The organism is Mucilaginibacter terrae (assembly GCF_031951985.1).
Lineage (GTDB): Bacteria > Bacteroidota > Bacteroidia > Sphingobacteriales > Sphingobacteriaceae > Mucilaginibacter > Mucilaginibacter terrae_A.
In genome coordinates, this window is the sequence record NZ_JAVLVU010000001.1 from 2,479,257 (window position 1) to 2,536,927 (window position 57,671).

Annotated in this window: 52 protein-coding genes and 2 pseudogenes (2 of these 54 cut by a window edge); 25 read left to right on the top strand and 29 right to left on the bottom strand. The window is 43.7% G+C overall.

The genetic code is table 11. From position 1 onward, the window contains the following. The 3 genes in view from QE417_RS10405 to lepB are tightly spaced (at most 31 nt apart) and all read left to right on the top strand, a layout consistent with a single transcriptional unit that may run on beyond the window. Positions 1–174, top strand: partial view of a DUF5683 domain-containing protein gene (locus QE417_RS10405; protein ID WP_311949740.1) — the 3' end only. It extends 459 nt beyond the left edge of the window; the window shows 174 of its 633 coding nt (coding positions 460–633); its start codon lies off the left edge, out of view; the stop codon is at positions 172–174. A 31-nt stretch (positions 175–205) separates the two neighbouring features. Further along, positions 206–958: a 4-hydroxy-tetrahydrodipicolinate reductase gene (gene dapB, locus QE417_RS10410; protein ID WP_311949741.1), complete on the top strand. Its 753-nt coding sequence runs from the start codon at positions 206–208 to the stop codon at positions 956–958. A gap of 28 nt (positions 959–986) precedes the next feature. Continuing rightward, positions 987–2,090 (top strand): signal peptidase I, encoded by a 1,104-nt coding sequence (lepB, locus tag QE417_RS10415; protein WP_311949743.1) that lies wholly within the window; start codon positions 987–989, stop codon positions 2,088–2,090. Positions 2,091–2,362: 272 nt separating this feature from the next. On the opposite strand, the gene QE417_RS10420 is transcribed toward lepB, so the two are convergent. From QE417_RS10420 to QE417_RS10435, 4 genes are all read right to left on the bottom strand, one after another. Then, positions 2,363–2,497, bottom strand: coding sequence for a GIY-YIG nuclease family protein (locus tag QE417_RS10420; protein ID WP_311949745.1), 135 nt, complete (start codon positions 2,495–2,497; stop codon positions 2,363–2,365). Between the two features lie 111 nt (positions 2,498–2,608). After that, positions 2,609–2,857, bottom strand: coding sequence for a DUF7660 family protein (locus QE417_RS10425; RefSeq protein WP_311949746.1), 249 nt, complete (start codon positions 2,855–2,857; stop codon positions 2,609–2,611). 18 nt (positions 2,858–2,875) lie between these two features. Further along, complete coding sequence (locus tag QE417_RS10430) at positions 2,876–3,955, bottom strand: Ldh family oxidoreductase (protein WP_311949749.1); 1,080 nt, start codon at positions 3,953–3,955, stop codon at positions 2,876–2,878. Positions 3,956–4,015: 60 nt separating this feature from the next. Continuing rightward, positions 4,016–5,224 (bottom strand): zinc dependent phospholipase C family protein, encoded by a 1,209-nt coding sequence (locus QE417_RS10435; protein WP_311949752.1) that lies wholly within the window; start codon positions 5,222–5,224, stop codon positions 4,016–4,018. A 316-nt stretch (positions 5,225–5,540) separates the two neighbouring features. On the opposite strand from QE417_RS10435, the gene QE417_RS10440 reads away from it, so the two are divergent. Next, the gene (locus tag QE417_RS10440) at positions 5,541–7,967 is read left to right on the top strand and encodes a TonB-dependent receptor domain-containing protein (RefSeq protein WP_311949754.1); all 2,427 of its coding nucleotides are present in this window, start codon (positions 5,541–5,543) and stop codon (positions 7,965–7,967) included. A 203-nt stretch (positions 7,968–8,170) separates the two neighbouring features. On the opposite strand, the gene QE417_RS10445 is transcribed toward QE417_RS10440, so the two are convergent. Then, positions 8,171–8,356, bottom strand: coding sequence for a CsbD family protein (locus QE417_RS10445; protein WP_311949756.1), 186 nt, complete (start codon positions 8,354–8,356; stop codon positions 8,171–8,173). Positions 8,357–8,548: 192 nt separating this feature from the next. Between QE417_RS10445 and QE417_RS10450 the strand changes: the two genes are divergently transcribed. Continuing rightward, positions 8,549–8,791, top strand: coding sequence for a hypothetical protein (locus QE417_RS10450; protein WP_311949759.1), 243 nt, complete (start codon positions 8,549–8,551; stop codon positions 8,789–8,791). Here QE417_RS10450 and QE417_RS10455 read toward each other — a convergent pair. From QE417_RS10455 to acs, 3 genes and pseudogenes are all read right to left on the bottom strand, one after another. Continuing rightward, the gene (locus QE417_RS10455) at positions 8,777–9,340 is read right to left on the bottom strand and encodes a hypothetical protein (protein WP_311949761.1); all 564 of its coding nucleotides are present in this window, start codon (positions 9,338–9,340) and stop codon (positions 8,777–8,779) included. The genes QE417_RS10450 and QE417_RS10455 overlap by 15 nt on opposite strands. Positions 9,341–9,513: 173 nt before the next feature. Next, entirely contained in the window at positions 9,514–9,768 is a 255-nt protein-coding gene (locus tag QE417_RS10460; RefSeq protein WP_311949763.1) for a MafI family immunity protein, read from the bottom strand. Between the two features lie 217 nt (positions 9,769–9,985). Beyond that, positions 9,986–11,888 (bottom strand): annotated as a pseudogene (gene acs, locus QE417_RS10465) (acetate--CoA ligase). Between the two features lie 240 nt (positions 11,889–12,128). On the opposite strand from acs, the gene rpmB reads away from it, so the two are divergent. From rpmB to bshC, 6 genes are all read left to right on the top strand, one after another. After that, positions 12,129–12,362, top strand: a complete 234-nt coding sequence (gene rpmB / locus QE417_RS10470; RefSeq protein ID WP_188418297.1) for a 50S ribosomal protein L28 — start codon at positions 12,129–12,131, stop codon at positions 12,360–12,362. 97 nt (positions 12,363–12,459) lie between these two features. Then, the gene (rpmG, locus tag QE417_RS10475; RefSeq protein WP_157539955.1) at positions 12,460–12,642 is read left to right on the top strand and encodes a 50S ribosomal protein L33; all 183 of its coding nucleotides are present in this window, start codon (positions 12,460–12,462) and stop codon (positions 12,640–12,642) included. 108 nt (positions 12,643–12,750) lie between these two features. Further along, positions 12,751–12,912, top strand: coding sequence for a DUF4295 domain-containing protein (locus QE417_RS10480; protein WP_311949767.1), 162 nt, complete (start codon positions 12,751–12,753; stop codon positions 12,910–12,912). A 212-nt stretch (positions 12,913–13,124) separates the two neighbouring features. Next, complete coding sequence (gene ftsY / locus QE417_RS10485) at positions 13,125–14,090, top strand: signal recognition particle-docking protein FtsY (RefSeq protein WP_311949770.1); 966 nt, start codon at positions 13,125–13,127, stop codon at positions 14,088–14,090. 205 nt (positions 14,091–14,295) lie between these two features. Next, on the top strand, positions 14,296–15,633 hold the full coding sequence (gene rimO, locus QE417_RS10490) for a 30S ribosomal protein S12 methylthiotransferase RimO (protein WP_311949773.1): 1,338 nt from the start codon (positions 14,296–14,298) through the stop codon (positions 15,631–15,633). Between the two features lie 47 nt (positions 15,634–15,680). Further along, on the top strand, positions 15,681–17,282 hold the full coding sequence (gene bshC, locus QE417_RS10495) for a bacillithiol biosynthesis cysteine-adding enzyme BshC (protein WP_311949776.1): 1,602 nt from the start codon (positions 15,681–15,683) through the stop codon (positions 17,280–17,282). 71 nt (positions 17,283–17,353) lie between these two features. Here bshC and QE417_RS10500 read toward each other — a convergent pair whose 3' ends face one another. Then, a complete protein-coding gene (locus QE417_RS10500; RefSeq protein ID WP_311949779.1) occupies positions 17,354–18,322 on the bottom strand; it encodes an NAD-dependent epimerase/dehydratase family protein in 969 nt (322 codons plus the stop codon). 77 nt (positions 18,323–18,399) lie between these two features. Between QE417_RS10500 and QE417_RS10505 the strand changes: the two genes are divergently transcribed. Next, positions 18,400–19,584: a formimidoylglutamase gene (locus tag QE417_RS10505; protein ID WP_311949782.1), complete on the top strand. Its 1,185-nt coding sequence runs from the start codon at positions 18,400–18,402 to the stop codon at positions 19,582–19,584. 34 nt (positions 19,585–19,618) lie between these two features. On the opposite strand, the gene QE417_RS10510 is transcribed toward QE417_RS10505, so the two are convergent. The 6 genes from QE417_RS10510 to QE417_RS10535 all read right to left on the bottom strand — a co-directional run bounded on the left by QE417_RS10510 (position 19,619) and on the right by QE417_RS10535 (position 23,977). Then, entirely contained in the window at positions 19,619–20,473 is an 855-nt protein-coding gene (locus QE417_RS10510) for a UDP-2,3-diacylglucosamine diphosphatase (RefSeq protein WP_311949784.1), read from the bottom strand. 250 nt (positions 20,474–20,723) lie between these two features. Then, positions 20,724–21,245, bottom strand: a complete 522-nt coding sequence (locus QE417_RS10515; protein WP_311949787.1) for a DinB family protein — start codon at positions 21,243–21,245, stop codon at positions 20,724–20,726. A 5-nt stretch (positions 21,246–21,250) separates the two neighbouring features. After that, positions 21,251–21,640, bottom strand: coding sequence for a DUF1573 domain-containing protein (locus QE417_RS10520; RefSeq protein WP_311949789.1), 390 nt, complete (start codon positions 21,638–21,640; stop codon positions 21,251–21,253). Next, entirely contained in the window at positions 21,637–22,254 is a 618-nt protein-coding gene (locus QE417_RS10525) for a hypothetical protein (protein WP_311949791.1), read from the bottom strand. The genes QE417_RS10520 and QE417_RS10525 overlap by 4 nt, the downstream gene beginning before the upstream one ends. Before the next feature lie 295 nt (positions 22,255–22,549). After that, a complete protein-coding gene (locus tag QE417_RS10530; protein ID WP_311949793.1) occupies positions 22,550–23,227 on the bottom strand; it encodes a bacteriocin fulvocin C-related protein in 678 nt (225 codons plus the stop codon). A gap of 54 nt (positions 23,228–23,281) precedes the next feature. Next, on the bottom strand, positions 23,282–23,977 hold the full coding sequence (locus QE417_RS10535; RefSeq protein ID WP_311949794.1) for a YjjG family noncanonical pyrimidine nucleotidase: 696 nt from the start codon (positions 23,975–23,977) through the stop codon (positions 23,282–23,284). Positions 23,978–24,122: 145 nt separating this feature from the next. Between QE417_RS10535 and QE417_RS10540 the strand changes: the two genes are divergently transcribed. Next, positions 24,123–24,380 (top strand): hypothetical protein, encoded by a 258-nt coding sequence (locus QE417_RS10540; protein WP_311949796.1) that lies wholly within the window; start codon positions 24,123–24,125, stop codon positions 24,378–24,380. On the opposite strand, the gene upp is transcribed toward QE417_RS10540, so the two are convergent. Next, the gene (upp, locus tag QE417_RS10545; RefSeq protein ID WP_311949798.1) at positions 24,375–25,019 is read right to left on the bottom strand and encodes a uracil phosphoribosyltransferase; all 645 of its coding nucleotides are present in this window, start codon (positions 25,017–25,019) and stop codon (positions 24,375–24,377) included. The genes QE417_RS10540 and upp overlap by 6 nt on opposite strands. A 157-nt stretch (positions 25,020–25,176) precedes the next feature. Between upp and uvrB the strand changes: the two genes are divergently transcribed. From uvrB to QE417_RS10580, 7 genes are all read left to right on the top strand, one after another. Next, positions 25,177–27,198: an excinuclease ABC subunit UvrB gene (uvrB, locus tag QE417_RS10550; protein WP_311949799.1), complete on the top strand. Its 2,022-nt coding sequence runs from the start codon at positions 25,177–25,179 to the stop codon at positions 27,196–27,198. Positions 27,199–27,469: 271 nt separating this feature from the next. Then, complete coding sequence (locus QE417_RS10555; protein WP_311949801.1) at positions 27,470–27,880, top strand: DUF4199 domain-containing protein; 411 nt, start codon at positions 27,470–27,472, stop codon at positions 27,878–27,880. A 97-nt stretch (positions 27,881–27,977) separates the two neighbouring features. Next, positions 27,978–28,172 carry a DUF2752 domain-containing protein gene (locus tag QE417_RS10560; RefSeq protein WP_311954640.1) on the top strand — a complete coding sequence of 65 codons (195 nt, stop codon included), beginning with the start codon at positions 27,978–27,980 and terminating at the stop codon, positions 28,170–28,172. A 5-nt stretch (positions 28,173–28,177) separates the two neighbouring features. Continuing rightward, positions 28,178–28,537, top strand: coding sequence for a TM2 domain-containing protein (locus tag QE417_RS10565; protein WP_311949802.1), 360 nt, complete (start codon positions 28,178–28,180; stop codon positions 28,535–28,537). Between the two features lie 109 nt (positions 28,538–28,646). Further along, a complete protein-coding gene (locus QE417_RS10570; protein WP_311949803.1) occupies positions 28,647–29,744 on the top strand; it encodes a Nif3-like dinuclear metal center hexameric protein in 1,098 nt (365 codons plus the stop codon). Beyond that, on the top strand, positions 29,744–30,487 hold the full coding sequence (locus QE417_RS10575; protein ID WP_311949805.1) for a zinc ribbon domain-containing protein: 744 nt from the start codon (positions 29,744–29,746) through the stop codon (positions 30,485–30,487). Before QE417_RS10570 ends, QE417_RS10575 begins: the two co-directional genes overlap by 1 nt. Positions 30,488–30,545: 58 nt before the next feature. Continuing rightward, complete coding sequence (locus QE417_RS10580) at positions 30,546–32,027, top strand: tetratricopeptide repeat protein (RefSeq protein ID WP_311949807.1); 1,482 nt, start codon at positions 30,546–30,548, stop codon at positions 32,025–32,027. A 157-nt stretch (positions 32,028–32,184) separates the two neighbouring features. On the opposite strand, the pseudogene QE417_RS10585 reads toward QE417_RS10580, so the two are convergent. The 10 genes and pseudogenes from QE417_RS10585 to QE417_RS10625 all read right to left on the bottom strand — a co-directional run bounded on the left by QE417_RS10585 (position 32,185) and on the right by QE417_RS10625 (position 42,628). Next, a pseudogene (locus tag QE417_RS10585) lies at positions 32,185–33,613 on the bottom strand (L-serine ammonia-lyase). A 397-nt stretch (positions 33,614–34,010) separates the two neighbouring features. Next, the gene (locus QE417_RS10590; RefSeq protein WP_311949809.1) at positions 34,011–34,832 is read right to left on the bottom strand and encodes a mechanosensitive ion channel family protein; all 822 of its coding nucleotides are present in this window, start codon (positions 34,830–34,832) and stop codon (positions 34,011–34,013) included. A gap of 355 nt (positions 34,833–35,187) precedes the next feature. Next, positions 35,188–36,822 carry a chaperonin GroEL gene (gene groL / locus QE417_RS10595; RefSeq protein ID WP_311949811.1) on the bottom strand — a complete coding sequence of 545 codons (1,635 nt, stop codon included), beginning with the start codon at positions 36,820–36,822 and terminating at the stop codon, positions 35,188–35,190. Positions 36,823–36,903: 81 nt separating this feature from the next. Continuing rightward, positions 36,904–37,179: a co-chaperone GroES gene (locus QE417_RS10600; RefSeq protein WP_157540049.1), complete on the bottom strand. Its 276-nt coding sequence runs from the start codon at positions 37,177–37,179 to the stop codon at positions 36,904–36,906. 231 nt (positions 37,180–37,410) lie between these two features. Next, on the bottom strand, positions 37,411–37,761 hold the full coding sequence (gene secG / locus QE417_RS10605) for a preprotein translocase subunit SecG (RefSeq protein ID WP_311949814.1): 351 nt from the start codon (positions 37,759–37,761) through the stop codon (positions 37,411–37,413). An 8-nt stretch (positions 37,762–37,769) separates the two neighbouring features. Further along, positions 37,770–38,891 (bottom strand): hypothetical protein, encoded by a 1,122-nt coding sequence (locus tag QE417_RS10610; RefSeq protein ID WP_311949816.1) that lies wholly within the window; start codon positions 38,889–38,891, stop codon positions 37,770–37,772. Positions 38,892–38,913: 22 nt separating this feature from the next. Then, positions 38,914–39,429, bottom strand: a complete 516-nt coding sequence (locus tag QE417_RS10615) for an LptE family protein (RefSeq protein WP_311949817.1) — start codon at positions 39,427–39,429, stop codon at positions 38,914–38,916. 2 nt (positions 39,430–39,431) lie between these two features. Continuing rightward, positions 39,432–40,676, bottom strand: coding sequence for a sigma-54 interaction domain-containing protein (locus QE417_RS10620; RefSeq protein WP_311949819.1), 1,245 nt, complete (start codon positions 40,674–40,676; stop codon positions 39,432–39,434). A gap of 29 nt (positions 40,677–40,705) precedes the next feature. Next, the gene (locus QE417_RS23640; protein WP_376717525.1) at positions 40,706–41,086 is read right to left on the bottom strand and encodes a four helix bundle protein; all 381 of its coding nucleotides are present in this window, start codon (positions 41,084–41,086) and stop codon (positions 40,706–40,708) included. Positions 41,087–41,131: 45 nt separating this feature from the next. Then, a complete protein-coding gene (locus QE417_RS10625) occupies positions 41,132–42,628 on the bottom strand; it encodes a MiaB/RimO family radical SAM methylthiotransferase (protein WP_311949821.1) in 1,497 nt (498 codons plus the stop codon). 288 nt (positions 42,629–42,916) lie between these two features. Between QE417_RS10625 and QE417_RS10630 the strand changes: the two genes are divergently transcribed. Together QE417_RS10630 and QE417_RS10635 are read left to right on the top strand one after the other, a co-directional pair. Then, positions 42,917–44,665, top strand: a complete 1,749-nt coding sequence (locus tag QE417_RS10630; protein ID WP_311949822.1) for a hypothetical protein — start codon at positions 42,917–42,919, stop codon at positions 44,663–44,665. A 461-nt stretch (positions 44,666–45,126) separates the two neighbouring features. Beyond that, complete coding sequence (locus QE417_RS10635; protein ID WP_311949823.1) at positions 45,127–45,258, top strand: hypothetical protein; 132 nt, start codon at positions 45,127–45,129, stop codon at positions 45,256–45,258. A gap of 140 nt (positions 45,259–45,398) precedes the next feature. Here QE417_RS10635 and sov read toward each other — a convergent pair whose 3' ends face one another. From sov to QE417_RS10650, 3 genes are all read right to left on the bottom strand, one after another. Beyond that, positions 45,399–52,376, bottom strand: a complete 6,978-nt coding sequence (gene sov, locus QE417_RS10640; RefSeq protein ID WP_311949824.1) for a T9SS outer membrane translocon Sov/SprA — start codon at positions 52,374–52,376, stop codon at positions 45,399–45,401. A gap of 69 nt (positions 52,377–52,445) precedes the next feature. Then, the gene (ruvA, locus tag QE417_RS10645) at positions 52,446–53,030 is read right to left on the bottom strand and encodes a Holliday junction branch migration protein RuvA (protein WP_311949826.1); all 585 of its coding nucleotides are present in this window, start codon (positions 53,028–53,030) and stop codon (positions 52,446–52,448) included. A gap of 511 nt (positions 53,031–53,541) precedes the next feature. Next, positions 53,542–55,842: an NADP-dependent malic enzyme gene (locus QE417_RS10650; RefSeq protein WP_311949827.1), complete on the bottom strand. Its 2,301-nt coding sequence runs from the start codon at positions 55,840–55,842 to the stop codon at positions 53,542–53,544. A 261-nt stretch (positions 55,843–56,103) separates the two neighbouring features. On the opposite strand from QE417_RS10650, the gene QE417_RS10655 reads away from it, so the two are divergent. The 3 genes from QE417_RS10655 to QE417_RS10665 all read left to right on the top strand — a co-directional run. Continuing rightward, positions 56,104–56,832 (top strand): DUF763 domain-containing protein, encoded by a 729-nt coding sequence (locus QE417_RS10655; protein ID WP_311949828.1) that lies wholly within the window; start codon positions 56,104–56,106, stop codon positions 56,830–56,832. Then, entirely contained in the window at positions 56,804–57,307 is a 504-nt protein-coding gene (locus tag QE417_RS10660) for a DUF763 domain-containing protein (RefSeq protein ID WP_311949829.1), read from the top strand. The genes QE417_RS10655 and QE417_RS10660 overlap by 29 nt, the downstream gene beginning before the upstream one ends. A gap of 70 nt (positions 57,308–57,377) precedes the next feature. Next, a protein-coding gene (locus tag QE417_RS10665; RefSeq protein ID WP_311949830.1) for a hypothetical protein crosses the window boundary here: on the top strand, positions 57,378–57,671 show its 5' portion. Its footprint extends 291 nt past the window's final position; only the first 294 of its 585 coding nucleotides appear in the window; its start codon is at positions 57,378–57,380; its stop codon lies beyond the right edge, outside the window.

Here is a 57,671-nt window from a genome sequence, read left to right on the forward strand (position 1 = left end):
TGGAGCTTACAAATGATCGATAGCTACATTGATGCCAAGTTCAGGCACTCGTATTCCATCAACCCCGATCTAAGTTTCAGCGTAGCGCCGGGTGTTGAAAACACGACCCTGTATGCGGCAAATAATATTTCTTCGGTTATGCCGGTTATAAAAGTTACCTTTACCGTTCAATAACCTTTTTAAATCGTATTAACTAAACAGTTACATGAAAATTGCACTCTTCGGTTACGGCAAAATGGGTAAAATTATCGAGAAGATAGCTACCGACCGCCGCCACGAAATTGTATTGATTATAGATAAAGACAACCTGCACGAAGCCACTGTTGAAAACCTGCAAAAGGCCGATGTGGCCATCGAATTCAGTACCCCGGCCACCGCTATTGAAAACATGAACCGCTGCTTTGAGGCCGGTTTACCTTTAGTTGTGGGTACCACAGGCTGGTACGAGCAGTTAGACGAGATCAAAGAAAAGTGCCTGGCCGGTAACAGTACCCTCATGTATGGGTCTAACTATAGTGTAGGGGTTAATATCTTCTTCCATGTGAACCGCATGCTGGCAAAGATCATGAATAACTACCCGTATTACGATGTACAGGTTGAAGAGATACACCACACACAAAAGCTCGATTCGCCCAGCGGAACGGCCATTACCATTGCCGAAGGCGTGTTGGAAGGTTTGGAAGCTAAAAACGAGTGGAAAAACATTTTACTGAGCGATACCGGCGAGGTAGGTAACGAAAGTTTAGCTGCCAGCCAATTGTTAATCGAATCGCACCGGATCGAGAACGTACCCGGCACCCACACCGTGCTGTACGACTCGGAAGTGGATAGCATTGAGTTTAAACACACCGCGCACAATCGTAATGGCTTTGCATTAGGTGCCGTTATAGCAGCCGAATGGCTAAAAGATAAAAAAGGATTTTACGCGGTAACAGATATGTTTACCTTTAACGCTTAATCATAGCCTCAATTATTGATTATTTTATATGAATTGGAAATTCTGGGATAAGAAAAGAGATAAGGATCAACCCAAAAAGAAAAAAAGCGCCGCCCGCGAATGGACCGATGCCATCATTTTTGCCGTTGTTGCCGCTACCCTCATACGTACTTTGTTTATTGAAGCCTACACTATTCCTACCGAATCGATGGAACGCTCGTTATTGGTGGGCGACTTTTTGTTTGTAAGCAAGGTTAATTATGGCGCTCGTTTACCCATGACGCCGGTTGCATTCCCGTTTGCACACCATACCATGCCTATCATCGGCACTAAAGCCTATTGGGATGGTATTAAACTGCCTTACTACCGTTTACCCGGTTTAAGCGATATAAAAAAGGGCGATGTTGTGGTATTTAACTGGCCTATGGAAGCTGATACCCCACTGTTACGCCCGGTTGATAAGCGCGAAAACTATATTAAACGCTGCCAGGGAACACCTGGTGATACCTTATCTATTGTAGATGCGCAGGTGTTTGTAAATGGCAAAGCCAACCCTAACCCACCCGAAGGGCAAATTAATTACGAGGTTAAAACCGACGGTAGCGAAATTAATCCTAAAACATGGGATGAGTTGCATGTAACGGTATCTGAGTACCCAACCATGACCAAGGCATCGGCCGAGGCTCTGAAAAAATTTAGCAACATTAAATCGGTTAAGCCGCTTGTAGAACCAAAAGATTCGGTTAATTACATGAGTGGAGGCGTTTTCCCGGGGGATAAGCATTACGCCAAATGGAACCAGGACAACTACGGACCGATCATCGTTCCTAAAAAGGGTTGGACGGTTAAATTAGATAACCTTAGCCTGCCATTTTACAAACGTGCCATAACCGTTTACGAAGGCAATAAGCTGGAGCTTAAAGGCAACGACATTTATATTAACGGTGCCAAAACCAATAGCTACACCTTTAAAATGAACTACTACTGGATGATGGGCGACAATCGCCACAACTCCCTCGACTCACGTTTTTGGGGCTTTGTACCCGAAGATCACATAGTAGGTAAAGCCCTGTTTGTGTGGATGAGCTGGGACAGCAACGCCAGCTTCCTGAACAAAATACGATGGAGCCGCTTGTTTATGGGCATCCATTAACAATCAAAGCCTTAGCGAAAAGCTAAGGCTTTTTTGTCTGAAGATAAAAACCTTGTCATTGCGAGCGATAGCGTGGCAATCTCCACCATGCGTTTCCGAAATGATTAATCATACCAACCCTCGCTTAAATCCTTCCACAATTTGTTTTGACTAATAATCAAGTCTATCTTTTTTTGCCTCGAACCTGCTTTTAATTGTTTTTCGCGGTCAATCGCATCATGCACCCACTGAAATTCCTCGTAATAAACCAGTTTATTACAATTATATTTAGCTTAAAACCATTTATAAATTTTATTCTTATGCTCCCAAATGCGAGTTTGCAGGTTGTTAGTAACGCCGATGTACAAAACGTCGTTTTCTTTATTAGTTATGATGTATACGTAATATTGATGTGAGTTTCCAATCATACGGTTAACCTTTTTGATAGAGATTGCCACGCTATCGCTCGCAATGACATAGGCGGTTTTTATAAGGGCTCAAAACTAAAATCATAAGCCTTCATCGATATAAAACAATCATTACTCGTACATTGTGGCACCTTTTAAAATATCAGCAAATACTCTCCATGTTGAAACATCGGCATTAATACTTTGCCCTGTATTGTCATAGTATCCTTGTATGTCCTCTGTATACCGCCCAATTGCTTCAATAAAATCAGCCATGGTGGGATTAGGGTGTTCAGATGGGTTTATGCTGCTTACCTCCTCTTCCAGTGTATTAATAAATAGAATGAAAGAAGCTCGGTCAGTTACATCGGATGGTTGCATACTTTTCAATTAAGTGTTTTACAACCTCTCAACCCCAAACCGCTCTGCCAACAAATTCAAATCATCAACCACAGCCTGTACCAGTGGGATGCCGTTAACTTTACGATTGGCTTCGGCTTCCAGTTCGGGTTCGCCGGGTATAATTACCTTTTGGGTGGAGTCTACAGTTTGAGCCGATTTGAAGCGTTTTATCCAATTATCAAGGTTAGCTTTAAACTCATCAACCGGGCGAAAACCGTCTACGCGCATGGCACCTAAAAAGTGGCCTATACCTTGCCCTGGTGGATTAGGTGACGGCTCCATGAATGCTACGAAGGGGGGCACCCATGGGCCGTAGTTAGCACCCGATAGTACACCCGATAAAATATCGACGGTGGCACTCAATCCAAAACCTTTGTGGCTACCATGGTCGCGGTCGCTACCCAGGGGTAGTAAAGCGCCGCCGGTTTTAAGGGCATGCGGGTCGGTTGTGTAATTACCTTGCCCATCCTGTATCCATCCTTCCGGAACAGCTTTGCCCGAACGCTGGGCGATCTCGAGTTTTCCATTAGCCGCGGCCGAGGTAGCCATATCAACAATCAACGGTGGGTATTTACCTGCGGGGAACGCATAGCACATAGGATTTGTACCCAGCATCCGCTCATTGGCAAATGTGGGCGCGACCAGCGGACTTGCATTGGTCATGGCAAAACCTATCATGTCCTTTTCAACTGCCATTAGTGCGTGATAGCCGGAAATTCCAAAGTGGTTAGAGTTACGTACCGATACCCATCCCGAACCGTATTTTTCTGCCTTTTCAATAGCTATTTGCATAGCAAACGGCGCTACCACCAAACCTAAACCGGCATCGCCGTCAACGGTAGCGGTGGTGGCGGTTTCATGCACAACTTTAATATCGGGTTTGGCGTTGATGCGTTGCTTCTCCCATAAGCGTACGTAACCGCTCAGTCGGGCAACACCGTGCGAATCGATACCGCGTAGATCTGATTTTAAAAGCACATCGGCTGCCAGTTCGCTATGCTCATTAGAGCAGCCTATGGCTTTAAAAACATCCTCGGTAAAGGTGCGTAACTTCGTTTCGGTAAATGTTGGGTACATGGCGGTAAAAGTACCGCATTGCGTTTAAGCAATCAATATTCATTACAAAACTTATCCCAATCACCGGTTAGCCATCAGCGGCTCGGTTGCCTTTGGTATAGGCTTGCAATTTTTGAGCTGAAGTAAAGCCTGCTTCATTTTATCCTCATACTCGGGATGCTCTTTAAACATGTTATGCAATAAAGCACCATCAAAATAAGCGGTAATGTGCTGCTGAAGATCGGGCGTGAGGCATGAAAATTTATTTTCGTTAAGTTTATTCACCAATGTGCAATAGGTATTATCGGCCAGGCCGTACTCACCAAATTTGAGTGGGTGACCTGTATCCAAGTTAATATCTACAAGATTTAGCTTATTAGCATCCCATTGATGAAGCGCATCGGCATACTTTACAATAATAGTATCAAATACCTGCTCAAAGCGCTTTTCGCCTTCTAAACCGGGATATACAAACTTGAGGTTTTTAAGCGGACCTACTTTGGGTAGCACATTTACCAGCCATGAGAGTGCGCGTGCTTTAAAATCGGGCTTATTGTTTTTGCCGCTAAACTCTTTGTTGTACATCCGCCTGCTCATTTTATACCTGAAACTGCGTTTGCTGGCTTTACTATCGCGCTTTATAATGTCCTCTTTCTTAGAGTTCCAGGCACGCTTGGTCATGGCCGGGAAAAGATTTTTAACTCCCCAGCGCATGGTGTTCACACTGGAGTCGAAGTTTTTGAAAAGTACATTAAGCTCTTGTCCGTAAGTTTTTAAAAATGCCCTTTCCAAAGGTGCGGTTGCCACATTAAAGCCAATAAAATCATGATAGGCTACCGATGCATAATTGCTGCGGCCAACCTGCACCACATCGTAGGCAAACTCCATACGGCTATGCGAGGTGTGATCGTTATCATAAGTCACCACATTACCAAATTTAGCCTGGAGCGCAGGATAAACCTTAGGCACAGTAACATTGGTGGCCATGCTATGGCCGTATTTATCGGCTATGTAGTGCGATAATGCACCCAGCGCAAAGGCATACTCATTAAGGCTATGCGCTTCGTTAAGGAGGTTAACGATAAAATCTCCGCTACGCACATAGTGCAGCAAATCGGTAAAATCAGAATTGCCACCAGGGGTATAGCCAATATCGGCCACCAGGCTGCCGCCATAGGCGAATGAATGAGCTTTAATAAGATCATCCAAAGACGCTTCGGGATAGCGTTTCAACAATATAGGCCTAAGGGTGCGGTCCCACTCGGCATCAATAATAGCTTCATGCGCCAAAATTGAAAAACCTTTAGCGCGTAAAGGGCAAAAAAAAGCGGCTGTAATCAACCAAAAACTAAAAATATAAAACCTTGAACGTGTGGGCATATACAACGGCATCAGGGGCGCCAATGGTATATAACATCGGGGTTTGTATTGTGTTTGTATTGAACTATGCCTATCCAAAAATTTACACAATTACAAAAAAGGTGTAACATGGTTAAAATTTATGTGTCATGTGGATGTGATGACCATTAAAATTGATATGCCTGTTTACTTAACGGCCTTAAAGCATTCAAGGGTGCATCGCCACTAAATAGTTGCCTTATAACATATGAAGAAACTTATACTCACTGCAATTTGCGGGTGCATGGCTGCTATTGCCCTATGCCAAACCAATACCGCCCTCATTAAGGGTTCGGTTACCGACTCTGCAACCCAAAAACCGCTTAGCTATATTACCCTTGCTTTAAAAGATTCAACTGGGCAGCAATCAATAAAAAGTACCCTTACCAAACCTGATGGTTCTTTCGAAATTAATCAAGTTACCCCCAAAGCCTATCAACTGGTAATAATTGCCGTAGGCTACCAGGCTAAAACTATTACCATACCGGCTTTCAGTAAAATATTCGACGCTGGCAACATCCTATTGGCAAATGCCACCAACCAATTAAAAGAAGTGGGTGTTACAGCTTCACGACCCCTGGTAAAACAAGAAATTGACCGCCTGAGTTATGACGTACAAGCCGACCCCGACAGCAAAGCGCTCACCGCTATGGATATGGTGCGCCGTGTTCCGCTGCTTACCGTTGATGGTGATGATAATATTCAATTGCAGGGCAGTGGCAGTTATCGCATTTTTATAAATGGCAAACCGTCGGCGTTACTGGCATCAAGCCCTAAAGATGTTTTACGGTCGATGCCCGCCAGTACCATTCAAAAAATAGAAGTGATCACTACTCCGCCATCCAAGTACGATAGCGAGGGCTTGGCCGGCATCATCAATATTATCACCTTCAAAAAAACTACCGACGGCTATAACGGCACCATTACCAGCAGATACAGTTACCCTTGGGGACCAAACCTGAATTTGACGGCCACGGCTAAGCAAAGCAAATTTGGCATGTCGGGCTATGTAGGGGTGGGCAGGCAAAGCATTAATACCACCCGGTTAACTAACTTGCGCGAAACCTATTCGGCTTCGCAACCAACTGCTATTACCTCAACTTTTAACCAGGATGGTATTTATACCTGGGGTGGTAATTATATTTATGGTAGCACCGAAATGAGCTATGAGCTTGATTCGCTTAATTTATTCACGGCATCGGTAAATTACAACCGGGGAGTTTTTAGGCAGGATTTTAGTCGGCAAACAGCCTTTACCGGTGGGCAAGCGGGCGCGCAATCATACCTGCTGCTCACCAATGGCAACTTTGACTGGGAAGGGCTTGACGCCGGATTTAACTATCAGTTGGGTTTTAAACGTAATAAGCAGCAGTTATTTACGGCATCGTACCGGTATTCTTATTACCTGAACGGTCAGAACAGCGAGGTACTGGCCACCGACCGCATTAACTATGATGTACCTAATTACAATCAGTTTAATGATGCCAGCACCAAAGAGCATACTTTTCAGTTAGACTATGTGCACCCGGTAAAGCAGCTGACCATTGAGGCCGGGGTAAAAGCTATTCTTCGCGGAAACTATAGCTTAGCTACCGGGCAACAGCAAGCCGGTCAGGGTTTTGTTGATGACCTAACCCGTCGTAATAATTTTGTGTACGATCAGGATGTATACAGCGCCTACAACTCGTACCAACTCAAATTAACAAAGTGGACATTTAAAGCAGGGCTGCGTGTAGAGCATACACGCGTTAATGCCAATTTTATAACTAACAATAATACTTTACTAAAAACCAATTATACCAATGCGGTGCCATCCGTATCGGCTATGGTTACATTGCCTAAAAACCAAAGTCTTACTTTTGGTTACACTACCCGTTTAGAGCGGCCATACATATTTCAGCTTAACCCGTTTGTTGATCGCTCCAACAGCCAGTACATTAATACCGGCAACCCTAATTTAGATGCGGTTACCAGTCAGTTAGTTGAAATTACGCATACCAAAACCGGCAAGGGTACGCTTAGCAACAAATTAAGCTTTATGTATACCGGCAACAGTATTGTACAGTTAATTAAGCTGGTTAATGACACTTCTACCCGCACGTTTGCCAATGCCGGTAATACAAAAATTTTGCGCTGGAATATTAGTGGCAACTACAACATCACCAATAAGCTAAGTGTAAATTTTAACAGCGGGTTATTTTACGTATGGCTTAAAGGGCCGTTTAACGACCGCTTTTACAGTAACGAAGGGATACGTACCAACACCTTTGCAAACGTTAATTACAAACTTACCGATAGCTGGCAATTGGGCGCCACAGGTGGCTACAACCGCAGGTATATAAACTTACAGGGAGGCTCTAACGATTATCCTTATTCATCTGTAAGTGCAAGCAAAACATTCTTAAATAAAATGGCTACCATAACGGCTGTGGTTAATAACCCGTTTCAGCGATATTTTGACTTTAAACAGTTTACAAATACGCCTGATTTTTATCAGGGAAACACTAACCGGCAGTTCTACCGTACATACAACATTAGTTTCAGCTATAAATTTGGCCGCCTGAGCAGCGACATCAAAAAGAACCAGCGAAGTATTAACAACGATGACAAAAGCTCGGCAGGAGCCTCAAACTAAAGCGTATGTTAGTTATACTGATAGATACTCATAAGCCAGTTACCAGCCTACTCAGTTCATTGGGCATAATTATTGGCTTTGCTATACTCATATTGGCAGGAGTTGTATTGTTGAGTAAAATATGGAAGCGCTGAGTAGCATATTTAAAAAAGCAGGGCCCGGAGATTTACCTCCGGGCCTTGCTTTTAATTGGTTTATATTAATTATAAGCTTTTTATCCAGCTTACCAATTCGTCGCGGCCTTTGCCGGTTTTTTGCTGGAGTTTGCCCAACAACTCGTCGTCTTTACCTTCTTCGTAAGTTAAATCATCATCGGTAAGGTCGGCGTAGGCTTGTTTAATTTTGCCTTTCAATTCATTCCAGCCACCTTTTATTTCTAATTTATCCATGGTAGTATGTTTTAATTGTAATGATAACAGGAGTGAGAGGTTTTGGTTTTCTTTAGTTCACTGGCAATTGCTCATAGTTTATGGAAAACCTATGACTTCCCAATAATTTAACTGCTTACTTTACCCCGCGTTTTAATCAGTTAGCCCGTATAGTTAATTATAGAGGATTCTCTATCATAACTATAACCTGTCATGAATTTAAAATTTTTCGCTTTTAACCGCCGGTTGCCCAAAGGGTACCGTATAGTGGTTTGGCAAAATATTACCGGCCAAAAACGGTACAGTCTGTTTTGGGGCGATGACCGCCTGATGTCGTTTAACAGCAAAGCTGAAGCTGTAAGTTATGCTGTGGGAATGATTAAAGATATTAAACGATACCAGTATGATTTTGAAAACGATGTTGCGCTATTGCAACCTGCTTTACTTGCGCGGTAGTTCAACAATTAACTGATACCTATCCCATGGCTTTAAACTACGCAGCAATCGGACAATTTTTTGTTTCCATGCGGCTTGCTGCTCTTCATCCAGGCTGTGTTTGGTTTGCAAGTCGTACTCGCGCTGCATTACCTGCAAATCAGCAAGTGTGCTTTGGTAAATGCTGCTCATTAAATCGGGCAGGGTAGCCGGGGTGTACGTTGCAGTAGATACCCGCCGGTAATATACACGTTTATAGCACTCGGTAATATCAAAGTGCAGTTGCTCATGCGCCAATAACCTGGCAGACGCCTCACCCTTACGCCAGCTAAGGCAAGGGTTAAAATTTGTTACCATAACCGTATACAGCTTGTAATTACGCGCCGACCATGTACGCACAAAGCCAGAATTGGTATATGCCGCAGCAATTGAGTTACTGTCGGGTTTGGCTTTATAATCGTTCCACGTTAAAGGGCGGTTGGCTTTCCAAACTATGCTGTCGCAAGGGTTGGTTTGGGCAAAGCCGGGTATGGTTGTAAGGAGTAATAAGCAGGCAAATACGAATTTCATTTATTGTAAAGTTTAGTTGCAATAACAATGAAACGGGGATTTGTTGTTTGGGTTTATGGGGTGGGGAAGAAAAAAGTGCTGTTTTGGTAGTCTTAACATGACGGGTATATTGATTCGAAGTTCGTAAACTTCGAATAGCGTGGATTTCACTTGTAGGAAAGCAATTAAAACTGCTATCTAACAAGTTCTTTTAGATAAGAATATTCATTTATTGGTATTGATAACTTTATGGCAATATCAATCACATGCTTATAGTATACTTTATCAATATTTTTATCATACTCATAAAGTTGTACTACCACCTGATCAAAGGCTAACCCAAACTCGTGATATTTAAGAAAGTCTATGGCAATTAAATAATCTTGCTCATGCAACCCTAACGTTCGGGATCGCTCAATGAATCCCTCGAGTGCTTGATTAATATTCATATAAGTTGATTGTTCCTATTTCCATGTTGTAAATTACGTTAATGAATGCAAAAAGTCTACAAACAAAAAAGTCCGTAAAACTCAATCTACGGACTATATAATCGCTCTAACAAGATTTCTCTCTATCGTTCGAAATGACAGGGAGGGAGGAATTTTGGAGAAGAATTAAGGAATTAACAAATCAATTCTGCAAACTCTTAAAATTCCGGTTCAGACGTTACAACGCGCCCGCCTTAATTTCCTCTACCACACCCGGGTCTAACAGTGTACTGGTATCACCCAGGTTGCCGGTTTCGCCTTCGGCAATTTTGCGGAGAATGCGGCGCATAATTTTGCCGGAGCGGGTTTTGGGCAGGCCGCTAACGAACTGAATTTTGTCGGGCTTGGCTATGGGGCCAATGATGCGGCTTACGGTCATGAGTATATCCTTGCGGGTAAGTTCCTCGTTCTCGTGCTTATCGGGCGATATAACAAAGGCGTACACCCCTTGTCCCTTAATATCGTGTGGGTAACCTACCACGGCCGATTCTACCACGCTGGAGTGCATGTTAATGGCGTTTTCTACCTCGGCCGTACCAATACGGTGGCCCGATACGTTCAACACATCATCTACCCTACCGGTTATACGGTAATACCCGTCGGCATCACGCAGGCAACCGTCGCCGGTAAAATACATATCAGGATAAGTGGCAAAATAAGTTTGACGGCAGCGCTCATGATCGCCATAGGTGGTGCGCAGCATGCCCGGCCACGGGAACTTGATGCACAGGTTTCCGCTTACCTCGTTGCCTTCAATTTCTTTACCGTTCTCGTCAACCAAAATAGGTTGCACGCCCGGTAACGGTAAGCTGGCATAGCCCGGTTTAAGCGGCGTAACACCGGCAATGGGCGATATCATGAAACCGCCGTTTTCGGTTTGCCACCAGGTATCAACAATGGGGCAGTTTCCTTTACCAATATTTTCATCAAACCAGTGCCAGGCTTCCTCGTTTATAGGTTCGCCTACTGAGCCTAACTTGGTGAGCGAGCTCAGGTCATGGCTTTTCACCAAATCGGTACCAAAGCTCATGAGCGAGCGGATGGCCGTTGGCGCGGTGTACAGTATGTTTACTTTAAATTTATCTACAATGTCCCAAAAGCGGCCTGCATCGGGCCAAGTGGGCACACCTTCGAACATTACTGCCGTAGCGCCCTGGCTAAGCGGACCGTAAACAATGTACGAGTGACCGGTTATCCAGCCAATATCGGCAGTACAAAAATATACCTCGCCTTTGTTATACTGAAAAGCAGTATCGAACGTAAACCCGGCATAAACCATATAACCGCCGCACGTATGCACCACCCCCTTAGGCTTACCGGTTGAACCCGAAGTATACAGGATAAAGAGCATATCCTCGGCATCCATCTCTTCGGCAGGGCAATCGGGGTTACCCTGGGTTTCTACCTTTTTAATTTCGTCTTCCCACCACACGTCACGGCCTTTAATCATGCTCACCGGGGGTACGGCTACGGGTTAAAACAATAACTTTTTGTACCGATGGGCACTGCACCAGGGCATCGTCAATAACGTTTTTAAGGGGCAGATCTTTAGGTCCGCGAAAACCACCATCGGCAGTAATTACCACCTTACACTGTGCATCCTGAATACGATCGGCTATGGATTGTGCCGAAAAGCCACCAAAAATAACCGAATGCACCGCACCAATACGGGCACAGGCCAGCACGGCAATGGCCAGTTCGGGTATCATGGGCATGTAAATACATATGCGGTCGCCTTTTTGCACGCCGTTGTTTTTTAACACGTTGCCAAACTGACAAACTTTTTCGTACAGTTGTTTATAGGTTAATACACGGTGGTCTTCGGTTGGGTCGTTTGGCTCCCAAATAATGGCCGGTGTATCGCCATCTTTCTCCAAATGGCGGTCGAGGCAGTTTTCGGTTATATTTAATTTACCGCCCTGAAACCATTTTATATTAGGTTCTTTAAAATTCCATTCAAGGGTTTTATCCCATTTTTTACGCCATTGAAAAGTTTCGGCTACGCCTTCCCAAAATTGTTCGGGTTGGTCAACACTTTGTTGGTATACCTGCTTGTAATGCTCAAACGAAGATATTTTCATGTTAGATTATAATGGTTGATTGGTATGCGCAAGATAGTAATTACCCTATTGCCTTTATAAAGGTATACTCTCAAAAACTTTTTTTATTTTACAGCAGGGGTCACTTTTAAGTTACAACGGGCTTCCTTAATCAGGCATTTCAACTTTTTTAAAATATTTTTGAAGCCGCTATTGAATTATTCACTTAATTTCCTGATATTTGCACACTCTTTTAGAAAAAGAACATTAAAAAGTTTTGTCATGTCGAGAATTTGTGATTTAACAGGAAAAAGCCCACTAAGCGGTCATAACGTTTCTAACTCAAACGTTAAGACTAATCGTAAGTTTTATCCTAACCTTAAGATCAAGAAGTTTTATATCCCTGAAGAAGATAAATGGATCACTTTAAAAGTGTCTACTTCGGCAGTTAAAACCATCAGCAAAAACGGTATTACCGCTTGCTTGAATAAGTTTGTTAAAAAAGGATACATATAGTAGATTGTTATTGGTTGATTAAGTTATTGAGTTAAAGGCGTCAATAGCTAAAACTCACCCCATAACTCAGTTACCAACAATATAATAACCAAACAAAATGGCTAAAAAAGGCAATAGAGTTCAGGTAATTCTGGAGTGCACTGAGCACAAAGAAAGCGGTATGCCAGGCATGTCTCGCTACATTACCACCAAAAATAAAAAGAACACTACTGAGCGTTTGGAGTTAAAGAAATTTAACCCTGTATTACGTAAAGTAACAACTCACAAAGAAATTAAGTAATCAGTTTTTTGGGTTGATTAGTTGATTGAGTTAAGTAGTTGATTAAGTTTAAACTTTGTATCAATAACTCATCGGCCTAACAATCTAATAACTTAATAACACAAAGAAATGGCAAAGAAAGTAGTTGCAACCCTGAAAACCGGTAAAGGTAAAGAGTACTCTAAAGTAATTACCATGGTTAAGTCACCTAAAACCGGTGCTTATTCATTCAAAGAAGCAATCGTACATAACGACCACGTTAAAGATGCGATCAATGAAGCTAAAGCTTAATTATTAGCTTTAAGTTTGATATACAAAAGCCGTCTTGTTTTGCAAGAGGGCTTTTTTTGTTAATTCAAAAAAAGAATCAAGAGTACAGAATCAGGAGTCAAGACCCTCAAACTATTGTAATGTTTGTCTTTACTCTGTACTCTTGATTCCTGACTCTCTTCATAAGTTGGTATATTTGCACATCAGCACATTATTAATCTGCACATTACAAAATGGGATTATTTGATTTTTTTAAGAAGAAAGAAAGCACGCCCCAGGAACAGGAAGCGTTGGATACCGGTTTAGAAAAAACCAAGGACAGCTTTTTTTCGAAGATTACCAAGGTAATTGCCGGTAAATCAACCGTTGATGATGATGTTCTGGATGATTTGGAAGAAGTACTGGTAACCTCAGATGTGGGCGTAACCACTACCCTCAAAATTATTGAGCGCATACAGGCCCGCGTAGCCCGCGATAAATACGTGAGCACATCCGAGCTTAACACCCTCCTGCGCGACGAGATACAAACCCTGCTTGCAGAGAACAATAGCAACGATTTTCAAAACTTTGAATACGGCAACCATAAGCCATACGTAATTATGGTGGTGGGTGTTAATGGCGTGGGTAAAACCACTACCATTGGCAAACTGGCGCACAAGCTTAAGCAAGCCGGTAATAAGGTAGTGCTTGGCGCTGCCGATACCTTCCGTGCTGCTGCGGTAGACCAGATACAACTTTGGGGCGAACGTGTAGGCGTACGAGTGGTTGCCCAGGCCATGGGGTCAGACCCGGCTTCGGTAGCCTTTGACACCCTGCGTTCGGCCGTATCAAACGGTGAGGATGTGGCTATAATTGATACCGCAGGCCGTTTACACAACAAGGTGGGCTTAATGAACGAGCTTACCAAGATTAAAAACGTAATGGAAAAGGTTATTCCAGGTGCACCGCATGAGATATTGCTGGTACTGGATGCTTCAACCGGCCAAAACGCCATTGAACAATGTAAACAGTTTACCGAAGCTACTAACGTTAATGCCCTTGCCCTCACCAAATTGGATGGCACAGCTAAAGGCGGTGTGGTAATCGGTATATCCGATCAGTTTAAGATTCCGGTAAAATACATAGGCGTTGGCGAAGGGATGAATGACTTACAGTTGTTTGATCGCAAGGGATTTGTGAACTCATTGTTTAATAAGTAACCGCCCCACCCAAACCCTCTCCGCCTGAGGCGGAAGGGCTTAAATAAAAGATAGGTTCTAAAAGTCTTCCGCCTCAGGCGGAGAGATTTAGAGGGGGCTTAAAAAAAATGTCATTGCGAGGTACGAAGCAATCCCTGCGCTTGACAAAAATGTTCAGAGATTGCTTCGTTCCTCGCAATGACGCGATGGGAAAAGATAAGTGTAAATGAAGACCAAGATTGCAAAGCAACCACCCATACTAACCGCCAAGCCCCGTGTTAACGTGGTTACTTTGGGCTGCTCAAAAAACATATACGATTCGGAAGTACTGATGGGTCAGCTTAAAGGCAACCTGTTTGATGTGGTACACGAGGCCGAAAGCGTGAACAGTAACGACATCATCGTGATTAATACCTGCGGCTTTATTGATAATGCCAAGCAGGAATCCATCGATACCATATTGCAGTACAGCGAACTTAAAGAGCAGGGCAAGGTGGGCAAGATAATTGTAACCGGCTGCCTTTCTGAACGCTACAAGCCCGAACTGGAAGCCGAAATTACGAACGTGGATGCTTACTTTGGTACTAATGATTTGCAAGGAATTTTGCAAAGTGTTGGCGCTAATTATAAATACGAATTACTGGGCGAGCGTATGCTCACCACGCCATCGCACTTTGCTTATTTTAAAATTGCGGAGGGCTGTAACCGCCCGTGCTCATTTTGTGCTATCCCGTTGATGCGTGGCAAGCATGTAAGCACCCCGATGGAAGATTTGGTTAATCAGGCTAAAAGCCTGGCTAAGCAAGGCACTAAAGAACTGATCCTTATTGCGCAGGACCTGACCTATTATGGCCTCGACCTATACGGCAAACGTAACTTAGATGAGTTATTACGCCGTTTAAGTGATGTAGATGGCATTGAGTGGATCCGTTTGCAGTACGCTTACCCTTCGGGCTTCCCGATGGAAATATTGGATGCCATGAACGAGCGTAGCAACATATGCAAATACCTTGATATGCCATTGCAGCACATTAGCGACAATATGCTGAAATCGATGCGCCGTGGTACCACCAAGCAAAAAACTATTGACCTGGTGAATCAAATTCGTGATAAGGTTCCGGGTATTGCCATGCGCACCACGCTTATTACCGGTTACCCCGGCGAAACCCTACAGGATTTTGAGGAGATGTATGATTGGGTGGAAGAAACCCGTTTTGACCGTTTGGGATGCTTTACGTACTCGCACGAGGAAAAAACTCATGCACACAGCTTAATTGACGATGTGCCCGAGGAAACCAAGCAAGAGCGTGTAGATGCCATAATGGAACTGCAACAAGGCATATCGTACGAAAAAAACCAGGAAAAGATAGGCAATACCTATAAAGTACTCATCGATAAAATTGACGGCGGCTATTTAACCGGTCGTACAGAATACGACTCGCCCGAAGTTGATAACGAAGTTTTAATTGATGCCACCCAACAATATGCCACCGTTGGCAGTTTTGTAAATGTAAAGATCGATAGTGCCGAGGACTTTGATCTTTATGGACAAATTGTAAAATAAAATCAGCACATGGAAGCATTTTCAATAATGCTTCTACATTTGACGCTATGGACGCTACCTGTATTGATTATCATGAAACCGGATTCTTCTCCAAAACAGTAACCGATTATTTGGAGAATGTGCCCGAGCTTAAATCATTTTACAGTTACCGTCCCGATTTAAAAGGATTTCACGAACTGCTGGAAAACAAGCAGGTGCACGCCAACCGTGCTTTGCTTGCCGAAGTATTAAACGAGCAGTATAGCAAACCCGGCGCGCCCGAAGTGCCCTTTGTTCAGGTTGTAAAAAACAACATTGAGCTATTAAAAGCCGACAACACTTTTACCATCACCACCGGTCACCAGCTGAATGTGTTTACCGGTCCGCTTTATTTTTTGTATAAGATAGTAACCGCTATTAAGCTATCGACGCAATTGAAAGACGCGTTCCCTGATAAGAACTTTGTACCCGTTTACTGGATGGCATCTGAGGATCATGATTTTGCTGAAATAAACTACACCAACATAGGCGGCAAAAAAATTCAGTGGAACGAGGAAGTTAGCGGTGCCACCGGACGGTTAAATATCAAAGCTTTCCGCAATTGCCTCATACAATATAAAGGTATTTTAGGTTTAGATGGACATGCCACCGAGCTGGCCCAAATTGTAGAAACCGCCTACGGCCAACACCAAACCCTGGCAGATGCCATGCGTTATTTGGTTAACGCGCTATTTGGCCAGTATGGCTTGGTAGTTATTGATGCCGACGATAGCAGGCTAAAACAGCACTTTGCCGGTATCATTAAACAAGACATTATTGAACAAAATAGCTTTAAGTATATTACCGAAAGCAATGCCAAGCTACAAACCCTGGGTGTACATACCCAGGTGAATCCCCGCGAAATAAACTTCTTTTACTTACAGGATAACCTGCGCGAGCGCATTGTTCAGGAAGGCGAACAGTTTCATGTGTTAAACACTGACATTCGCTTTAGCAAAGTACAGCTGGAGCAGGAGATAGATACCACCCCCGAACGCTTTAGCCCTAATGTGGTGATGCGTCCGTTGTACCAGGAATATATTTTACCTAACCTTGCCTATATTGGCGGAGGTGCCGAGATAGTTTACTGGCTTCAACTCAAAGCCAACTTTGATCATTATGGCGTTACGTTCCCTATTCTTATCCTGCGCAATTCGGGATTGGTGATACGTAAGGAAACCACGGCCAAGATCAATAAAATGGAATTAAAGGCACCCCAGTTGTTTAAGGATGCCGATGCTATTAAAAACGATTGGGTAAAGAAACACACCCAGCACGAGCTTTCTCTCAAGGATGAGTGGCGCGAACTACAGTGCATTTTCGAAAAAATGAAACTGCGCGCGCATAAGATCGACCCTACCCTATCGCCCTCAACCAGTGCTGTGCAGGCCCGCTTAAAACATGCCATCGATAACCTCGAACGCAAACTGGTAAAAGCCGAAAAACGTAACCATGAAACCTCGTTACGCCAGATAGATGCTATTAAAGCCGAAATATTCCCAAAAAACAGCTTACAGGAACGCTCAGAAAACTTTGGTTTATACTATGTAAAATGGGGGCAGGTATTTATTGATGAGTTGATACGCAACTTTGAACCGCTGGAGTTTAAGTTTACGGTATTATCGGAATAAATACCCTCATTATATTTGGTACTGCTGTAATTTATTTAGAATGAAGCCTGCGCTCCGATGCGCTTATAGCGCTATTTTTTTAACGCCTCGCAAATCTCTTCAATGGTTTGCTTTACCGGTTTAAACTCAATGTTTACTGCCTTTTTTAGCTTGCTATTATCATAGTTTTGTTCAACCGAACCTGCCTGGGCGGCAATTTTATCTAATGATGGATCTTTGCCGGTTATAGCGGCTACCACAGCTGCACCACGCCAGGCCAGTTCCAGCATCCAGGGCTTGGCTTCGGCGCTTGGAGGGGTTACTCCAAAACAGCGGGCAGCCGTTTCAAACAGGTCTTTGTATTTCCAGTTTTCAGCATTAATGATGAAACGCTCGGCGGTAATATCACTGTTCATCAGTGCAATGGCACATTTGGCTACATCTTCCACATCAACCAGTCCGCAACTGCCACTGCTATAATATTTAATGCCGCCGCGTATAGTTTCAAATATTTTACCACTACCTTGGGTACCGGCTGCCGCTCCAATTATAACCGATGGGTTAATAATTACAGCATCCAAACCCTCGGCAATACCGCGCCAAACTTCCATTTCGCTTTCCAGTTTGGAAATCGCATACACGTTATTAACGGGCGTTTCCTCAATGTGATTCTTCTCGGTGATGAGCAAACCAGGTTTGGCCGTACCCACAGCGGCAATAGAGCTTACATGCAGCAAGCGCACATTGTTTTCCATACACAGGTTTACCACATTAGCCGTGCCTGCAACATTGGTGGCTATCATCGGTTCCTTATCGGCCTGTTTAAATGATACCCAGGCAGCACAATGGTAAACTTTTGTTACGCCTTCAAAGGCATCGGCCAGTATAGGCTCTTCCAGTATGTCGGCATCACGCCAGTCAATGAGTACACCATATGGCTTCAACACCTCCGGAATAACTGACGAGCTGCGCTTTATACAACGTACAGGCACATTTTGCTGCACTAACTGCAAGGCCAATGTTGAGCCTAAAAAACCTGTTGCGCCGGTAACCAGAATCATTTACTATGGGTAGTTTTTTATAAAAACAGCGCAATTTAATTTAAAAAATGGATATTTGCCCCTTTGTAAGTACGGATATGTCATTAGCAGATTTCTTTACCCCGGTTGATTTGGATAAACTAAAACCTGCTCAAGGTTACCGTACCAGCCAGTTAGGCAGTAAGATAGAAACTTATGCCAGCAATTTTCCCGACCTTGAATATAAACCCCATCTGGTAATTTTTGGCGTACTGGACGACCGCAATGCCGTGAACAACCCAGGCTGTGCTTTAGGCCCCGATTACGTGCGCGAACAACTATATAATCTTTACGAGGGAGGCTACAATACCAAAATTTTCGATCTGGGCAATATTCGCCAGGGCGCCAGCATAAACGACACTTACTTTGCCGTTAAAACTGTGGTAGCCGAACTGGTTAAACAAGATATAATGGTAGTGATTTTAGGTGGCGGACAGGACCTCACCTATGCCCAATATCTTGCCTACGAGGAAATGGAGCAAAAGGTAGACCTGGTGGTTATCGACTCGCACTTTGATTTGGATGAGCAGGCCGATATGGAGCAGGAGGATGTTACAACATCACAATCGTACCTCAATAAAATATTTTTGCACCAGCCCAATTATCTGTTCAACTTTAGCAACATAGGGCATCAAACTTACTTTGTGAGTCAGGAAAGCCTGAGGGTAATGGAAAACCTGTTTTTTGATGTACACCGTTTGGGCGAAGTAATGGGTAACGCAAGCGTATCAGAGCCTGTTATACGCAACGCTAACATGATAAGCTTCGATATGGGTGCTATCCGTTCATCAGATGCTGCAGCCAATGCAAACGCAACCCCTAATGGTTTTTATGGCGAAGAAGCATGCCAGATGTGCCGATATGCCGGTTTTAATGATAAGTTGAGTTCGATTGGTTTTTACGAGTTTAATCCGGCCTATGATAATAATGGCCAAACCGCCCTGCTACTGGCCGAAATGGTTTGGTATTTTATTGATGGCTTTTATAACCGCAAAAAAGATTTCCCGCTTCAGCCCAAATCACAGTACATGGTATATAAAACCACATTAAAGCACGAGGAGCACGAAATAGTATTTATAAAAAGCAAAAAAACCGATCGTTGGTGGATGCAGGTACCCTATCCTACCGGAGGTTCATTAAACGAACGTTACCATATGGTGCCCTGCCGTTACGAAGATTATACAACGGCCATTAACGGCGAAATGCCCGACTTATGGTGGCGAACCTTCCAAAAGTTGGCATAATATTAAGAAGTGTTATAATTGAAAATGGAGGTGCTTAATGCGTTTCTATCTTAAATTTCTCAAGCAATACTTTTACATCCATACTTGATTGAAGTTCTTCGCTATCGGCTTTATCTTCTTCATCGGGTTCAGTATTAAAATCGGCGGGATTGTATTTAAATATAGTCCAGCCGCCGTTAACATATTCCAAAGCTGTAAGGCTTTCTACCCAATCGCCCGAGTTTAAATATAAAACAGAGCCGGAATTATCAGTGGCCCGTATCTCGCGTATATCTGCGTGGTGTATGTGGCCGCAAATTACGTAATCGTATTGCTTATCCACGGCCAGGTCGGCGGCGGTTTGTTCAAAGTGGTTTATAAACTTAACGGCTTCTTTTACTTTACCTTTTATTTTTTGCGAGAAACTCATTTTTTGCTTCCCAAATGCGGTAAGAAACCAGTTGACCATACTGTTTAATATGATTAAGGTATCATACCCGATAGCTCCCAATTTGGCCAGCCATTTTGAATGCTGCATGGTAACGTCAAACACATCACCATGAAAAATCCAGGCCTTTTTATGGTCAACCTCTAATACCATTTTATTGAGGAGTTGAAACTTGCCCAGGTTAAAATCGGCAAACTTGCGCAACATTTCATCGTGGTTGCCTGTGAGGTAATAAACCGGAATACCTTCGGTAACAAACTTGAGAATGCGACGCACCACTTTCATGTGAGCTTCGGGCCAGTATGATTTACTGAACTGCCACACATCAATAATATCACCGTTTAGGATTACTTGTTTGGGGCGGATGCTTTTTAAATAGCGCAAAAGTTCTTTGGCGTGGCAACCATAGGTGCCTAAATGCACATCCGAAATAACTACAATATCAACGTCGCGTTTCGCCATCTGGTTAAAAAGCGTAAAACGTTATTGCCGCCCAGGGGCAGTAAATATGAAGCTTAACTATTATAGCTGGCTGTTACTCGTCTTCATCGTCCTCGTTTACGCTCAGCTCATAGGGGCTAAAGTAAAACGCGGCAACTAACAAAAGTAATCCGGCAACTATCAGGTATGGAAACTCGATATTCATAATAACAGGATAAAAGTCAGGTTAAAAAATTATTTTAACGTTAAGACTATATTAAATCTCAAATAGTTACCCCTGTGGAAAACTATTTTTAATCCTGTTCAACTGCTTTACATGGTGTTGTAAATGTATGCGTATAAATTTAAGCCATTGTTTGGCATTAAGCATACCTAAGCTGGGGTGGCTTATTTTATAATCGTTGGGCGCATTGTACACTGTGGGCCATATATCATCCAGCCGTTTCCGCATTTTGATAATAAGGTTGCGGGCTTCTTCTTTAGTAATATTTTTAGTGAGATTGGCAACCGTTTCAGGCGTTTTACGTTTTCCGGGGAAACGGCCTAATAAAAACACCATTGCACCCGTCCAATTTAAGCCCTTAGCTGTGCTAACACCCGTTTTATTGCAGCATCGTTCGGCTGCTACATACGAAGCCAGGCTGACTTGCATAATGTGCGAGTATACTTCGGCATAACTCCAGCCGCCTAAGGGTGGAGTAACGTTAAACTGCTCATCGGGTATTTGATCGAGCAGGTGGCGGTAATTATCAAGCGCAGCTATAATAGCTTTATGTTCATTAGCAAGGTTCATGGGCATTAATCAACCATCATTTTTATGATTAACGTATGTAAGCGGGGTTCTGTGTTGCTATGTACCACAATTTGTCGTTCAAACCTGCCTTTTATGTGTATAACCTTAGGGTTAACCTTTACTTCAATAATGCCGCTATCGCCTGCGGCAACAGGTTTTTTGGTATACGAGGCTATGGTGCACGAGCAATCTGAAGCTACGTTAATTACCTTTAATGGCTTACCGCCTGTATTTGTAAAGCTAAACCTGGCGGCAACGGGTGTTTGCCGTTTATTAATATTACCTATATCAACCGTTTTTTGTGCAAATTGTATAATTGGCACATCGGGTTTGGTGGAGCATCCGGCAAAAACCACTGCTACAAATGCCCATATCAATAAGAGCAATTTTTTCATTTTTTTAGAAGTTCGAGCGTTTGCTGCTCATAGGTGTTGGCATCAAACTCGTAAAAGCTTTGTTGCTCACGTAGTAATTTAAACCCCGGCGATAACATAATTTCACTGGGGTATTTATTTATATCCAATTTTTTGAGCAAATCCTCGTCATACAAATAAGCGTAAATAATTTTATCGGCTTTATCATGCTTCAGTTTCGATTTAAACTCATCAAAAGTTTCCATGCCCGAATTGGCTACATAAACCAAATTAAGATTAGCGGGTATTTTATGCGCAAATTTTTCCAAATACAGCAGCTTTATTTGACAAGGCGCACTGGTGTAGGTACTAAAATTAAAAACATAAAATTTATTGCCAGAGAGCACTAATTTACGTCCGTTAGTATCAATAAGTTTTTTTGACAGTGCTTTTAAAAGCTCGTTCTTGGGGTCGTTAATCGAAATGCTTTCAATGTGTTTGTCTTCAATTCCGGCAGCCGACTGCTTAAAGGCAATAAGAAATATGATATATAGAAACACAGTTGAGGCAATATATACCCCGACTTTTTTTATTAATTTAAAATCCAGCGAGAGATAGGCAATAATTTCGGCTGAAATAACTACCAGTGTTTGCAATGGAAAATTATACGGATAGAGCGTTTGCCGGTTTACATAGAGAGCTTTAATAGTTAGTGCAACAACCGGCAAAAAAACAAGCAACAACACAACCGGCTCATTTAATTTCTTGCTACTGAAAGTTAATAATAAAGAGGCTGTTACAAAATACAATAAAAATGTGACCTGAAATATTATAATCCTGCTTGTTAAAACTCCACTTGCAGCCTGATACTGATTAACACCAGCTATAACACATGCGACAAACAGAATTAAAAATATAAGTAATAGCTTTTTCAGTATCACAGTATATGTATCACGGTTTACTATCTTCTATTTCGGTTTGCCCTACTATTACCTTTGAGCATGCTCCATTGCATTCATAAACCAGGAATGTACCACAGTTACCATGTGAAGTGCAGGTAAGACCCATACAATCGCCCTGGCTGCCACACCAATCGCTTTGCTGGCTGCAGCCGCAGGTCCATTCAGTGGATTCTTTATATTTTAAAGCTTGAGTGGCAGCATCTGTAACGCCTATTTGAAAATAGTCTTCTTTGTTAAAGGGAATAATATCAGTGATCAGATATTTGAGCTGCTCTTCAGTAAAAACCTTTTGAGCTTTAACCTTCCAATCTTCAAATGATGAGGTAAGGCCGTACCGCTCGGTTTTACTGGTAAACAAACTTAAACCAAGCATAGCATTTGCTTGCTTAAACAATTTAAGCTGTGCATCATTTAACACACCCGATTGAATGATGGCTTTATTACGCTGTGCCCAAACGGTGTAACGCTCAAAATCATTTAAGATATTGGAGTAGGCCGCTTTACGTTCTGAATAGGTCTTTAAACTTGTAACCTCGCTTATAAGCTTATTGTCTACAGATGATTGTGTGGTAACCTCCTCGGCAGAAGTATTGCCTTGTTCTTTTTTACAAGAAATAAATGCGCACAATAATGCACAAATTGTGATAGTGAGTAGATTTTTTTTCATGACCAAGAAATGTAATTATTGGTTAAGATAAATGTATAATATATTTACCATATATCATAACAAGTTGATCAATTCATTCAAACTGAAAATTTGCACCGGAACACCAGTTGGCTTGTTGGCTTTCAGCGGGTTAAAGTAAATAGCATCTATACCAAAATTAAGCGCTCCATATACGTCGGCTTCAAGGCTATCGCCTATCATAATACTTTCTTCTTTTTTAGCGCCGCTTAACTGTAACGCATATTCAAAAATAGCTTTATCGGGCTTATTTACCCCCACCAGTTCGCTTATTATAATATTATCGAAATACTGCGCTAAACCTGTACCTGCAATTTTACGCCTGGTTGCGCTTTCAAAACCGTTTGATATGATGTGCAATGTATATTTAGATTGCAGGTAAGCCAGCGTTTCGTGTGCATGCGGAAACAGGTTGGTTTTGGTAGGACAAAGCTCTACGTAAGCATCTTCAAATGTTACCGGTATTACATCGGGGTGCAAACCCATATCCATAAACGTTTTACGGAAACGGGTTTGGCGTAAAGTTTCTTTATCAATTTTACCCAAATGATAATCGGCCCATAGGGCATGATTGTTACGGGTATATGTAGCTATAAATTCAACTGCCGAAGCTATACCCAGCGCTTCGAGTTCATGCAGCACAAACAATTCATGCAGGGTTTCTTCGGCATTACGGTCAAAATCCCAGATGGTGTGGTCGAGGTCGAAGAAGATGTTTGTGTAGCGCTTCATTGTTATTATTGCAGATGTGCAAATATGCGGATGTGCAAATGAATTTAAAAGCGACACTTGTAATGAGTAACACACACATGTTGTTAACTTTATTAAATCTATTCAAATTCAGCGTTGTTAACCAGTGAACTAAATAGGATATGTTATGATATTTTCGAAACATAAAAAAGCAAAAATGCTTGGTGTTAAAGCGGCAGGTGCCGCAGCAATAGGTGCCTCGGCTATTGGGGCATCAGCCTTAGGGGCATTTGCACTCGGAGCACTATCGGTTGGAGCCGTGGCCATTGGTGCTTTAGCCATAGGTAGGGTAGCCATAAAACGCATGGTTATAAAGGACTTGCAGGTTGGCAAACTAACCGTTGATAAATTGGTGGTAAAAGAAGGCGGCCCTCAACCCTTATAATTTTTCGCCAAAGGCTAAATCGCCCGCATCGCCCAGGCCGGGTACGATGTACGATTTGGTGGTCATTTCTTCATCAACAGCACCTATCCACAAACTGGCCATAGGCAGGTTTGCGCGTAAGTGTTCAACCCCTTCGGTGCTGGCTATAACGGCAGCAATATGCAGTGCTTCAATGTTATACTGGGCTAAAATTTCTTTACAAACCTGTACCACACTTTGCCCTGTGGCCAGCATCGTATCGCATAAAATAAAGGTTTTACCTTCCAAATCAGGGCTTGATATGTGCTCAATATCAATTACAAAGCTGCCGTTCTTTTTAGTTTTACGATGCGCGGTGATAAATGCCGACGATGCCTGATCAAACACATTCATAAAACCCTGATGAAACGGTAGACCCGCCCGCAGTATGGTACCCAGCACGGGCTGCTCAACAGGTACATTAACCTGCGCAATGCCCAGCGGGGTTTGCACCTCGGCATTAATGTATTTAAGTTGTTTACTTATTTCGTAAGCCAGCGCCTCACCAATACGCTCCTGGTTACGCCTGAAACGCATGCGGTCGGTTTGCACTTCTGCATCACGCAGTTCGGCCAGGTACTGGTTGCAAATGGTATTGGTTTGATTGAGTATAAACAGCATAGGCATCAATTAATTTAGGGTAGCGATGTGGTTTGTAAATAAACTATTTATCATGAATAAACGTTTGCTCTAAGATGTTAATTTTTTTACCTGCGTACAACACTTGCACAAGGTAAACCACCTGCAATTGCTAAAATTCTTCGTATCTTTATATTTCATGGATTTTAAAATTAATTCGCATTATATACCATCCGGCGATCAGCCTAATGCCATTAAACAATTGGTTGAGGGCGTTGAGAGTGGCGAAAACTACCAAACCCTTTTGGGGGTGACAGGCTCGGGCAAAACATTCTCAATTGCTAACGTAATTGAGCAAACTCAAAAGCCAACGCTCATACTAAGCCATAATAAAACACTGGCTGCCCAGCTGTACGGCGAGTTTAAGCAATTCTTCCCCGAAAACGCGGTGAACTACTTTGTATCGTATTACGATTATTATCAGCCCGAGGCGTTTATAGCTTCATCTAACACTTATATTGAAAAAGACCTGCAAATAAACGAGGAGATCGAAAAACTGCGTTTGCGCACCACATCGTCGTTAATGTCGGGACGGAGGGATGTGATCGTGGTATCGTCTATTTCGTGTATTTACGGTATGGGTAACCCCGAGGATTTTACCAACTCCATATTCAAATTTGCGGTGGGCACACGCATTAGCCGTAACGCTTTTTTACACCGCCTGGTTGAGATTTTATATGCCCGTACCACAGCCGATTTTAAACGTGGAACATTCCGCGTTAAGGGCGACACGGTTGATATTTACCCGGCTTATCTCGATTATGCTTATCGTATAATTTTTTATGGCGACGATATTGAGGAGCTAAGCAGTTTTGATCCCCAAACCGGTAAAACTCTTGAAAAAATGCCTAATATGGTACTGTTTCCGGCCACGCTTTATGTAGCGCCACGCGACAGGTTTACCAGCAGCATTTGGGCCATACAAGAAGAGTTGGAAATGCGCAAGCAGCAATTCATAGATGAAAAACGTTTCCTCGAAGCTAAACGGCTTGAAGAACGGGTTAATTATGATTTGGAGATGATACGCGAATTGGGCTATTGCTCTGGCATCGAAAATTATTCGCGCTTTTTTGACGGCCGTAAGCCTGGCATGCGCCCGTTCTGTTTGCTGGATTATTTTCCGGATGATTACCTAATGGTAATTGACGAGAGCCACGTAACCGTACCACAGGTACGCGCCATGTACGGTGGCGATAGGTCGCGTAAAATATCATTAGTGGAATATGGCTTCCGCTTACCGGCGGCAATGGATAACCGCCCGCTAAACTTTGAGGAGTTTGAACGCCTTGCCCCGCAAACCATTTATGTGAGCGCAACGCCCGGCGATTTTGAACTGGAGAAATCGGGCGGTGTGGTTGTAGAGCAGGTAATTCGTCCAACTGGGTTATTAGACCCCGTTATTGAGATACGCCCAATTATTAACCAGGTTGATGATTTGCTGGATGAGGTAGATAAAACCATTAAAATAGGCGACCGTATACTGGTAACCACGCTTACCAAACGCATGGCCGAAGAACTGGCCAAATATATGGACCGTTTAGGTATCAAATGCCGCTACATACACTCCGAGGTAAAAACGTTAGAGCGCGTAGAAATACTCCGCGGTTTGCGTTTAGGCGAGTTTGACGTACTGATAGGCATCAACTTATTGCGCGAAGGCCTGGATTTGCCCGAAGTATCATTAGTAGCCATTTTGGATGCTGATAAGGAAGGCTTCCTACGGTCGGAACGTTCGTTGATACAAACCATAGGCCGTGCCGCCCGTAACGATCGTGGCCGGGTAATTATGTATGCCGATACCATTACCGAAAGCATGCGCGTAACTATTGATGAAACCAACCGTCGCCGCGAAAAACAAATACTATACAACACAGAGCACGGTATTACTCCAAAAACCGTCGGAAAATCGAAAGAGGCCATTATTGAGCAAACCTCGGTGATGGACTTTAAAGGTGGTATTCAACGCGCTTACGTTGAGGCTGACGAAATTTCGGTAGCTGCTGACCCTATCGTGCAGTACATGAGCAAACCGGAATTGAAAAAAGCTATTGAAAATACCAAGAAAGACATGATGGCCGCCGCCAAAGACATGGACTTTTTACAGGCTGCCAAACTGCGTGATGAAATGTTTGCACTGGAAAAGATGCTGAGCGAGAAGTAATTTTCTTGATTTCGGATTTCGGATGGTCAATTTAGAATTTATGTCTGATGATACAATTCTTTTGTCATTCCGAGGTAGGAGGAATCTTTTCGAGGCGGTTAGCTTGTAAACACGAAAAGATTTCTCACTATCGTTCGAAATGACAGGAATAATAGATGAGCATTCTGCAAATTCTTTAATTCAGTAAATTCTGATCTCAAACAAATACGCCGCAATAACGCTTTTATGATTATAATTTGATAATAAACCATCAACTATAACCATAAATACTATGAAAAACGCATTTCAATCAGGATTAATTATAGGAATATTAAGCGGCTTATGGCTATTTATTATGCGCCGGGCAGGCTATACCACCTTTAACGACCAGGTTTCACCTATTGAATATATTTCTATCAGCATACCTATAATCGGCGTATTCTTAGGCCTCAAAGCCTATCGCGACCAGGATTTGGGCGGTAAAATGAGTTTTTTAGAAGGCTTGGTACAAAGCTTTAAAATTTTGCTGGTAGGTGGTATAATTTCAGTGTTTGCAGGTGTAGTTTACGTTAACTACGTAGAGGCCGCAAATAATTTCCGCGATTTTTCGGGCCGTTTATTTGGTGCATTGCTTATAGGAGTGTTATCTTCACTGGCAGCAACATTGCTGTTAATGAACAAATCCAATCACTCTGTTGATTAAATTCCTTCGCAAAAATATAGAATTGATATTTTGGATCGCAGCCATTATTGCTTTGGCTGTTAATAATCCTGCATACAAAGGGCATTTTGCCCTTTGTGTGTTTAAATTGGTTGGCATTACCTGGTGCCCGGGTTGCGGCATTGGGCACTCTATCTCCTGGCTGTTGCATGGCAATCTAACCCAATCCTTTAAAGCGCATTATTTAGGAATTCCTGCATTGGCTGTAATAATTTACCGTGTGTATTGTCTAAGTATATATCAATTGCTTACATTTAAAAAACTTAACCTCTAAACATCATGGATTTTAATTATTTCGCAGCCTTTTCGGGCATCACTCCCGAAGAAGTTTCTTTTTTACAACAGGCCACAGCCGGCCTGGATGAAAACCAGCAACGCCAATTTATTACCCTTTACGGCAGCAAACGCCGTAGCCCTCAAGATATATTATTGTTTACGCTATTAGGCTTTTTAGGCATAGCTGGTGTTCAACGCTTTATAGTTGGCCAAATAGGTATGGGGATCATCTATTTTATTACAGGCGGTTTTTGTGGTATTGGTACCATTGTTGACCTTATTAATCACAAAGATTTAGCTACTGAATATAACAAGCAAATGGCTTACGAGTCAATGCAGATGCTGAAAATGAGAGGGTTTTAACCTCACCTAAATCCTCTCCTTTGGAGAGGACTTAAAAAAATAAGCTTATAATCCTTATAATTATACCAACCAAAGCCCTCTCCTTTGGGGAGGGTTGGGTGGGGTTAATATGAAACTACACGAACTAACATCATACCTCGAAAGCATTGCGCCGCTATCGTACCAGGAAGATTACGACAATTCGGGTCTTATTGTGGGTAACGGCAACCAGGAAATTACGCAGGGGCTTATCTCTTTGGATTGTACCGAAGCTGTGGTTGACGAAGCTATCCGTACAGGATGCGAAGTAATTATATCGCACCACCCTATTGTGTTTAAGGGACTTAAAAAGTTTAACGGTAAAACTTATGTAGAGCGTGTGGTAGAAAAAGCCATTCGCTATAATATTGCATTGTATGCTATTCATACAAATTTAGATAGTGTTATAAACGGTGTCAACGCACGCATAGGGCAAACCTTAGGGCTACAAAACCTGCGCATATTGGCTCCCAAAAACGGCATTTTAAAAAAGCTGGTTACCTATGTACCTTTAAGCCATGCGGCTAAAGTTCGTGAAGCATTGTTTAAGGCAGGTGCCGGGCAAGTGGGCGATTATAGCGAGTGCAGCTTTAACACCGAGGGCATAGGCACCTTTAAAGGAGGCGACGATACCAACCCGTACGTTGGCAATCCGGGCCAGCAACACCAGGAGGCAGAAGTACGTATTGAAACTATTTATCCGGCGCAACTGGAAAGTAAAATACTCATGGCCCTGTTTCTTAACCACCCTTATGAGGAGGTGGCTTACGACTTATATACTTTAACCAATCAACATCAACAGGTAGGTTCGGGGATGATAGGAGAACTGGAAACACCGGTGGGTGAACTTGAATTCTTGAGCCATCTTAAAAGCAAAATGCAGGCTGCCATAATAAGGCATACCGCATTAACGGGTAAAAGCGTTAAAAAGGTGGCTGTTTGCGGCGGCTCGGGAGGGTTTTTACTAAAGCAAGCTATTGCTGCCGGGGCCGATATTTTTGTAACGGCCGACTATAAGTATCATGAGTTTTTTGATGCCGAAGGAAAAATAGTAATTGCCGACATTGGACATTTTGAAAGTGAGCAATTTACGCAGCACTTATTATATGAAATAATACAGAAAAAATTTAGTAACTTTGCCCTCCGTTTAACAGAAATTAATACAAACCCCATAAAATATTTTATTTGATGGAACAAACCGTAGAACAAAAGCTGAAAGCTTTATATGACCTACAAACTATCCACACCAAAATCGACAGAATACGCCAGGTAAGAGGTGAACTGCCTATGGAAGTTGCCGACCTGGAAGATGATGTTGCTGGTCTGGAAACACGCATTCAGAAAATAAAAAGTGAGCTGGATGATTTGGAGGATGATATTGTAACCCGTAAAAATTTAATCCGCGATGCTCAGGCTAACATAAAAAAATATGAAGGTCAGCTTAACGAGGTTAAAAACAACCGCGAGTATGATGCTATCTCTAAAGAGATCGAGATTCAAGGCTTAGATATACAGGTTAGCGAGAAAAAAATCAGAGAATTTGGTTTCGAGATCACCTCAAAAACCCAGATTTATGAAAAAGCGCTTGCCGATTTAGAAGGACGTAAGGCCGACTTAGACGTTAAAAAAGACGAATTAGGCACTATTACTTCTGAAACTGAAAAAGACGAAGCCGAACTAAATGCCCAGGCCGAAACAGCAACTAAAAACATTGAAGAGCGTTTGTTAATTGCTTACAACCGTTTACGTGGCAATGCCAAAAACGGACTTGCTGTGGTAACTATTCAACGTGATTCTTGCTCAGGTTGCTTTAACCAAATTCCGCCTCAGCGCCAGTCAGACATCCGTCAGCGTAAAAAAATCATCGTTTGCGAACATTGCGGTCGTATTTTGGTTGATGAACAAATGGCGCTCGAAGAAGAGCACGCATAATCAGCATTTAATTTATTAAAATGATATAAGGCGCCTGTTACGGGCGCCTTTTTTTGTGATGATCAAACGTATTCTACCTACCGTTATTTCCTTATTCATCGGCTTTAGTAGTTATGCTAATTTTGATGTTAATGCCAATTGTACCCAAGCTTATAAAAACATACTGAGCTTTAAACTCAAAGCCGCCCGCGAGCAAATTGATCGCGAAAAAGCCATGCATCCGCAAAACAGTTTTACTATATTGCTCGATGATTATTACGATTACTTTTGGATGCTGAGCACCGAAAGCAAAACCGATTACGATCGCCTTAAAGACAATAAATCGAAACGCTTAGACAAACTGGAAGACGAAGATAAATCCTCGCCCTATTATAACTTTTCATTAGCACAAGTAAACCTGCACTGGGCCTTACTACATGCCCGCTTTGGCGATAATAGCGCAGCAGGATTTGCTATTAAACGTGCCTATAGTCAGTTGAACGATAATCAAAAGAAATTTCCCACGTTTTTGCCTGATGATATTCCGTTGGGTATGGTAAACGTGGCATTGGGCGCCCTACCCGATGGTGCATTAAAAAGCGTGCTTAACCTGTTTGGCATAAAGGGCAGCATTAACACAGGCATAAACTTGCTGCAAAATGTTACGGCACACTTACCACAATCGGCCTATGCCATGTATTACGATGAGGCTGTATTTTATACCACCTATTTACAGACCGATGTAATGAACGATGCCCAGGCCTATCAAAAAATGCTGCAATACACCGCAGCTATGGATAACAGCAGCTTACTTAAAAGCTATATACAAGGTTACATTGCCCTGCGTACCGGCCACAGCGCCGAGGCTATCCGCTATTTTGAAAAAGCCCCCGAGGGTGCCGAGTATCAGCCCTATCCCTACCTTAACTATTTAGCCGGACTGGCCCGAATGAATGTATCTGATAAGGGTGCGGCTAATTACTTTAACAAGTTTTTGCAAACCAATAAAGGCGTAAATTACATTAAAGACGCCTACTTACATTTAGCTTGGGACGCCCTATTAGACGGCAATATTAAACGCTATACAGCCTTTACACAATTGGTAAAAACAAAAGGCTATACCTACAATGAAAAGGACAAACGCGCGCTTACCGAAATTTCCGACCCGCATTATCAACCCGCATTATTACAAGCACGTCTTTGGTTTGATGGTGGACTATATGAGAAAGCTTTAAGTGTGCTTAAAGCAAAAGAAGCTGACACCTTTACAACAGCCCACGACAAAGCCGAATATCATTACCGCTTAGGCCGCATTTATGAAGCACTGCAAAATGACAATAACGCTTTGAGCAGCTACCAGCAAGCCATTAACACCGGCAAAGGCACCAGTTATTATTTTGCGCCTATGTCGGCCCTAAAAGCGGGGAATATTTACGAGCAGCGTAAGGATAGCAGCAAAGCCATAAGCTATTACCGCATGGCTATTGATTTTAAAAATCATCAGCAGGAGAATAGCATTGAGCAAAAAGCCAAAGAAGGGTTGAAGAGATTGAAAAAGTAAGCTCGCAAACTTCTTCTCATTGCCATTCGACCATCGGGTAAAATCTTTTCAAACCGATAAGAAAATCGCTTCAAAAAGATTTCTCGTACCTCGAAATGACAGTGGGTGATTTGCGAACTCTTGGTTCCTGGCTCTTAGTTCTTGTCTCTCTCCTTAATTAGCACTCCGGCAAACTTATCGGGATATTGATAGCCAGCCCACCATCCGAAGTTTCTTTATACTTGGAATTCATATCCAGCGCGGTTTGCCACATGGTTTTCACTACGGCATCGAGGCTTACCTTGGCATTGTCGGGGTTACTTTGCAAGGCCAGTTGCGAAGCCGTGATGGCTTTGATGGCACCCATGGTATTGCGTTCAATGCAGGGTACCTGTACGAGGCCGCCAATAGGATCGCAGGTGAGACCGAGGTGATGCTCCATGGCAATTTCGGCAGCCATGAGTACCTGGCGTTGCGAGCCTCCTAAACACTCGGTTAAAGCTGCGGCGGCCATTGCCGATGATACGCCAATTTCGGCCTGGCACCCGCCCATTGCGGCCGATATGGTTGCGCCCTTTTTAAAAATGCTGCCAATTTCAGAAGCGGTTAACACAAACTGAATAATACGATCATCTGTATAACCATCGCAAAAAGCAATATAATACATTAACACAGCCGGAATAACCCCGGCGGCACCATTAGTTGGTGCAGTAACCACACGGCCGAACGAGGCGTTTTCCTCATTTACGGCCAGGGCAAACACAGCTTACCCAATCCAGTATATTCTGAAAGCCCGATCCTGTGGCACGCACCACGTCTACCCACTCGTTAAAATTTTGATAAGTGCGGTCGCCGGTTAGGCGGCGGTTTAGGCCGGCTGCCCTCCGGGCTACGTTCAGTCCTCCGGGTAAATATCCAGTAGTATGGCAGCCACGGTAAATACACTCGCGTATCACCCTAAATATTTGCGTAATACCTTCACGGGTTTTAGCTTCAGGACGCCAGGCCAGTTCGTTTTCCATCACCACCTCAGATATTTTAAGGCCGGTTTTACGGCACCAGTGGAGCAGGTCGTTAGCGGTATCAATTGGGAAGGGTAAATCAACCTCTGTGCTACTATTGCCTTCGGCACCTTCTTTTACCACAAAACCGCCTCCAATAGAATAATAGGTTTCAGATATTGCCTTGCCCGAACTAAGGAATGCCTGAAAAGTTACCGCATTAGGGTGAAAGGGCAGGCTTTGGGTGTAAAGGAAAAGCAGGTCTTCATCGGTATCAAAACTAATATTATGCTGTCCGCCTAAATTTAGTTGATGTGAAGTATGGATGTCTTCAATAGTAGCATCCAGGCGGTCTACCGCAAAGGTTACCGGGTCGTACCCACTAAGGCCAAGCAGGATGGCAATATCAGTGCCGTGGCCTTTGCCGGTTTTTGCCAGCGAGCCGTAAAGCAAAATTTTCACCTGCACTACATCGGTAAACGCACCCTGGTCTTGCAGTACTTTTACAAACTGCTGCGCTGCGCGCCATGGCCCCAACGTGTGCGAACTGGACGGGCCAATGCCTATCTTAAAAATATCAAATACCGAAATCTGCTCTCTTTGCATCCTGATTACAAAGTTATAAATAGCCAACTGTGTTTATCATTCAGCCAAAAATAAAATGGGAGAAAACACGGAAATACGTGACAATAAATCAATTACTCAGGGAAATTCTGAGTAAATATAAGGCAATATAAATCTTATAAACTCCTTCCGGGGGGATTACCGGCACCACAAGCTCTTATTCCCCGTAGGGGATACCTATTTATAGAGCATCATGTCAACATAGAGCATGCTCCGTTAGGAGCTACACTAATTAGGCATACATACAAAGGGTAGTCCCGAAGGGACAAAAAATTACCTTTTCTTTCTATAAACAGGTAGCACCTACGGCGCATATTGTAAGGTTAAAAAAGATAAGGTACACGATAGCCTCAAAGGAGGGGAATCTAAAATGATTCAATCAGGTTCCCGGCAGTTTAACACCGGCAGCTTTTAAGCCATCCATAATGCGCCTGGTAAGGCCCATTTGTGCGGTACCAAATTCAGCCGCCTGCACCCATACCCGCGCTGTATACTTTACACCATCAAATTCAATTTGAAGCACATTGGCCAGCGGTGCAGGTTCGGGCAAAATACCGGGTGTTTGGGTTATCGACTGCTTGATAATGTTCACCACCAGCTCATGATCGGCTACAAAGCCCAATTTAAAGTCAACATCAAGCCGGCGTTTCCCCTCGCGCGATACATTGGTAATTACCTCGTTAAACAATTTTCCGTTTGGAATGATCACTGTTTTATTATCCACGGTTAGCACTACGGTGTAAAAAACCTGGATAGAAGTTACTTTACCATTTTGCCCCTGGGCAATAATATTGTCTCCAATTTCGAATGGTTTAAGGAGTAAGATCATTACCCCGCCGGCAAAATTTTGTAGGGTACCCGAGAGCGCCAAACCTGCCGCTACGGTGGCAGCACTCAAAATGGCAGTGAATATGGTGAGCTCCAGACCCATGATCTCCATCACCACTACCACTAAAATCATGTGGAGGCCGGTTATAGTTAAACTTAAAAAGAATGGCTGTAAAGAAGAATGAATTTGTTTGGTGGCCATACGGCGGGTCATCCATTTACGTAGCTGGCGGATGAGCCATAAGCCTATAAAAAAGAGAATGATGCCTATTACAACTTTGGGGCCGCTTTTAACAACCCATTGGTAGGCGTTATTATATAAAGCGGTAATAGTTGGGGCTGCTTCGGGCTTAGCAATAAGTAATGTAAACATTGAGCTGAAATAATATTCAGCAATGTTACGCTTACGACATTAAACTCACAAATAATTCAGGACCTTTGATCATTACCCATTCAAAAATCCTCGCTCGCAAAACTCTCTTACTTAAGGTCATCTGTTTCATAATTACCCGTATAGTGCAAATGATGTGCCTGCAACAGGTTGTTTGTTTTATTTCATACAAAATTAATATACAACGCTATAAAACGTGTCATTTATTAATCATTTGATTAATAGAATATAACCTATAGAGGTTTTTTGCGTAAACGTAAAGTCACAAAAACAACAAACCCTGTCTGAAAAATCAGACAGGGTTTGTTTGCTATATATTATTTAGTACGTTATGATATTACATCATACCGCCCATGCCGCCCATTGGAGGGGCACCACCACCGGCTTGTGCCTCTTCTGGATCATCAGCTAAAACAACCTCAGTTGTTAATAACATTGATGAAATTGAAGCAGCGTTTTCTAAAGCTACGCGTGATACTTTAGTAGGATCGATAACACCCGCCGCAATTAAATTTTCGTATTTATCGGTACGTGCATTGTAACCAAAGTCGGCAGTACCTTCTTTAACTTTTTGCACCACGATCGAACCTTCGATACCTGCGTTTTCACAGATCTGACGTAATGGTTCTTCAATAGCACGTTTGATGATTTGGATACCGGTTTTCTCGTCTTCGTTAGCACCTTGTAAATCGGCTAATGAAGCAACTGCACGGATGAATGCAACACCACCACCAGCTACGATACCTTCTTCAACGGCAGCGCGGGTTGCGTGTAATGCATCATCAACACGGTCTTTTTTCTCCTTCATTTCAACCTCGGTAGCTGCACCAACATACAATACGGCAACACCACCTGATAATTTAGCTAAACGCTCTTGCAGTTTTTCTTTATCGTAATCAGATGTAGTGGTTTCTATTTGAGCTTTGATCTGGTTAACGCGGGCTTTAATAGTTTCGGCATCACCAAAACCGTTAATTACGGTAGTGTTGTCTTTGTCGATAACGATTTTCTCAGCAGTACCTAAGTAAGATAGGTCGGCGTTTTCCAATTTGTAGCCACGCTCTTCAGAAATTACAGTACCACCGGTTAAGATAGCAATGTCTTCTAACATAGCTTTACGACGATCACCAAAGCCAGGAGCTTTAACAGCAGCCACTTTCAGTGAACCACGGATCTTGTTAACTACCAGAGTAGCTAAAGCCTCACCATCTAAATCTTCAGAGATGATAACCAATGGCTTGCCGGTTTGTACTTGTTTCTCTAAAATTGGAAGCAATTCTTTCATCGAAGAGATCTTTTTATCGTAGATCAGGATGTAAGGATTTTCCAATTCGGCTTCCATTTTATCGGCGTTGGTTACAAAGTACGGAGACAGGTAACCACGGTCAAATTGCATACCTTCAACTGTTCTAACTTCAGTTTCGGTACCTTTTGCTTCTTCAACAGTAATAACACCGTCTTTACCTACTTTACCCATTGCATCGGCAATCAGGGTACCAATAACTTCATCGTTATTAGCCGAGATAGTAGCTACCTGTTTAATTTTGTTATTGTCTTCGCCAACAGCCTGTGATTGCTCTTTAAGGTTAGCAACAACGGCAGCAACGGCTTTGTCAATACCACGTTTTAAATCCATTGGATTTGCACCGGCAGCTACGTTTTTAATACCTGCGGTAACAATAGCCTGAGCTAAAACGGTAGCAGTAGTAGTACCATCACCTGCAATATCAGCAGTTTTTGATGCTACTTCTTTAACCATTTGAGCACCCATGTTTTCCAAAGGATCTTTTAATTCGATTTCTTTAGCTACGGTAACACCATCTTTGGTGATAGCCGGTGAACCGAATTTTTTATCGATAATAACGTTACGGCCTTTAGGTCCTAAAGTTACTTTAACTGCGTTTGCTAATATATCCACACCGCGTTTCAGTGCGTCACGTGCTTCAACGTTGTATTTAACTTGTTTTGCCATTTCTTTTTTAATGAATGTTTTTTTGAATTAGTGAATGAGTGACTGTTTAAGGATTTTCTCCCTCAATCCTTCTATCCTTACTTATAATATTCCGTAGATGTCTGATTCACGCATCATCAGGTATTCTTTACCGTCGATAGTGATCTCGGTACCACCATATTTGCTGTATAAAACTTTATCACCTACTTTAACAGTCATAGGCTCATCTTTTTTACCGTCACCTACAGCTACTACGGTACCTTGTTGAGGTTTTTCTTTAGCAGTGTCAGGAATGAAGATACCAGACGCAGTCTTTTCTTCGGCAGGAGCAGCTTCTACCACTACTCTGTCGCCAATAGGTTTAATGTTTAATGACATATCTTATATTGTATTTAATTGAAATGTTTTGCTTGCATTTACTCACGAATTATGCCAACTGCTAAATAGCCTTGTTTTGCTGTTGTAATGGCAGTTGTTTTAATACGGTTAAAATACATCCCCGAAAATTTGACGGCTTACACCGTTATGACAAATGCCATGATGGCAGATTGCCGTAAAACTAAAAAGGCCCCGCTAATGCAGGGCCTTATGTATATTATGTTAATGTTATTATTTCTTGGTGCTATCAGCAGGTTTAGCCGGTACAGTTAGCGGTGTAGTGCTGGTAACCGGGCCGCTTGGTTTAGAAGCTTTTTGAATTTGCTCCTGCAACTCAGATGATGTGCCACCTGCATTACTGCTTTTTATAGCAACGTTAATAGCTAATGACAATACCATTAAAGTAATAGCCAAGATCCAGGTACCTTTTTCAAGAATATCGCCTGTTTTTTGCACACCCAGTAATTGCGATGAGCTTGAAAAATTTGAAGACAAGCCGCCACCTTTAGGATTTTGCACCAACACAATAATGCCTAATAAAATGCAAACCAGGATAGCAACGATAATTAATACTAAGTACATTTTGTATGTTAATTTATTTTCTTTTCTAAAATTTCAATCTGGGTTGCAAAGTAACGTCTTTTTTCCGGATTTTTCAACATTAAAATTTTATAAGCTGCTATTGCTTTGGAGTATAGCATTTGGTCGGCATAAATGCGGGCCAAAGTTTCGGTAATCAGTTCTTCCTGATCTTCGGCGCTCAATCTTGCTTTGTTCTCGCTGTCTAATTTATCGCTGCTTGGCGGTTTAATTTGCGGGTCTTCCTGTATAAAACGTTCTACCAGTTCTTCTTCTTTCTTGCGCGATTCAATTACCTCATGTGGTATGGTTTCAACAGGTACCGGAATAGGCGGCTGCCTGTCTTCTTTAGTATTTGCCGGCGCAGCAAAAGGCTGGTATATACCGCTAAATTTATTCCGGGTTTTATCTAACCACCACATAAAGCTGTAAGGCATTTTTTCGTCGTGGTAGCGGGTAACCTGCCCTTCCTCGGCAGGTGGCGGTGGTGTAGCCTGTTGTACCGGAGCGGGCTCCTGAAGGGCAATTTCTTCTTCCTCAATAGCAGCCTGAGACTCTTCGCGCTCTACAAATGCTCTGTCAAATACAAAGAAATCGGTACTGGCTATATTCTCGATGATGAGCTTTTGAGTTTCATCAAGAGGTTCGTGCTTGATTCCGGATCGTAATACTTCTTCATTTTCAACAATCAACTCCGGTTCGCGAACAGGTTCGGCATTTTTAACTACCGGTTCTGTTTTAACCTCTTCAAATACCTCATAATAGCTTTGGGACTGGGGTATTTCATCAATTACTTTGAAGTTAGCCGGTTCATCTGTAACCTCAGCAACAGGCTCGGCCAAGGACTCCGGTTTCCATTTTTTATATATGATCTGCGAAGCATTAACTGCCGGTAAACTATCGGGCCATTGTACTATTTTTTGCAGGGTTACGCTATCGCTAAACCTTGCAGCAGCGGCGTTTAATTCGGTGGCATTACCCGAACGGGCTTGTATGGCATACAATAATCCGCACTGCGGAAAGCTGTACAGCAATGTTTGCAAACCATTGAGATGCGCATCAGTTAGCTTTGCCTCACTGGCAAGCACCTGCTCAAAAATTTCGGTAGGGTGAATGTGAATATCTTGTTGCACGTGGTTGAAACTACTAAAATGATTACCAGTTTGCAAAAGCTTTGTTAAAAATATCCTCGGTGAGCTGCTGATTAATTATCCGGATCAGGCTTTGCTCCTGTGAGTTTATATCGCCCGTAAAATCGGTGTAGCGCGAAAACGACTGCTCAAAATCGGGTGATAGCTTTTTGTCTTTATTGTTTACATATTTCACATTAACCGTAATGGTTAAGCGTGTAGCCGTTGCCAATGGGGCAGTATTATTATTAGTAGCCTGAATTGATACCGGCGCCAAAGTATAACCGGTTATAGTCCCTTCAATAGTGGCATCGGCCTCGCCACGTACTATACCCAAACGGCTTTGCGAACGTATACGGTCTTTTAAGGCTTCGGTAAAAAGTGTACTCAGGTTGTTTACTACCAGCGGTGCATTGTTTTCAAAAAATGCCACATTGATGGTTTTCATATCAACGGGTATAGAAGCACCGCTCAAGGTAACCGAGCAAGACGACCATACCATAGCCACCATTATCATCACAAAGCACAGTACTTTCTTCATTATTACAAATCGAGTTCTTTTATTTTACGATACAGCGTACGCTCAGATATACCTAACTCATTAGCCGCCAGCTTACGCTTACCTTTATGCTTTTTGAGTGCCTTGCGTATCATGTCCGACTCTTTATCAACCAGCGAAAGCGACTCTTCTACTTCTTCGGCATGTGGGGTGAACACGCCTTCGTTAGAATTGTGCGTATGCGTATTAACAACGGGCGGTTGAATGGTAAATTGTGCATCCTGCGGTCTTACAGGCAAATCAATATCGTGATGCAGATAATTCAGCATTTGCTGGTCGCCGGAATAATTAACAGGCACGCCGCCACTTTCAATAATATTAGCTACCAGCTTTTTCAATTCCACCATATCGCGCTTCATATCAAAAAGCACTTTATATAAAATGTCGCGTTCCGAAAAATCTTCGCGCGGTTGATTATCCAAGCGCATAGGCAGGTTGCTCCGGCCAGCTTCCTGCGGCATGTATGTCAACAGTATTTCGGCAGTAATTACACGGTCGCGCTCCAGTACGGCCAACTGTTCGGCCACGTTTTTAAGCTGGCGCACGTTACCCGGCCACGAGTAGTTGCTTAACACCTGCTGGGCACCTTCATCTAATTGCATGGCAGGGCTGCGGTATTTATCGGTAAAATCGGCCGAAAACTTGCGGAATAACAAGTAAATATCCTCTTTACGATCGCGCAGGGGCGGAATGCGCAAAGGCACGGTATTTAAACGGTAATATAAATCTTCACGGAACTTACCGACCTTTACAGCCTCGTAAACATCAACGTTAGTTGCGGCAATTACGCGCACGTTGGTTTTTTCCACTTTTGATGAACCTACACGAATGAACTGCCCCGACTCCAAAACACGCAGTAAGCGAGCCTGGGTACCCAGTGGCATCTCCCCTATTTCATCTAAAAATATGGTACCGCCGTTAACGGTTTCAAAATAGCCTTTACGCTCGCCCACGGCACCGGTATAAGCACCTTTTTCGTGACCGAATAGCTCTGAATCGATAGTTCCCTCAGGAATTGCACCACAGTTAACCGCTATAAAAGGCCCGTGCTTACGCGGACTCAGTTGGTGAATAATGTGCGAAAACGCCTCTTTACCACTACCACTCTCGCCCGTAACCAATACCGAAATATCAGTTGGCGCTACCTGGTTGGCAATATCTATAGCCCGGTTTAACAACGGCGAATTACCGATGATACCAAAGCGTTGTTTAATTTCTTGTACGTTCATAGATAGATGTTAGAATCAAGAGTACAGAGTCAAGAATCCAGACGAACACTTGCATCGCTTAAAATGTATTCCCGAAATGAGAAAATCATTCGTTGAACTTCTTCGGTTAGCGATAAGCAATCATTTAAAAGCTCATTACTGCCGTACTTTCTCCTTTGGCAAATTAACAGTTGTGTTTGCAACTCATACGATGAAGAAATGGATGTAGACAAGAACTCTGCAAAATGCAAATGAGTTCTTTTGCCCGATCCTTCAGCAATGTTTGAAGGTATGGAGCACGAACACCTGTTAATTTGATCTATTAAATTATATCTTTCCGTTGAGGGCAAGGTTTTACAATATTCAAAAGCCAAGTCGGTCAAACCCATTGAACGTTGCCAAATTTTTAGATTCTTAAAATTGTGCCTCATTCTTTGCAGCTTCCTGACTCTTGATTCTGTATTCCTGACTCTCTTTTAAACCACCGTTCCCAGCAAAGTCGCCGTCGTGCAGCGGTCAACCAGTACGTTTACGTATTGGCCGGGTTTGTAGCTTTCGCTTACCGGGAAAACCACCATGGCGTTGTTATCGGCGCGGCCGCAGTAATCAAGGTTCGATTTTTTAGAGAACCCTTCAATGAGTACGCGCTGTACCTTGCCCACTTTTTCCTGCAAACGCAGGTGTGAGTGCTGCTGCTGTTTAACCACAATTTCTTTTAAGCGACGGTTTTTAACCACGTCGGGAATATCGTCGGCATAACGTTTGGCAGCCAGCGTTCCCGGGCGTTCAGAGTACATGAACATGTAAGCATAATCATACTGTACAAAGTCCATCATGCTCAATGTATCCTGGTGCTCTTCTTCAGTCTCGGTACAAAAACCGGCAATTACGTCGGTTGAAATGGCGCAGCCCGGTATAATACGGCGAATAGCCTCTACACGGTTCATGTACCACTCGCGGTCGTAGGTACGGTTCATCATATCCAGCACACGGCTGTTGCCCGATTGTACCGGCAAATGAATGTATTTGCAAATATTATCGTATTTGGCCATGGTATACAGCACCTCGTCGGTTATATCTTTAGGGTGCGATGTTGAGAAACGAATACGCAATTCGGGGCTAATATGTGCTACCATCTCCAGGAGGTTAGCAAAGTTGGTAGTAGCCCCAGCAGCCCAGTCTAAATCTCCTCCGGAAGGGGAGACTTTTAACTGCTCCTCATCTTGCTCCCTCCCTTCCGGGGAGGGCTGGGGAGGGGCAGTCCATTTATACGAATCCACGTTTTGCCCTAACAGGGTCACCTCGCGGTAGCCCTGATTAAACAGGTCGGTACATTCTTTAACAATAGAGTGCGGATCGCGGCTGCGCTCGCGGCCACGGGTAAACGGCACCACGCAAAACGAGCACATATTATCGCAGCCACGCATAATAGATACAAAGGCATTGATACCGTTGCTGTTTAAACGCACCGGGTTAATATCGGCGTAAGTTTCCTCGCGCGAGAGGAGTACATTTACAGCTTTCTGGCCACTGTCTACCTGATCTATCAGGTTTGGTAAATCGCGATAGGCATCAGGACCTACTACTACGTCAACCAGTTTTTCTTCTTCCAGGAATTTAGCTTTAAGGCGTTCGGCCATACAGCCCAGCACGCCTACTATCATACCCGGATTTTTCACCTTGGCTATAGTAAACTCACGCAGGCGGTTGCGCACACGCTGCTCGGCATTTTCGCGAATTGAACAGGTATTAATGAAAATCACATCGGCATTGTTAAAGTCCTTTGTGGTTTCAAAACCCCGCTCCAGTAAAATAGAAGCAACAATTTCACTATCCGAAAAATTCATGGCGCAGCCATAGCTTTCAATGTATAGCTTGCGACCATTATATTTATCAGCGGTTTGCTCCAGCATTAATGCCTCACCCTGCCTTGTTTCGTCGTGTGTTTTATCTGGAATAAGCAAATCCATCATGTAGTAAACCTTTTTTTGGAATGCAAAAGTACATATTTTAAAACTAATACCGTGACAGATTGGCAGTAATTAATAAAATTGACTTTAATTCAATGATACCCTACCATAACCATTATCAGTGATATTTACACTCATTTATACCTCACGCTTTACTAAATGAGCCTAAATAACTATTTTGTGAAGCAAACGTTAAGTATTATCCCGCTAACCCAAATTAAAGACTTTACAGTATAGCTCTTGCAGATGACGGCCGTAATTAAACATAGGTTAAAAAAAACGTTGCTCTCTGTGATATTAATTGGGGCAATACTAATAACCATTGTAGCTTTTTTTGTAAACCGATACTGGGCACCAATTTTAGCAGGAAAAGTTAGAAGTACGGTTATTGATGCTACCGACAGTTTGTACAGTGCCGATTTTACAGATGCCGACCTGCATGTGGTACAAGGAAAATTGGTTATACATAACCTTACCATTCAACCTAACATTGCTGTTTACAATCGCCGCATAAAGATGGGCATAGCACCCAATAACCTTTACAAATTACAGGTTAAGCGCATTGTGCTCAAACATATACATCCACTTAAAATATATTATGAGCATAAGCTGGATATTGGCCAAATTATACTAAGCGTACCTAAGTTACAGGTTACCTACCGGCGTGTAAGTAATAAAGATACCACAGCAACCGACAGGCTTACTGCCTGGCAACGCATTCAACCCTTACTAAAATCTATCCATATTAAGCAGGTAATGCTTAACGATGTTGATTTTACTTATAAAGACCATTCGGGAAACAACCTACAAGTTTCGGCGTTAAAAGAAGTAAACCTTACCGGTAACGATTTGATCATCGATTCGCTTACCCAGCACGATAAATCCCGGTTCTATTATTTTAAAGATTTACAAATAGAGCTTAACAACGTCGATCAGCCTCTGGGCAAGGATAGTTTGTACCGGCTTAAACTTAAACAACTTAATTACTCCACCCTCACCTCTAAACTTAAAGCCTACCAAGTGGCCATTAAACCATCGGCCGATTCGGTTTTTATAAAACGGGGCATACGCACACAGTACCACTTTGATACCGATACTTTTGAGGTTGAAAACTTTAACCTCAAACGCTTCAATAAATTCAGGGAGATACATGCCACGCATGTGTTTATTAACCGGGGTAACTTTTTGGTATCAGCCAACCAATCAAACCCAACTTTGGGCAAAGGCAACCGCATATTTACCTTCCCCAATGCTGCAATTCAACGGCTTAAAAACGATTTAAAGCTGGATACTATTGAGTTGCAAAACATCAATATCACCTACAAAGGTTACGGGCGTAAATCGCACAAGCAGGGCTCGGTTGCATTTAATGGTACCGATGGACATATTATTAATGTAACCAACAATGTACAAGCCCTTAAAAAGAACGATAGCATGCACATCGAAGTTATTTCGAGGGTGATGGATATGGGCCCTATGCATGCCAGCATTAACTTTAACCTCACCGATTCGGCACGAAGTTATAGCTACAAAGGCGTAGTTGGCTACATGGAACTCGACCGGTTTAACAAAGCTACCATGCCCTTTGCCTTGTTAAAAATAACCTCAGGCCGTATGGACCAGATGGATTTTGATATAAAAGGCAACCAAAATGTATCTACCGGAAAAGTAAAGATACTGTACCATGACCTCAAGGTACACCTGCTCAAAATGGACACGGTAGCCGATGCCTACAAGCACCGCACACTGTTGTCAATTATGGCCAATGCGTTGATCGTGAAGCGACACAACCCTGATTTTTTTGGCGCGGTGCCCCGTACCATTGATGTACGCTACGTGCGCCAGCCCGACACTCCTTTTTTTAAAGCCGTTTGGAAAACCATTGCCCAAGGCATTAAGGCCAGTGCCGGATACGATGCCGCTACCGAAAAACATATTAAAGACATGATTACCCAACGCCGCATTGATAAAAAGAAACGGCAAGACAAGCGCGAAGAACGCCAATTACGGAGAGAAAACCGCCGCAGGTTAAAACGGTAAAAAGCTATGTACTCCTATTTTATTTTTCTTTTGAAAACCGCGAAATCTTACGATTTCCCTTGCTTTCCCTAAGTGTTTGACTTCTCCTTTAAGTGTTTCACATTTTCGCTAAGTTCCAAAAAATCGCATCAAAAAATTTCGCTCATGCAACGCAGGGAAAAATCTGGTGTCTATTTAATCAGTAACACCAAAATAATTGACCCCTATATATAGATGTTCTTTGCATCAAAAAAAGCACTGCTTAGGCGGTGCTTTTTTGTTTGGGGCAAGCTGTGTTCTTCGCATGTTCAATCATGGACGCTTGAGCAGACATTCCACGAAGCTATAGTTTGATTATTGCAATCCTAAATACATTAAGCAATATTTACAACCATGTCTCGCAATGCCGCAACCGACGAACTTTACTTTGTAACCTTAAATATACATTCAAAGAACTATTCACGCTCATTGAAAGTAACCCCTTGGAAAGCCGTAAAAAATGGATATTAAACTCATTTGAAATGGCCGGTAATCAAAATAAGCTCAACAAGCATCATCAGCTGTGGCAAAATGGCAATTACCCGGTACTGCTATATTCGGCCGATGTTATTTAAAAAAAGATAGATTATATACACGATAATCCGGTTAAGGCAAGCTTTATTGGTTCGGCACATGAATATTGGTATAGCAGTGCTAATCCGGATAGCCCCCTGAAGATTGTTGGAAGTTAAGCGTCCACGCTTACGTTCGCCTCCTACTGCAACAACAATTTCAAATTCACCCCAAAATTGGTAAACGCCGTGTTAAACGTTTGCGAGGTGTACGGGCGGGTAATGTTCGAATCGTAAAAGATGTTGAAGTTGAAACGCTGATTGATCACATAATCTATCGACGGACGAATGGTGATATTTTTGGCGCCTGATGATATTTCGGCAGTTTGCACGTCGGCACGGTAGATAACGATCTTATTGTCGCGCAGGGCAAAGTCGAATTTAAAGTTGAGGTCGTTATTGAGTTTAAAGTTGCTGAACAGCCCGAACGGAAAATGAAAATTGCGGGTACGGTACCCAAAGCCCAGCACCATAATATTCTCATTTTGCTGCGCCAGCTGGCTATTGAGTACGCTCAGGCTCAGGGTGCGGCTGTTACGATATTCGGCACTTACTGTCATGCTGTTTTTAAAGCGTACATCAACCCCTACCAACGGCACAAATTGTTCAAACAAGGTTACCTGCGTAAACTGGTAAAAAGGCAAAAAGTCGCTGTTCACATCGCGCTCAACCGAGCCACCGTTAACCTCGCGGTAGCGAATAAGCGAGTTATAACTGTTTACGCTGTATGTTGAGCGGTATCCGTGTCGCAGATCAAACGAATCAAAAAACTCTTTGAGCCAGCTTACCCTGCTCAAACCGTTATAAGTTATTTGCCAGTTAGGGATAGGTATTTGCGGAAAGGTATTCAAATTTGATTTACGGGCATCTTTACCGGCATATGCTGCTAAAAAAGAGTTGACCAGCACATCCTGCTGGTTAGGGCCATAACCATCGGCATAACCATTGGTGCCTGCAGTGCCCGAGTTACGGTTTTGGGCAGCTAAGCGTTGCGAAATTACCTGGCGGTTATCTAACAACTGCTGAAAGGCTGCCGAGTAATTGTTAAGGCTCCGGTCTTTACTAAAGGCTGTACCTAAAGACATAAACGACACGCTGTAAGTACCCGAAGTGATAGGACTCTGATCTTCAAAATTATTAGTGGCCGGATTAAACTTGTAATTGGTTTGAAAGTTACGATCGCGCGTGCGGAAGGCCGTAAGTTCGATGTTTAGATCGGGGATGGGCCTGATGGTGCTGCGCAGGTGCATGTCCTCGTTAAGCGTGGTGGTGTACAGCTGATTTTGCAGGGTATCGGTACTTAGCCATCTGTTAGCAATTGCCCGCGGGCGAAGATCGGCCTGGCTACCCAGCAAAAAGCCTAAGCCCGGTGCGTTGGCACTAAAATCCTGCCCGCCAAAACCGGTAGTGGGCAGGTAGCCCGGCAAAAAGGTTCCTTGGGTACGGGTGTAGGTTGCACCAAGGTTTTTAACACTGGTTAACAAATCGATCAATATTTTGCGGCCACCTTTGCTGTCTGCTTTGGTACGTAAGGCTGCAAACTTATTGTATAAACTACTCAGGTTAAGCGTGGGGTTCATTTGTACCGAGCGCGAATTTTGAATGGTATTACCCACATCATAAGCCGCGTTATCAATAGCAAACTTAGGCTGGGTTTGCCAGTTAAAATTGGTGCTGTAACGGGCAATAGCGCTAACCCAATCTAACCCCGGCACCTTGTTAATAGGCACCGTATAGTTAAAGTTAATGGTGTGATTATAGTTGGTAGTACGACCAAGGCGTTTAAGGTTTTCCCACAAAGTATCGCGCTTCATACCGTTTACACGCCCTGCAGGTTCATCAACCACGCCCAGGTTGGTGGCATCAATATCCATTTGCAACGATTTGGTTAAATTCCAGCCTATGCCATAAACGCGGGTAATGTTAAAGTTTTTGTTAAACGTGGTGGTTGGTACCGGTAAAAAGTTATTGGGATCGTTATTGCGCAGGGTATTCTCCGAGTAAAACCTATCAAAACTAATGGCAAAGTTTAACCTCGATGGCAACAGGCTAAAGTTAAAATCGCTCAGCAGGTTGAGCATATTGCTTTTAATTACCTTTTCGAGCGGGGTATAATACTTGGCTTGATTTAAGTAATTGTAGGCCAGTGCCAACTTGTATATTTTCTGTATATCGTTCTGGGTAATAAAATCATGGTGCTCGTATTCGGAGTATGCGTAGGTAGCATTCAGGTTTTCAACATCCCAAAGCTTGGCTGGTGCGGCCACATCGGTTTTGGCCTTGTGCACGTTGGTAAAGTTGATGCTTTTGCGCATGGTATAATCCTGCGCTGTGCGTTTTATCTCGTCTTTCTTTTCCTGTGTTGGCGCATTGGCAATAGCATCCTTTAATTCCACGTCGGGTTGGGCCGGGTTAAACTGCGGCATAGCTACCTGCTGCGACAGGTTTACATACATAGGTATACGCATGCCCGTTTTAGCCGGGAAGAATTTGCCTAACTCCAAACTACCCGCCATATCAAAGGTATGGCTATCGTTACGGCTGCGTTCGCTCACGCGTTGCTCTATCGAGCCAAAGCCAATGGTGGTTTTGCTGCCGGCTACAGTAATATCGGCAAAATCGGCCAGTTTGGCGTTGAGGCGGGCTGTTGCAGCCCAGCCGCCGCGCTGGTCAAAATCGGTTAAACGTAACTCGTTAAACCACACAATGGCATTTTTATCAAACCCACCCGATGGCTTATACGGGTTACGTATACCCAGCATAATGGCACGCAAACGGCTCAAATCGGGCTGCCCCTTAATGGTGATCTTGTTATTACCGTCGGTAACGGTAAACGGAATATTGATAGATGCCAGCTGACCCGATGCAATGGCATTATCACGCGCTAACTTGGCACGGGTAAAGGCAGCCAGTTCAATATCCATATTGTTGGCTGCCGGCCAAATGGAGTTGGGGTCTGATGTACCCGGGCGCGTAATTTTAAGCGGCACCTCGTACTCGTAATAGCTGTCCTGGTAATCAAAACCTAAGCGGATAAACGCACTCAGATCATTATCATTCAGCTGGTCGCCCTCGGCATGTACAAACATTTGCAGGCGTTTGTATGAGCGCAAATCATTATAAAATGTACGGTATGCAGCCCGCGAATAGCCGTTGCGCAGGTTGGTTACATTGAGTGATAACGACTGCTCGTTGAGGCGGGTATCGGTACGAAGGTTGTTATAATCGCGCTGGCGCTCAATGCCGGGGGGCAACACATACGGTATAGGCGAGCGGTTGCCATTGGCCTCCAGGTTTACGGCCTGTACGTTAAGTACCGAGGCATCAAGCGGCGCATTAACCAGGGCAGGGTCGGCAATTACTTTGGTGGCGTTGTTTTCTACATTGTAACCGCGCCATTCGCCACGTACTAGTTGCAGGGTACCCATCCGTAATACGGCGGTATCGGCAAAGTTGGTCATAAACATACGCATGTAACGTATGGCCTTAAAATCCTGAATGTTACCCTCGCGCGATGCATAGCCGGCAATAGGCACCCTAAACTGGTACCAGTTAACCGTTTGTGTGGTACCATCGGGCAGCTTTACGGCGGCGGCTACTTTATCGTTAATAAAGTTTTGGCCAATAACCATATCCTGCGGACGGATAGATACTTTGTACTGAAAATACTCGTCGGCCTGGCTCATGCTGTTGTCGCGGTTTAAATCCTCACCGTCCGGGAACGAGGTGGAGGCCGAGGTAGATACGCCCAGTTCGGCTTGCGACTGTTCGGCCGTTTTTGAGTTGCCCTCGGTACCATTGTATTTACTGTAACGGGCTAAAATCCCGGCACGGTTTTGATCCAGTTGAGCACCCTGGTAGTATTGATAGTTGTCTGACGAAGGGTCGGCAGCCAGGGCATTGGCAGCAGCCGGACTTAACTGCCCGCGTAATTGCTGCACAAAGCCCGAAAACTTGGTTTGCTCGCCGGCATCATTTAATCCATCCAAACCAATATCTTGTAAACGACGTGCATCCGGGTTATTATCAAAAGCGTTAATTACCGGTTGCAGGCGGGGTACGCGTCCCCAAACGGTTTCGTCGGTACCGGTTGCGCTGCCATCGGGCGGTAAGCCGTTTTCTACCGATTTTCGTCCGTCTTTCAATATATCTTCGGAGATGCTGCCTAAGTTGAAATACAGATCGCCTCCCTGTGAGTTTTGCTTGTAGATGAACGGGTCCATCATCCAAAACTCAATGTATTGTACGTTCAGCGATTCAAAATCATTGGTTTCTAACTTGCGGAACATGCCCCCCCAGCGGTTGCGCGGATTTTGCAGCGTGCCATCGGGGTTAATGCCGGTGGTAGCGTAGTTGTACTGCCCGCGGGTGTTTGGATAGAAAGCCAGATCGAGCGTTGGTAATATGAGCGGCTGCCCGGTTACCGACTGACGGTAAGGTAATACCTCCGTTTCTAAAACCTGTCGTACATAGTGGTTTGACAGATCGGCACGGGTGAGGCTAAACTGGGTTGACGAGGTATAAAATATAGGGTCGATGTTGTAAAACGCCAGGCGCGCCCGGTTGTAGCCATAACTCAGATCGTTAAACAAACGCGACTCGTTAAACAGTTGCGGCGTGCCCGAAATTTGCCAACCCAGGGCGCTTTTTAAATCGATAACCGATTGGCTGCTTTCAAAATCGTCCAAATATGACGTGCCGTTTTTTGAACCTGCAAAATTGATGGCACTGGGGCTACCCGGCATCAGTTTGGCAAATTCGCCCGAAAAATTAATGTACGATGGAACTTTGGTATTGATGAGCGGCAGGCGGTCAATAATACGGGTTAACCAGCGCGACTCGGAACTGTAATTTACATCAAAACCCATAATGGTGTTCGATACCGACTCCTCCCCTATAATTTGCTTTTGCGTAAGTGGCTGCTCGGAAAGGTGCATAATGGTAGCGCCTAAATTCAGTTTTGAATTGGCTCTATAATCAAACCTCGACCCGTATAAAGTCTTTTGCTGTACGCCAAATAATTCGTTATTCTCGATATTTACGGTAATGGGCTGGCCCGATGATAACAGCGATTGATTGAGAATACGTATACGGCCAATGCTGTAATCAACCGTAAAATCGGCCCCTTCCTGCAAGCGCAAGGCCCCTGCGTTTACCACTACCGAACCCTGCGGAATGTTCACAGCATTCAACTGGTACTCCGACCCCGACTGCGAGGTGTAAGTACCCTTAATTACATACCGGTTGAGGTTAGGAAAATACTGCTGCGCAATGGTACGCACCGAATCATACAGCGGCTGGTAAACGTAGCGGTTAAGTAAGTTTGGGCTGTTAGCTAACCTCCGTGCCAAGTCGCTACCAAAAGGCTCGATGGTTGGGAACATGATGCGCCCGTTTTGCGAATCGATGGTGATGCCTTCTAAAAAGTCGAAGTAGCCGTCGGGGCGTTTATCGTTTTGCTGGTTGAGATTATCGAGGTTGGTAAGTTGCAGCCAAAGCTTACCCCGCACGGTGGTATCGCCCTCGGTAAGCAACGGTTTTTCGATGTTCGATTGGTCATCAACCCGGGCAATGGTCATCCTGAAATTTACCGGGCTAACCTGGTATGCGCCTAATGAGTATATATTCTTCATCATCAGGCCCCAGGTGGGCAGGTTGGTTTTCAGTATCTCGTTCTTCAGCATCTTTACGTAAAGTGCTTTAGGGTTGGTGGCATCTACCGGTATATCATTCGAAAACTCACCCACCTGGTACTCGCGGCCATTATAGGTATAGCGGAAAGCCACGGCCAGCACCTCGTCGTTGTTCAACGGATAGTTAAGCGATATATAACCCAATTGCGGGTGCAGTGTAAATTCGCGCGTGGTTAACTTGCGGGCATAAGGCAGCTTTACATAGTTATCGGTTGCGCCGGTAGCCTGAAAAAACGAGGCAACATCGTTAGAATTGGTTAAACGGCCCTGGTTAGGTAAGGCCTGCAGGTTTTGAAGCAGGTTATTGGATTGCTGTGAAAAGCCCGGCCCTATAAAACCCGCCGGCAAGCCCGATGTTCCACCTTGAACGCGCAGGGTATTGTACGGCCGGTTCTCGCCTAAGTCCAGTAAACCAATAATATCGCGCGAATCGGTAGTGGAGTTGGTACGGTTGGTTGTCCAAACCTCTACGCGGGTAACCGTAATATTGGAGCTGATGATGGGGATGTTAGCCAGCGCCTTGTTGTAATTATCCCTGAAATATTGCGCCAGAAAGAAGTGACGGTTGGCCTCATAATCGGCCGGGGTAAGCCTGAACTCGCCCTGCTGCGAACCGTTAGTAATGGTAATAGTTTTAGCCTGCGACCGCTGCTGCGAAAAAATACTGGTTACATCCAGCTTACCAAACTTCAATTTTGTTTTTAAACCGAACAGCGCCTGGCTACCGCGAATTAACGAAGTATTAAGCGGCATACTCACGGTGCCGGCCTCAATCTTTTGAATAATTTCGTCGGGCTTGCCGGTGTAATCTAATTTAATTTGATTCTCAAACTGAAACTGGGCATCGGTATTGTAATTGGTGGCAATTTTTAACTTATCGCCAATGGCACCCGTAATATTCATTTGGATGCGCTGGTCAAAATTAAAGTTGAACTGCTTGCGCTGGCGGGTATTAAACAGCGGGTTTTGATTGCTGTTTACCTGCCCGGCAAATATGAGTTGCGCAGAGCCCTGCGGACGAATATCAATTGTATTACTGCCAAAAATTTGCTCAAAAGTGCGGCTGCGAACTTTAATTTGCGGTATAAAGCCCGGCTGCTGCGAATCGTAAGCATATTTATCGGCCAGTTCGCGAAAATACTCGCGGCGGTTTTGCTGTTGGGTAAGTTGCAGGTACTCGGTAAAGGTTAAATAACGCGGCGCACGGTACATGAGGTTGCCTACCCTTTCAATAAGTACATAACGGTTAGAGGCTGCATCATATTCAATAATGCGCTCCAGGTTAGGCGGGTCGGGCTGAAAGTTGCCTTTACGTATACGCGAGTTGCGCGACTCGGGCTTTTTATACGGAACCTTTATCTTGATAGAATCCTTCGGTGTTGGTTTAATTTGGGCAAACAGGGGCTCGATCCCGCCACAGGTTAACATCAGCAATCCCACTAAAACCCCTGCAGCAAATTTTTTAACCGAGCTAATCAATGGTATTAAAAGCTGTAATTATAAACTTTTGAGAGCCGATTTAATTAGTTGTTCCACCGTTAACGTCCCGGTGTTTTTACCTATTTCGTTATCTATTACCTTCTCTGCCGCGTTGCGTGCAAAACCCAGCATTACCAAGGCCGACAGTGCTTCATCCTTAATTGTATTATTGGCAGGCATGCTAATCAGCGAATCAGGTCCTTCCTTGCGCAGCTTGTCCTGCAATTCAAGAATTACGCGTTGGGCCGATTTTGGCCCAATACCCTTAATACGTTGTATTTGTGTTACGTTGCCTTGCACAATGGCATTCTGAATTTCTTCGGGGGTGATAGACGACAGCATCATGCGACCGGTGTTTGGCCCGATGCCTGATACCGAAATGAGGTGCAGGAACAGGCGTTTCTCGCCCTCATCGGCAAAACCGTACAGGGTGTGGCCGTCTTCTTTAACGTGCAGCCAAACGTACAGCTTGCAGCGTTCCACATCGCCAATTTTTGAGAAAGTATGAAGGGAGATATTTATGTGATAGCCTACGCCGCCAGCATCAATCACCACATAAGCCGGGCTTTTGAAAGCCAGCTTGCCATCAATGTATGCGTACATGTATAATCTATAGTGTGTTTATTATTTTCGTTAAAAATAATAAAACATACGCTTATACGGCGGACTAATCAAAAAGATTTAGGCCTATCTTTTGGATAGGCCTAATTTACTTTGGGTTGATAATATTATTGAGAATGAATTTTGCTTATTATACAAAGCCAGGCCTCGTGCGATTCCCTTACTGAGTGTGGCGGAGGGGAGTGTCTCTTCAAAAAGAAAAGTTCAAATGACACACCCTGCCAATGCAATATCTCTCCCCGCCTCGCAAGAACTACTGTGTACCCAAATCTTTTTAACCGACAAGATGCACCGTAGGTGCTACCTGTTTATAGAAAGAACAGATGATTTTCTTTTGTCCCAGCGGGACTACCCTTCGTGCCATGCTTAAATTAGGTAGCTCCTAAAGGAGCATGTTAAATTTTGACATTGTTTTCTATAAATAGGTAGCCCCTAACGGGGCATAAAAACTTGCGAGTACACTGTAGCTCTAAAAAGGGAAAATAAATATTATTTATAATCCTGCATCCTTAGCCTTTTGCTGCGCATCAACTACCGCTATGGTAATCATGTTTACAATCTCGCGTACCGAGCTGCCTAATTGCAACACGTGTACCGGTTTTTTCATACCTAATAAGATAGGACCAACGGCTTCGGCACCGCCCACTTCCTGTAACAGTTTGTAGGCTATATTGCCCGACTCGAGGTTAGGGAAGATCAGTGTGTTGGCCGCCTTGCCGTTCAGGGTTGAGAAAGGGAAGTTATCTTCTAACAACGCCGGGTTCATGGCAAAGTTAGCCTGCATTTCACCGTCTATCACCATATCGGGGTATTGTTTGTGCAGAATTTTTACAGCCTCGCGGGTTTTTTCGGGCACGTCGCCCTCGTTAGAGCCAAAGTTAGAGTACGACAGCATGGCTATACGCGGACTAACATTGAACTGCTTAACCGATTCTTCAACCAGCACGGTAATATCTACCAGATCCTGCACGGTTGGGTTTACGTTTACGGTAGTATCGGCAAAAAACAGCGGCCCTTTTTTGGTGATCATCATGTACATACCGGCTACACGGCTCACACCATCGGCAGTACCGATGATTTGCAGGGCAGGCTTAACGGTAGATACATAGTTTTTGGTTAAACCCGAGATCAATGCATCGGCATCACCAAACTCCACCATGCTGGCACCGTAATAGTTACGGTCGCGCATCATCTTTTTAGCTTCGTACAGGGTTATACCGCGGCGCTGGCGTTTATGATACAAATGCTGGGCATACTCTTCCTGGCGGTCGCACGGCACTAAGGTGTTGATGATCTTTACATCATCCAAATCAAGCTTATGCTCGGCAATAATGTTTTTAATTTTTTCGGTATTACCCAATAAAATAGGGATGGCGATGCCCTCCTCTTTTACTATCTGGGCAGCACGTAATATCTTATAGTTATCGGCCTCGGCAAATACCACACGTTTAGGGTCTTGCTTGGCTTTACCGCTCAGGTTACGCATCAGCTTGTTATCGCTACCAATACGACCGTGTAACCTTTCGGCATACTCGGCCCAATCGGTAATTTGGGTACGTGCCACACCCGATTCCATAGCTGCTTTAGCCACTGCGGCAGATACCTCTACGATGAGGCGCTGATCCATCGGTTTTGGAATGATGTAATCTCTTCCAAAACGCAGGTTAGTAGTATTGTAAGCCAAATTCACTTCTTCGGGAACAGGCTTACGGGTTAATTCGGCAATGGCATGTACGGCGGCAATTTTCATTTCCTCGTTAATGGCAGTAGCACGCACGTCTAACGCACCACGGAAAATGTAAGGGAAACCCAGTACGTTGTTCACCTGGTTAGGATAATCGCTACGGCCGGTGGCCATAATAATATCCTGACGGGCGGCTACGGCTATATCATAAGATACTTCGGGCTCGGGATTGGCCATGGCAAATACAACAGGGTTTGGCGCCATGCCTTGCAGCATTTCGGCAGTCACCACGTTACCGGCCGAGAGGCCGATGAATACATCGGCACCTTTCATACCTTCGGTAAGGTTACTTACATCGGTACGGTGGGTGGCAAACTCTAAACGGATCTCGTCCAAATCGGTACGATCGGGGGTTATTAAACCGTTGATGTCGAACATCAGCAGGTTCTCTTTTTTAACACCCAATTGCAGGTACATTTTGGTACATGATACCGCAGCGGCACCTGCACCATTTATTACCAGTTTAATTTCGTCAAGCTTTTTGCCTTGAATTTCGCAGGCATTCATGAGCGCAGCGCCCGATATTATGGCGGTACCATGCTGATCATCGTGCATTACCGGGATATTCATCTCGGCCTTTAAACGGCGCTCAATTTCAAAACAAGTTGGGGCCGAAATATCTTCGAGGTTTACACCACCAAAGGTTGGCTCCAATGCCTTTACTATGTTTACAAATTCATCAACATTTTTGGTGTTCAATTCTAAGTCGAACACGTCAATATCTGCATATATTTTAAACAGCAGGCCTTTACCTTCCATTACCGGCTTGCTGGCTTCGGGGCCAATATCGCCCAGTCCTAATACGGCGGTACCGTTACTAATTACGGCTACCAAATTACCTTTGGCGGTATATTTGTAAACATCATCGGTATTCTTGGCAATCTCGCGGCAAGGCTCGGCTACACCCGGCGAGTAAGCCATAGTTAAATCGCGTTGCGAATTAGTGGGTTTGGTAGGAATTACCTGTATTTTACCAGGACGGCCTTTGGAGTGATAGTTCAGCGCGTCTTGCTTACGTTTAGCGTTATTGTTATTGTTGGTTGTGCTCATTCTTCTCGAATTTCAGGTTGGCAAAATTACAATTCCTTTTTAACATGCTGCATATTAACTCAATATTACGAAGTTAACAGCAAACCTGTGCTTTGGTTGCGCAAATACTAACCTCATCAATTAATGAATGCAGTTTGCTACCGCATAGCCGAATTTTATTTGGAACTCGTCATATACCTCTTATCCTGATTACTATGATTTGTACAATTTAGGGGAATTAATCAGCATAAAGCAAATTACATTTTTACTAACTTTGTTAGCATGAAACGCGCCGGGAATGCTGATTTACCTTTACACTATGGTTATGTACCACCCTGGCTGGCCGAGCGTATGGCAAAACTGGGGCTGGCCGTGGTTGAAACTATGGTAATGGAATATGGCAGCAGCGAAGTACTTAGCCGTTTAAGTAACCCATTTTGGTTTCAGAGTTTAGGCGCAGTTATGGGTATGGATTGGCATTCTTCGGGCATAACCACTTCGGTGATGGGGGCGTTGAAGCGAGCTATAAATCCGCATGCCAAACAACTGGGCATTTACATTTGCGGCGGCAAGGGCAAGCACTCTACCCAAACCCCTAACGAACTGATCAAGGTGAGCGAAAGCACCGGTTTAGACGGCAATTACCTGGTACGCTGCAGCAAACTGAGCGCCAAGGTTGATAACACGGCCGTGCAGGATGGCTTTCATCTGTATACCCACAATTTTATTGTAAATACCAAAGGCCAGTGGACGGTAATACAACAGGGCATGAACGCCGATACCCGCACAGCCCGCCGATACCACTGGCATTCACAAGATTTGCAAAGCTTTGTAAGCGATCCGCATACGGCTATTTGCGGGGCCAACACCGGTCGAATTTTAAACATGGCCGATGCCCGTGCCGATGGTTCACGCTCGGCCATAATGAGCATGGCGGCCGAGCAGCCCCGACCGTATGCTTGCCGAAATAAGCCATTTGGTAATGCCCGATCACCACGATGTGCGGGCTAAAGATGTTGACTTGAAACGCCTGGGTGCCGTACTATGGCTGGCACACGAAAAACAACCTGCCGATTTTGAAGAACTGCTTTTACTGCAAGGCCTTGGTCCGCGTACGCTGCAATCATTAGCATTGGTTAGCGAGGTTATACATGGCACACCCTCCCGCTTTACCGACCCTGCCCGCTTTGCCTTTGCGCATGGCGGTAAGGATGGGCATCCCTTCCCGGTACCGGTTAAGGTATATGATGAAACCTTGAAAGTTTTGCATACCTCTATACAACGCTCCAAACTGGGCAATAATGATAAGGTAGAAGCTATTAAAAAGCTTAGCCAGATTGCCCAGCAAGCCGAGCACGGCTTTATCCCCAATGCCGATTTTGATAAGGTGATCGAGAATGAGCGCAATGAATCATGGCGTCATGGTGGCCGTACAGTTTTGGGGAAAGCTAAGCCACCGGCAGAAAAACAGTTGAGGTTGTTTTAGGAGCTAATAGATTTCGCTTTTCTTGCTTGCTACAATTTGTTAGCTTTATCATTAACCATCACAACAATACATGAAAGTTTGGCTATTGGCACTTTTAACTCTGCTCACTCCTGGTAAGTGGGGAATGGATTATTATATAGAGGCAAATGTTAAAAACGTATGTGGAACAAAGCTGATGGGTGGAACCTACGCCTTATCCAGGGAGTTCTCTGATTTTTTTGCTGCAGCAAGCGCCTATGATGACAAAAGTGAGGTAATGCAGGTAGAACGCATTTTAAAAGTTGATCTATCCACGTTTCAAACGTATGATTCTGTTGATGAGAATGGCCGTATTAAAACACACTGGAAAGATATTCGTGCTTTT

Coding starts and splice junctions, on each gene's coding strand:
- dapB (WP_311949741.1), top strand. CDS start 206: ATGAAAATTGCACTCTTCGGTTACGGCAAAATGGGTAAAATTATCGAG.
- lepB (WP_311949743.1), top strand. CDS start 987: ATGAATTGGAAATTCTGGGATAAGAAAAGAGATAAGGATCAACCCAAA.
- QE417_RS10420 (WP_311949745.1), bottom strand. CDS start 2,497: ATGATTGGAAACTCACATCAATATTACGTATACATCATAACTAATAAA.
- QE417_RS10425 (WP_311949746.1), bottom strand. CDS start 2,857: ATGCAACCATCCGATGTAACTGACCGAGCTTCTTTCATTCTATTTATT.
- QE417_RS10430 (WP_311949749.1), bottom strand. CDS start 3,955: ATGTACCCAACATTTACCGAAACGAAGTTACGCACCTTTACCGAGGAT.
- QE417_RS10440 (WP_311949754.1), top strand. CDS start 5,541: ATGAAGAAACTTATACTCACTGCAATTTGCGGGTGCATGGCTGCTATT.
- QE417_RS10445 (WP_311949756.1), bottom strand. CDS start 8,356: ATGGATAAATTAGAAATAAAAGGTGGCTGGAATGAATTGAAAGGCAAA.
- QE417_RS10450 (WP_311949759.1), top strand. CDS start 8,549: ATGAATTTAAAATTTTTCGCTTTTAACCGCCGGTTGCCCAAAGGGTAC.
- QE417_RS10455 (WP_311949761.1), bottom strand. CDS start 9,340: ATGAAATTCGTATTTGCCTGCTTATTACTCCTTACAACCATACCCGGC.
- QE417_RS10460 (WP_311949763.1), bottom strand. CDS start 9,768: ATGAATATTAATCAAGCACTCGAGGGATTCATTGAGCGATCCCGAACG.
- rpmB (WP_188418297.1), top strand. CDS start 12,129: ATGTCGAGAATTTGTGATTTAACAGGAAAAAGCCCACTAAGCGGTCAT.
- rpmG (WP_157539955.1), top strand. CDS start 12,460: ATGGCTAAAAAAGGCAATAGAGTTCAGGTAATTCTGGAGTGCACTGAG.
- QE417_RS10480 (WP_311949767.1), top strand. CDS start 12,751: ATGGCAAAGAAAGTAGTTGCAACCCTGAAAACCGGTAAAGGTAAAGAG.
- ftsY (WP_311949770.1), top strand. CDS start 13,125: ATGGGATTATTTGATTTTTTTAAGAAGAAAGAAAGCACGCCCCAGGAA.
- rimO (WP_311949773.1), top strand. CDS start 14,296: ATGAAGACCAAGATTGCAAAGCAACCACCCATACTAACCGCCAAGCCC.
- bshC (WP_311949776.1), top strand. CDS start 15,681: ATGGACGCTACCTGTATTGATTATCATGAAACCGGATTCTTCTCCAAA.
- QE417_RS10500 (WP_311949779.1), bottom strand. CDS start 18,322: ATGATTCTGGTTACCGGCGCAACAGGTTTTTTAGGCTCAACATTGGCC.
- QE417_RS10505 (WP_311949782.1), top strand. CDS start 18,400: ATGTCATTAGCAGATTTCTTTACCCCGGTTGATTTGGATAAACTAAAA.
- QE417_RS10510 (WP_311949784.1), bottom strand. CDS start 20,473: ATGGCGAAACGCGACGTTGATATTGTAGTTATTTCGGATGTGCATTTA.
- QE417_RS10515 (WP_311949787.1), bottom strand. CDS start 21,245: ATGAACCTTGCTAATGAACATAAAGCTATTATAGCTGCGCTTGATAAT.
- QE417_RS10520 (WP_311949789.1), bottom strand. CDS start 21,640: ATGAAAAAATTGCTCTTATTGATATGGGCATTTGTAGCAGTGGTTTTT.
- QE417_RS10530 (WP_311949793.1), bottom strand. CDS start 23,227: ATGAAAAAAAATCTACTCACTATCACAATTTGTGCATTATTGTGCGCA.
- QE417_RS10535 (WP_311949794.1), bottom strand. CDS start 23,977: ATGAAGCGCTACACAAACATCTTCTTCGACCTCGACCACACCATCTGG.
- QE417_RS10540 (WP_311949796.1), top strand. CDS start 24,123: ATGATATTTTCGAAACATAAAAAAGCAAAAATGCTTGGTGTTAAAGCG.
- upp (WP_311949798.1), bottom strand. CDS start 25,019: ATGCTGTTTATACTCAATCAAACCAATACCATTTGCAACCAGTACCTG.
- uvrB (WP_311949799.1), top strand. CDS start 25,177: ATGGATTTTAAAATTAATTCGCATTATATACCATCCGGCGATCAGCCT.
- QE417_RS10555 (WP_311949801.1), top strand. CDS start 27,470: ATGAAAAACGCATTTCAATCAGGATTAATTATAGGAATATTAAGCGGC.
- QE417_RS10565 (WP_311949802.1), top strand. CDS start 28,178: ATGGATTTTAATTATTTCGCAGCCTTTTCGGGCATCACTCCCGAAGAA.
- QE417_RS10570 (WP_311949803.1), top strand. CDS start 28,647: ATGAAACTACACGAACTAACATCATACCTCGAAAGCATTGCGCCGCTA.
- QE417_RS10575 (WP_311949805.1), top strand. CDS start 29,744: ATGGAACAAACCGTAGAACAAAAGCTGAAAGCTTTATATGACCTACAA.
- QE417_RS10580 (WP_311949807.1), top strand. CDS start 30,546: ATGATCAAACGTATTCTACCTACCGTTATTTCCTTATTCATCGGCTTT.
- QE417_RS10590 (WP_311949809.1), bottom strand. CDS start 34,832: ATGTTTACATTACTTATTGCTAAGCCCGAAGCAGCCCCAACTATTACC.
- groL (WP_311949811.1), bottom strand. CDS start 36,822: ATGGCAAAACAAGTTAAATACAACGTTGAAGCACGTGACGCACTGAAA.
- QE417_RS10600 (WP_157540049.1), bottom strand. CDS start 37,179: ATGTCATTAAACATTAAACCTATTGGCGACAGAGTAGTGGTAGAAGCT.
- secG (WP_311949814.1), bottom strand. CDS start 37,761: ATGTACTTAGTATTAATTATCGTTGCTATCCTGGTTTGCATTTTATTA.
- QE417_RS10615 (WP_311949817.1), bottom strand. CDS start 39,429: ATGAAGAAAGTACTGTGCTTTGTGATGATAATGGTGGCTATGGTATGG.
- QE417_RS10620 (WP_311949819.1), bottom strand. CDS start 40,676: ATGAACGTACAAGAAATTAAACAACGCTTTGGTATCATCGGTAATTCG.
- QE417_RS23640 (WP_376717525.1), bottom strand. CDS start 41,086: ATGAGGCACAATTTTAAGAATCTAAAAATTTGGCAACGTTCAATGGGT.
- QE417_RS10625 (WP_311949821.1), bottom strand. CDS start 42,628: ATGATGGATTTGCTTATTCCAGATAAAACACACGACGAAACAAGGCAG.
- sov (WP_311949824.1), bottom strand. CDS start 52,376: ATGTTAACCTGTGGCGGGATCGAGCCCCTGTTTGCCCAAATTAAACCA.
- ruvA (WP_311949826.1), bottom strand. CDS start 53,030: ATGTACGCATACATTGATGGCAAGCTGGCTTTCAAAAGCCCGGCTTAT.
- QE417_RS10650 (WP_311949827.1), bottom strand. CDS start 55,842: ATGAGCACAACCAACAATAACAATAACGCTAAACGTAAGCAAGACGCG.
- QE417_RS10655 (WP_311949828.1), top strand. CDS start 56,104: ATGAAACGCGCCGGGAATGCTGATTTACCTTTACACTATGGTTATGTA.
- QE417_RS10660 (WP_311949829.1), top strand. CDS start 56,804: ATGCCCGATCACCACGATGTGCGGGCTAAAGATGTTGACTTGAAACGC.